Genomic DNA, 57,671 nt, shown 5'->3' with positions numbered 1-57,671 from the left:
AGGAGTTGTCGGCATTGTAGCCTCGAGATTAGTGGATAAATATTATCGCCCCACAATTGTGCTATGCTACGACCTTGAAAAGGGTCTAGCTAAAGGATCTGCCAGAAGTATTGAAGGGTTTGACCTATTTCAAAATCTTTCCCAATGTAAAGATATTCTCCCACATTTCGGGGGACATACTGCTGCAGCAGGAATGACTTTGAATCTAAAAGATGTTTCAGACCTTAGAGACCGGTTGAATGAATTAGCTTCACAGCAATTAACAGAAGAACACTTTGTCCCTGTTACGAACCTTGATGGGGAATTTCAATTGGAAGAATTACAACTTGATTCAATAAAAGAAATGATGTTACTTGCTCCATTTGGAATGGACAATTCAAAACCTAAAATCCTTTTAAAAGATGCGAATATTGCCAACATCCGTAAGATCGGAACCGATCAAAATCATTTAAAAATGACGATTGAAAAAAATGGTTTATTAATGGATGGAATTGGGTTTGGTTTAGGTCAAATATTTGATGAAATTTCACCTTCCTCAACCATTTCAGTTATTGGTGAAGTTTCCATTAATGAATGGAATAATGTTCAAAAACCACAAATTTTCTTACAAGATATGGCTGTAGATCATTGGCAAATGTTTGATTGGCGTGGAAATAAGCAGGTAGGAACCTTGTTAAAAACTCTTATTCAAACAGATACTAAATTTATCCTCTTTAACAAAGAAAATGATGAAATATTTGTCCAATGGCTACCTAAAGAGAAATTGATCGTAATTGAAGACGAAATTTTTGCTCGCAATTTAAATCTCGACATGAAAAATGTAGTTCTTTTAGATTTTCCAAAGTCAAAGGATTTGGTAATCCACTTATTGTCTGGGAAAAAGCCAGCAAGATTATATCCTCATTTATTTAAAAGAGATAGTGCGTTTTTCAATACGATGCCAACAAGAGAGCATTTTAAATGGTATTATGCATTTTTAACAAAAAAGGGGCCATTTGATTTAAAAAGCTATGGGGATGACTTAGCTAAACATCGGGGTTGGACGAGGGAAACCATCGAATTTATGTCACAGGTGTTTTTTGAGTTGGATTTTGCTACAATAAACAATGGATTTATTTCCTTGGCGAAAGTGGCACCGAAGCGTGATTTAACAGAATCGAAAACATATCAACAAAGGCAAGCTCAATTCTCTCTTGAAAATGAATTACTCTATTCTTCTTTTAAGCAATTAAAAGTTTGGTTTGAGGAGATTTTTCAGGAGTCCGTGGAAAATAGGGAGGCAATAGAAGAATGGATTTAAAACAATTTATTACAATCGTTGAAGACTGGCCAAAACCTGGAATAAAATTTAAAGATATTACTACTTTGATGGATAATGGTCCTGCTTACAAATATGCGACAGACCAAATTGTTGAATATGCACAGAAGAGAGATATTGATCTTGTCGTTGGTCCAGAAGCACGTGGATTCATTATCGGATGTCCAGTAGCTTATTCATTAGGTGTAGGCTTTGCTCCTGTTCGAAAAGAAGGAAAATTACCTCGTGAAACGATTAAGGTACAATACGGCTTAGAATATGGTAAAGATGTTTTAACGATTCATAAGGATGCAATTAAACCTGGTCAGCGCGTTCTCATTACAGATGATTTGTTAGCAACAGGTGGAACGATTGAAGCTACAATTAAGCTTGTTGAAGACTTAGGTGGAATTGTAGCGGGAATCGCATTCTTAATCGAATTATCTTACTTGGACGGCCGCGATAAATTAGATGGATATGATATTCTTACATTAATGAAATATTAGTAATGGGGGAGCACTTAAAATAGGTGCTCTTTTTTTATTAGTAATCATATTTCGACAATATTCTCGCTTTTCTTGAAAAAATAGTAGCTTTCCCTTTACATTCGTGGATTTTTTTTTGATAATAGATACATTCATTCTATTTTTGTTTACAATTTATTAATATTTGCATTTAATATAAAAAAAACTCGAATTAAAGGTGATTCTATGGCGAACGATAACGTGTTGACCGTCGAACAAGTTATCGACATAACAAGAAAATATTTGAATGATGAGAATGTTGAAATGGTCAAGAAGGCATATGAATTTGCCCAACATGCTCATCGTGAACAATTTAGGAAATCTGGGGAACCGTATATTATTCATCCGATCCAGGTTGCAGGTATACTTGCTGACTTAGAGATGGATCCTGCTACGGTGGCCGCTGGTTTTCTCCATGACGTCGTTGAAGACACTCATGTCTCGTTAAAAGACATAAAAGAAGCCTTTAATGAAGAAGTGGCTATGTTAGTCGATGGTGTGACAAAGTTAGGAAAAATAAAATACAAATCTCATGAAGAGCAGCAAGCAGAAAATCATCGAAAGATGTTTGTCGCTATGGCTCAAGATATTCGAGTCATTTTAATCAAACTAGCGGACAGACTTCATAATATGAGAACGTTGAAGCATCTTCCGTCAGAGAAGCAACGACGAATCGCCAACGAAACATTAGAAATCTTTGCACCACTTGCTCATCGACTTGGAATCTCGAAGATCAAATGGGAACTTGAAGATACTGCATTACGCTATTTAAATCCGCAGCAATACTATCGTATTGTTAATTTAATGAAGAAAAAACGTGCAGAGCGTGAGCAATATTTAGAAGAGGTTATTACAGAGGTTCGTGCAAGGATGCAAGAAGTCCATATTAAAGCTGATATTTCTGGACGCCCCAAGCATATTTACAGCATCTATCGAAAAATGGTCCTGCAAAATAAGCAGTTTAGCGAAATTTATGATTTGCTGGCTGTCCGAATTGTTGTGAATAGTATTAAAGATTGTTATGCGATTTTAGGAATTATTCATACTTGCTGGAAACCGATGCCGGGTAGATTTAAAGATTATATCGCTATGCCGAAACCGAATATGTATCAATCTTTGCATACGACTGTAATTGGTCCTAAGGGTGATCCGTTAGAAGTACAAATTCGTACCTTTGATATGCACCGAATTGCCGAATTTGGGGTAGCGGCCCATTGGGCATACAAAGAAGGGAAAAGTATTGATGAAGCCACTTCTTTTGAAGAAAAATTAAGCTGGTTCCGTGAAATTTTAGAATTCCAAAATGATACGGCTAATGCCGAAGAATTTATGGAATCGTTAAAAATTGATTTGTTCTCTGATATGGTATTTATTTTCACCCCAAAAGGGGATGTTATTGAGCTACCTTCGGGTTCAGTTCCGATTGATTTTTCTTATCGAATTCACTCCGAGATTGGAAATAAAACAATCGGTGCGAAAGTAAATGGAAAAATGGTCACATTGGATTATAAATTAAAAACAGGTGACATTGTTGAAATTTTGACCTCGAAACATTCCTATGGTCCGAGTAAAGATTGGTTAAAGCTTGCACAAACTTCGCAAGCAAAAAATAAAATTCGTGCCTTTTTCAAAAAGCAACAAAAAGATGAGAATGTTGATAAAGGAAAAGAGCTTGTTGAAAAAGAAATCCGCAATATGGGATTTGAGATTAAAGAAATTCTTGTGAATGACAATATTAAGAGAGTCTTTGAAAAATTCAATTTTGCCAATGAAGAAGATATGTATGCTGCAGTTGGTTACAATGGGATAACCGCTCTACAAGTCGCTAACCGATTGACGGAAAAGTTGCGTAAGAAGCGGGATCAAGAACAAGTGGCAACGATTTCAGAAGCAGTTTCAGAGCTGAAAAGCTTTCCGAATACGAAAAAACGAGAATCTGGTGTTCGAGTTTCAGGTATTGATAATTTATTAATCCGATTATCAAAATGCTGTAATCCTGTCCCAGGTGATGAAATTTTAGGGTTTATTACAAAAGGCCGTGGAGTTTCCGTCCATCGTACGGATTGTCCTAATATTGACACGAATGAAGCACAATCGCGTTTAATTCCTGTTGAATGGGAGTCTTCACTTAATGATCGTAAAGAATACAATGTGGATATTGAGATCAGTGGATATGACCGACGTGGTCTGTTAAATGAAGTGTTACAAGCGGTCAATGAAACGAAGACGAATATTTCAGCTGTTTCAGGGCGCTCGGATCGAAATAAAATGGCAACCATTATTATGTCCATTGCGATTCATAATGTGAGCCATCTTCAAAAAGTAGTCGAGCGTATTAAACAGATTCCTGATATTTACTCTGTCCGAAGAATCATGAATTAGGGGTTAACTAGATGAGAGTCGTTGTTCAAAGAAGTAAAGAAGCAAAGGTAACAGTAAAAGGCGAGATTACAGGTCAAATTTCAATGGGACTTGTATTATTAGTCGGGGTAACCCATGATGATACAATGGATGATGCGGAGTTTGTAGCTGATAAAATTGCTAATTTACGGATTTTTGAAGATGAAAATGAAAAAATGAATCATTCTCTATTGGATGTAGGTGGAGAAATATTATCAGTATCCCAGTTCACTTTATACGGTGACTGCAGAAAAGGACGACGTCCTAATTTTATGGATGCGGCCAGACCTGAATATGCACTTGAAATTTATGAGAAATTCAATGCGATTCTACGTGAAAAAGGGATCAAAGTTGAAACAGGAATTTTTGGTGCGATGATGGATGTGTCCCTTGTTAATGATGGACCTGTTACCCTAATTATAGAAAGTAAAAAATAGAAAAAGCTGACCACTCTGGTCAGCTTTTTCTCATAAATAAGTATAACATATTCGGACTTTGAAAATTGTCCAGCGCAAGCGTCCTAGCCCCGACGTACAGGATGTACTAGTGTCGACAATGCGACAGGACGTCGCGCCCTTGTCGACCTCGAGGTCAAATGTTCGCCAGCCAAAAAGTCAAAGAACGACTTTCCGGCTGGCGAAGCATTTGCTTGTCGGGGCTGATCAAGGCGCCTCGCGCTCTTCTCATAAATTTGTCTTAAAATATTTAGCTAAACCGTTAAATATTCCAGTAGCTGCTGTTTCTTGATATTGGGCGGAGGTTACAGTTGTTTCTTCTGCTGGATTACTTAAGTAACCAAGTTCAATTAATACTGCTTTTTGACTGTTTTCTCTTAATACATGGTAATCGCCAAAACGGGCACTACGATCTTTCATTTTTGTTTCTCCGATGGTAGAAGCATGGACAGTTTCTGCGAGTGGTTTTTGATAGGAATGATAATAATAAGTTGTCAATCCCCGAACACTTTTATCTAAAATACTATCATAATGGATACTAATAAAGGCATCTGCATTGTGATATTGTGCTGTGCTAACTCGGGAACGTAATGAAAAATACGAATCATTTGTTCTTGTTAAGATGACATTGGCACCTGACGCTCGTAATTTATCGTACAATAGATTTGCTGTACGCAATGTTAATTCCTTTTCAAGCGTCCCTCTTGAACCAGTTGTTCCATTGTCACCGCCACCATGACCAGGATCAAGGATGATGGTTTTATTTTTTAAATGAGCCTCAGCACCAGGTTTTTCTACTTGGGGGGCAGAACCACTAACGGAAACGAGCCATCCTGCAATATAGCCTGATACTCCATCTTTTAATTGTATTTCGTACCAGTCCCCTTTTAAGCCCTTCACTTGGAATTGCTCACCTTCATTGGAACGTAGAATAACTGATGTGGAAACGTTTGGACCACTGCGAATGTTCGTACCATCGTGTAAAATAGTAACGATACTTTCCTTTACTTCTTGTGATTGGATCTCATTCGACTTTGGCATGGCTTTTTCTAAGTACCAAGTATTGACCCAACCATATTGTTTAGGACTAAATTCAATCTTACTCCAGTTATTTACTTCTTCGATAATAGAATAGGAATTTCCTTTTGATACACTTCCGACTATTTTTCCGCCTAAGTCCGGTTGGCTTCTAATATTAAGTGCATTAGCTGTTATCGTTCCAACGATTCCTCCCAGTGGCTTTGCGGGTTCTTCTATTTTCGTTTCATTTGCAGTAGACTGAGAATTCATTTTGACAAATTCCGAACTGATCCATGCCTTTTGGTTTTGAAAATAAATTTGTATCCAATCCTGTGTCGAGGAAATAACTTCTATCTTATCTCCCTTTTTCAACTTTCCAATCACATTGGATTGAAGAGATGCCTCACTTCTAACATTTAAAGAATCAACTTGTATGGTAGCTGTTTTTATGTTTTTAGTTGGCTTTTCGGCGGTTTTATCAGTAGCTTGTCCACCAGTAATGGTGACAAAATCGCTAGATATCCATCCTTCTAAAGAATTTGCTGAAACTTTTATCCAATTTTCATTTTTCTCTTTGATCGTTACTTGGTTTCCTTTATTTACATGTCCAATCGTTTGAAAGTTTGTACCGGGGCCGTTTCTTACCCTCAGTCCATCGACAGTAATTAGTCCAACAGAATTTTCTTTTTGAGGTGCCACAGTTATTTGTTTATTCTGTTTCTGAACGAGCCAATTTGCCACCCATCCAAATTGATTATTGTTTAATTTAATTTGAATCCACTCATTTTCCTCTTTAACAAGTGGAAAGCTTTCGCCTTTCTTCACTTGCTTGACGACCCGATAGCTCAATCCAGGGCCTTCTCGAACGTTTAACCCATTAATAGTGATTGTAACAGATGTTTCGGTAGCGGCAGTAAAGCTATTTATTGGTATGCCTCCGAAAAAGAGAAGTGTGACGAATACAAGGATAATGAACTTTTTCAAAAGCAAACTCCCTCCAAAAATATACTATGAATCCATTTTAACGTAAAAAATCCAAAAATTCATTTCAAATGTAAGGATTGTCCAACATTTTATTTATTTGAATGAAATTTTTAATAAGAAATGGAAACAATAAAAGGAGTGAATTCTTAACTAGACATGGATGGTGAGGAAATGAGAATGAGCAGCAAAGGATTACACATCAGTTCGGGAGAAAACCAATTATATGGAGTAGATTTTCACGATTTTATCCAAAAAGAAGCCAATGCTAATACATTTGAATTAGCTTCTGAATTTGGTTTAACACTCGGTGATGTCAAAAAATTAAAAAAGAAATTAGAACGTTCCTAAATTCTCCTTGACAACTGATAGTTTGCTACGTATTATTAGATAAATATTAAATACGAATAACTGATGATGAAGCATAGTAATTAAGCTCCGAATGAAAAGAGAGGAAATGTCTGAGGCTGAAAGCATTTCTACATATCGACTTAATGAAGGAACACTTCGTAGGTTTTTTTCTGAACGATTCATACTAGTAGGAAAAAACGTTGCAGGCGTTAACTGTTTGAGCGGAAGACCGTTATTTATTACATGCGGCTTCAACTAGGGTGGCACCACGGGAAAATCTAACTCTCGTCCCTTGTATTTTATACAAGGAGACGGGAGTTTTTTTATTTTATAGGCGAAAGAGGCGGATCAAAATGTCGATTCAAATTCCAAGAGGGACTCAGGATATTCTCCCGGGTCAAGTGGAAAAATGGCAAGCCATTGAAGAACAAGTAAGAAAATTATGCGAAAAGTATCTTTATAAAGAAATCAGAACTCCAATATTCGAGCATACGGAATTATTTTTAAGAAGTGTCGGAGAAACAACAGATATCGTTCAAAAAGAAATGTATACGTTTAATGACCGTGGAGACCGTAGTTTAACATTACGTCCTGAAGGTACAGCTTCCGTCGTTCGTTCTTATGTTGAAAATAAAATGTTTGGTTATGCTCAGCAACCAGTGAAGTTATATTACTTAGGACAAATGTTCCGTTATGAGCGTCCGCAGGCTGGTCGTTTTCGCCAATTTGTTCAATTTGGAGTAGAGGCTTTAGGAAGTGCAGACCCAGCGATTGATGCAGAAGTTATCTCACTTGCGATGACGTTGTATAAAGAAATGGGATTGAAAAAGCTGAAGCTTGTTATTAATAGCTTAGGTGACAAAGAAAGCCGAATCGCTCATCGTGAAGCTTTAGTCAACCACTTTGAGCCGCGAATTGGTGAGTTTTGTACGGACTGTCAAAACCGACTCGAGAAAAATCCTCTAAGAATATTAGATTGTAAAAAAGATCGTGAACATGAGCTTATGAAATCGGCTCCATCCATGTTGAATTTTTTAAATGAATATTCAAGAGAATACTTTGGTAAGCTTCAAAAATATTTAGCTGATATGGACATCTCATTTGAAATTGATCCTAATTTAGTTCGCGGCTTAGATTATTACAATCATACTGCATTTGAAATTATGAGCGATGCTGAAGGCTTTGGGGCAATTACAACCTTATGTGGTGGCGGCAGATATAATGGTTTAGTTGAGGAGATGGGCGGACCTGAAACACCTGGTATTGGTTTTGGATTAAGTATTGAAAGATTTCTAGCCGCTCTAGAAGCTGAAAAAGTTGAAATGAAGATAGATGAAACAATCGATTGCTATGTTGTATCCCTTGGGGAAGCAGCACAGGATTATTCTGTAAAATTGGTGCACGAATTACGTTCAAATGGATTTTCAGCTGATCGTGATTATTTAAATCGGAAGGTGAAAGCCCAATTTAAGGCTGCCGACCGGGTTCAAGCTAAATTTGTCGCTGTTTTAGGAGACGATGAATTAAATCGAAACATGATTAATGTAAAGGACATGGCTTCAGGCGAACAAAAAGAAGTTAGTCTTGATCAATTCATTGAAACTCTTCAAGGTTTGAAAAAATAAGGGGGATCCGAAATGTTTGGAAGAACATATTTTTGTGGCGAAGTAACGGAAAAGGCAATCGGAGAGAAGATTGTATTAAAAGGTTGGGTTCAAAAGCGTCGAGACCTAGGTGGACTAATTTTCATTGATTTACGTGACCGAACAGGTATTGTCCAAGTTGTCTTTCATCCTGACGTTTCTACTGAGGCACTACAATTAGCAGAAAAAATCCGTAGTGAATACGTTTTAGACATTGAAGGAACGGTTGTTGCTCGCCAAGAGGGAACGATAAACGAGAACTTAAAAACAGGTCGAATCGAAGTTCAGGCAACAAATGTAACAATTATAAATGAAGCAAAAACTGTGCCATTTATCATTTCAGATCAAACAGATGTATCAGAAGATGTCCGTCTAAACTATCGCTACTTAGACTTAAGACGACCTGTTATGTTTGAAACGTTTAAAATGAGACATCAAGTAACAAAAGTGATTCGCGATTATTTAGACGGCGAAGGGTTCCTAGATGTTGAAACTCCTATTTTAACAAAAAGCACTCCAGAAGGAGCGCGTGATTATTTAGTTCCAAGCCGTGTTCATCCAGGAGAGTTCTATGCTCTTCCACAATCACCACAAATCTTTAAGCAATTACTAATGGTAGGTGGATTTGAACGTTATTATCAAATTGCACGCTGTTTCCGTGATGAGGATTTACGCGCAGACCGTCAGCCTGAATTCACTCAAGTCGACATTGAAACGAGCTTTATGAGTCAAGATGATATTATCGCGATGATGGAAGATATGATGACTAAGCTTATGAAAAAGGTAAAAGGATTGGAGATTGCTGCTCCTTTTCCTAGAATGTCATATACTGAGGCAATGAATCGATATGGTTCTGATAAACCTGATACCCGTTTTGGACTTGAACTGATTGATGCTTCTGAATTCGCTAAAACTTCAGGTTTTAAAGTTTTTGCAGCTGCTGTTGAAAACGGTGGTCAAGTAAAAGCAATAAATGTGAAGGGATCTGCTGATAACTACTCACGTAAAGATATCGATGCCTTAACAGAATTTGTCGCGCGTTATGGTGCTAAAGGTTTAGCTTGGTTAAAAGTAGAAGAAGATGGTCTAAAAGGACCAATAGCTAAATTCTTTACCGAAGAGGATCAACAAGCCATTAAATTATTATTAGATGCTTCAACTGGTGACCTCCTCTTATTTGTTGCAGATAAAGGAAATGTGGTCGCTGATTCTTTAGGCGCCCTGCGTTTAAAGCTTGGTAAAGAGTTAAACCTAATCGATCAAAGCAAATTCAATTTCCTTTGGATCACGGATTGGCCTTTACTAGAATATGATGCAGAAGCAGGAAGATATTTTGCCGCACATCATCCATTTACAATGCCTGTACGTGAGGATTTAGAATTATTAGATACAGATCCTTCAAAAGTAAGAGCTCAAGCTTATGACTTAGTGTTAAATGGCTACGAATTAGGTGGAGGCTCATTAAGAATTTTTGAGCGACATATTCAAGAAAAAATGTTTGAAGTACTTGGATTTACTAAAGAAGAAGCCAACGCTCAATTCGGTTTCCTAATGGAAGCATTTGAATATGGAACACCGCCACATGGGGGAATTGCGATTGGTTTAGACCGTCTTGTCATGCTACTAGCTGGAAGAACGAACTTAAGAGACACGATTGCGTTCCCGAAAACAGCTAGTGCTAGCGACCTATTAATGGAAGCACCAAGTGAAGTTAGCCAAGTTCAATTACAGGACTTACATCTAGCCCTTAACTTAAAAAAACAATAGAATGTACCTATTCTAGCGTTATTGAAAAAGCAAAATAAAAATGGTAACATACAAATATGAAGTAAAGAGTCCTGAAGTGTTCGTTGTTTTACCTATTGTTTTGACCAACATTTTTCCTACGGGAGTTCGGAGTTTTCAAGCAGCGTAAATGCCTTGTCTAGAAAGGACTTACATAAGCTTAAACAGAACACCCACCTGCTTATGTGCGGGTTCAAAACGAAGGAAATCAACCCAACGGCACAATTGGGACTCTTTTTATATGACTCATTCAAAACCTATGTGAAAATAGGTTTTTTATTTTTTGGGAAAATTCCACGGTTTATGGATTTCTGTGAAAAATTCGTGTTTTGGTGAAATATCTTATGTCTTACAATAAAGTTTAATCACCCTTATCCCCATCGATATACTTGTTTTTATATTGAAGTATGGTATATTTTTTAGGGGTAAAAATAAAAAGATATCATTTGATTCAGTTTGGAGTTGAGAATCATGTTACATCAGTTTTCTAGAAATGAACTTGCGATTGGTAAAGAGGGTTTAAATAAATTAAAAAATAGTACCGTTGCTGTGCTTGGTATCGGTGGGGTAGGCTCTTTTTCGGCAGAAGCACTTGCACGTTCTGGAGTTGGAAGATTAGTTCTTGTTGATAAAGATGATGTGGATATTACGAATGTGAATAGACAAGTCATTGCGCTTTTATCTACTGTAGGACAACCTAAAGTTGAGTTAATGAGAGATCGTATTAAAGATATTAATCCAGATTGTGAAGTCATTGCTTTAAAAATGTTTTACACAGAAGAAACATATGAACAATTTTTCAGCTATGGTCTTGATTTTGTCATTGATGCCTCAGATACGATCATGTATAAAATACATTTAATGAAAGAATGTTTACAACGCAACATTCCAATGATTTCTAGCATGGGTGCTGCTAATAAAATGGATCCGACAAGATTTCAAATAGCGGATATCTCGAAAACACATACCGACCCAATTGCAAAAGTCATTCGAACAAAGCTACGTAAAGAAGGGATTAAAAAGGGCATTCCAGTAGTCTTCTCAGATGAAAGTCCAATTGTCATTCTGGAAGACGTACGTAAAGAGGTAGGGAATGACCAAGCAAAAATCCGAAAGGCAAAAATGCCTCCTTCCTCCAATGCCTTTGTTCCTTCAGTTGCAGGTCTAATTATGGCTAGTTATGTAACAAGAGAATTGTTAACGGATATTAAAATTCGTCGTGTAAAAGATGAGAAATAAAAAAGAGTGAATTCCAAGTACATTTTGGAATTCACTCTTTTTACATTATTATTCTCTCCTATTCAATAATTTTTCATATACGGATGCCAGTGCCTGTTCAAATTTTCCTGTTTTCTTAGGCTGATAATACGTTTTATTTTTTATCGCATTAGGCAAATACTGTTGTTTCACCCATGCATTTTCATAATCGTGGGGATATAAATAATGAACTCCCCGACCTAATTTTTGTGCTCCTTGATAATGGGCATCGCGAAGGTGGTCTGGAACCTCACCTGTTATTCCTTTTCGCAAATCGCTTAATGCAGAGTCAATCGCTGTGATCGCAGAATTCGACTTAGGAGATAAGCAGAGCTCGATGACAGCATTAGCAATGGGAATACGTGCTTCAGGAAATCCGACTCTTTCTGCTGTTTCAATGGCTGCTAAAGTGCGAGCTCCAGCTTGAGGATTTGCCAGACCTACATCTTCATAGGCGATTACTAATAACCGGCGACTGATACTGATGAGATCCCCAGCTTCTATTAATCTTGCTAAATAATGAAGTGCCCCGTTTACATCAGAGCCTCTAATCGATTTTTGAAAGGCTGATAAAACATCGTAGTGCGCGTCTCCGTCTTTATCATGAGTAAAACTTTTTTTCTGTATGCATTCTTCCGCATCTTCTAAGGAAATTTGAATTTTTCCAGCCTCATTTTTATGAGAGGAAAGTACAGCCAGCTCTAATGCATTTAAAGAACTTCTCACATCTCCCCCTGATGCACTAGAAAAATGGGTTAGTGCTTCATCCGAAATGGCTATATCATAACGTCCCAATCCTCTTTCTTCATCGGAAATGGCAGCTAAAAGCGCCTTTTTAATTTCCTCAGGCATTAGCGGCTTTAGCTCGAAAATTTGACAGCGACTTCGTATCGCAGGATTAATGGCATGGAAGGGATTACTTGTTGTTGCCCCAATTAACACGATTAACCCATTTTCCAAAAATGGTAGTAGGTAGTCCTGTTTTCCTTTATCTAGACGATGAACCTCATCTAAAAGAAGAACGACTTTTCCCGACATTTTTGCTTCTGCAACAACAATTTCCATGTCTTTTTTATTGTTAGATACAGCATTTAACGTTCGGAATGCATATTTAGTACTTCCAGCTATGGCACTTGCAATCGAAGTTTTCCCTATGCCAGGAGGACCATAAAGAATCATCGATGTAAGCTGCTTCGCTTCAACCATTCGATGAATGATTTTACCTTTTCCGACAAGATGCTGCTGTCCAATAACTTCTTCAATTTTCCTCGGTCTCATTCGAAAGGCAAGAGGTTTTTCCATGTTTCATCACCCGAATTTAATATCATTGTTTTCGTATACCATAACACGAAGCGGAGTTTAATGCATATTTTAGTGTCATTTTGTGCTATAATGTCAAAAGCCTACCTTATTACTAAGGATTCTGGTACAATTTTTCTCATTAAGCTGTTTTACTGAATTGGGGGAAACCATTTTATGCAAATGAGAAGGGGACAAATCTTTCCTAGATTTATGATATACTTTGTTGGCCTTTTAATAATGACATTAGGATTTGTCATGCTTCTTAAGGCCGATTTAGGTGCCACTCCATGGGATGTTCTGAATGTAGGATTGTATTACCAATTAGGATTAACGATTGGAAGTTGGTCGATTATTGTTGGCTTCTTCATTTTAGGAATGGCTGCCATAATAGATAAAAAAATGCCACAGATCGGTGCTTTTTTAAATATGATTCTTGTCGGAGTTTTTATTGATATGTATTTATTCCTTCCTTTCTTACAAACTCCGAGTCACTTAATCGGAAAACTTGTAATGTTTTTGCTAGGTTTAATCATTTCATGTTATGGAATGGGGATATATATTTCTGCCAATCTTGGTGCTGGTCCCCGGGATAGTCTCATGCTTGTCTTAACGAATAAAACCGGGTGGAAAGTAAGAAATATTCGAGGAGCTATGGAAATCATCGCCCTTTCTATCGGGTGGATGCTAGGTGGACCTGTATTTTGGGGAACGTTTCTTATAAGTCTTTTAATAGGACCGATATTTGGTTATGCGATGCCGCAATGTAGATCATTAACGAATATAATATTAGATAGATTAAAACCAGATAGTCATATAGAAAATGAAAACAGTAAGATCAAAAGAGGTGTAAGTTCGTGAAAATTTCCACAAAAGGCCGTTACGGCTTAACCATAATGATTGAATTAGCGAAGAAACATGGTGAGGGTCCAATCTCTCTGAAGACGATTGCACAATCGAATGATTTATCAGAGCATTATTTGGAACAATTAATTGCACCACTGCGAAATGCGGGGCTTGTGAAAAGTATTCGAGGTGCCTACGGCGGATACGTGCTTGGTGACGAACCGACTAAAATAACTGCTGGAGATATTATCCGAGTTTTAGAAGGACCGATTAGTCCTGTGGAAGGGATCGAGGATGAGGAACCTGCTAAAAGGGAGCTCTGGATCCGAATTCGTGACGCGGTTAAAGATGTCCTGGACAATACAACTTTAGAAGATATGGCAAGCCATTCAGACGATGATAATACCGACTCTTATATGTTTTATATTTAATTGCTTCGAAGTCCAATTTTGAAAGAAGGGAAATCAAATGGAACGAATATTTGTTGATCATGCAGCGACCTCACCTATTCATCCAAAAGTAGCTGATACGATGCTGGAAATCATGAAAAGTAATTTTGGTAATCCATCAAGTATCCACTCTTTTGGTCGTGAAGCACGTAAAATAATCGATGATTCAAGAACTGTTTTAGCTGATAGCATCGGTGCAAAACCAAATGAAGTGATTATCACAAGTGGTGGAACAGAAGCCGATAATTACGCATTGATTGGTATCGCAGAAGGTTACCAGCATAAAGGAAAGCATATCATTACATCTCAAATCGAGCATCATGCTGTGCTTCATACATGTGAACAATTAGAAAAACGGGGTTTTGAAGTAACATATTTACCTGTTGATAACACAGGTAGAATATCTTTAGCCGATTTAAAAGCCTCATTAAGAGACGATACGATTCTTGTTTCGATCATGTTTGGTAATAACGAAGTGGGAACTATTCAATTAGTGGAAGAAATTGGTGGTATTGTAAAAGATTCATCTGCCTTTTTCCATACGGACGCGGTTCAAGCCTACGGATTAATTCCCATCAATGTAAATGAATTAAACATCGATTTAATGTCTGTGTCTGCACATAAGTTAAATGGTCCAAAAGGAATTGGTTATTTATATGTGAGGGAAGGAATAATGCCCGCCCCTAGGCTATTTGGTGGTGACCAAGAACGTAAGCGCCGTCCAGGTACCGAAAATGTTGTTGCCATTGCAGGATTTAAAGAAGCAGTATTGATTGCTCAAACAGAAATGGAAGAAAAAAAACGCTTGTTTTTACAATATAAAAATCAGTTCATTTCGAAACTAAATGAGCTAGACGTTCAATTTGATGTAAATGGTTCACATGTCCATTCATTGCCACATGTTTTAAATATTAGCTTTCCTGGAACGGATGTTGAAGCGATGCTAGTAAATTTAGATTTAGCAGGAATTGCCGCATCAAGTGGTTCAGCATGCACAGCTGGATCTATTGAACCATCACATGTGTTAGTAGCCATGTTTGGGAAAGAATCAGAACGCATACGTAATTCCATCCGGTTTAGCTTTGGATTAGGTAATACAGAAGAACAAATCGATAAAGTTGCGATAGAAATAGCGAAAATTGTTAAAAGACTAACAAAATGTTAAGCCACCCGAGGTGATATAAATGCAAAAAGAACCGAAAGATACAAGAGTTGTAGTTGGAATGTCAGGTGGAGTAGATTCTTCGGTAGCTGCTTTACTATTAAAACAACAAGGCTATGACGTCATTGGGATTTTTATGAAAAATTGGGATGACACCGATGAAAACGGAGTTTGTACTGCAACCGAAGATTATGAAGATGTCATACGTGTGTGTAATCAAATAGGAATCCCTTATTACGCAGTAAATTTTGAAAAACAATATTGGGACAAAGTATTCACATATTTCTTAGATGAATATCGAGCGGGAAGAACACCTAATCCAGACGTCATGTGTAATAAAGAAATTAAGTTTAAAGCTTTTCTAGAGCATGCTGTTAATTTAGGTGCTGACTATTTAGCAACGGGACATTATGCGCAAGTCGCTTATCGCGATGGGGAATATAAAATGCTACGTGGGCACGATGAAAACAAGGATCAAACTTATTTCTTAAATCAATTAAGCCAAGATCAGCTTGAAAAAGTGATGTTTCCAATCGGGAATTTAGAAAAAGCAAAAGTAAGAGAAATTGCGATGGAAGCTAATTTGGCTACCGCTACGAAGAAAGATAGTACGGGAATATGTTTTATCGGGGAACGGAATTTTAAGGAGTTTTTAAGTCAATACCTTCCTGCTCAGCCTGGAAATATGGAAACTTTTGATGGGGTTGTAAAAGGAAAGCATGATGGGCTTATGTATTATACGATCGGTCAACGCCATGGATTAGGTATTGGTGGTTCTGGTGACCCATGGTTCTCGATAGGTAAAGACTTAAAGCGCAATGTTTTATATGTAGGACAAGGGTTTCATCATGAAAAATTATATTCAGACTCGATCACAGCGACGAATGTAAGCTGGGTTTCTAATAAACCGAAAGATAAGCAATTTGAATGCACAGCTAAATTCCGCTATCGCCAGGAAGATCATAAGGTGACTGTTCACTTACTTGATAATAATGAAGTAAAAGTGGTTTTCCATGAGCCGATTCGCGCGATTACTCCTGGACAAGCAGCGGTCTTTTATCTTAATGATGAGTGCCTAGGTGGAGGAACGATTGATAAAGTTTATAAAGACAATCAAATCTTAACCTATGTAGGCTAAACCTCGATGATAGAATCGAGGTTTTTCCCGTGTTATGCTATACTTTTTGTATGAACGAAAGGTGTGAGAAAATGGAAAATAATCAATTAGGTATTCAATATATGCAAGAAGGAAAATGGGAGGAAGCTGCCAAAATCTTCAATGAGGCAATTGAAGCAAATCCTAGAGACCCGATTGCTTACATAAATTTCGGGAATTTATTATCCGCTTTAAATGATAACGAGCGAGCACTTCAATTTTTCAATAAAGCAATCGAATTAGATGAAAATGCAGCTGCTGCCTTTTATAGTGTGGGAAATCTATATTTTAATGACTCAAATTTTGTTAAAGCAAAGGATATGTTTGAACAAGCTCTAAAAAAAGGACTGCAAACAGGTGATAATTATTTCATGTTAGGTTTGACATTAGTAAATTTGGAACAGACGAGACTTGCCCTTCCTTATTTACAACGAAGTGTTGAATTAGAAGAGCAAGATGCAGAAGCGAGATTTCAATATGGGCTTTGTTTAGCTCAAGAAAGCTTTATAAATGAATCCATTGAACAATTCGAACAATGCGTTAAGATTGATCCATCTCACGCAGATGCTTATTACAATTTAGGTGTTGCTTATGGTTTTAAAGAGGATGCTACACGTGCATTACAATATTTTAATAAAGCTCTCGAGCTTCAGCCTGATCATGTGTTAGCTGGCTATGGAAAAAAATTAATCGAACATAAATAATTAATTTTTTCAAACAGAAGGGGGGTTTAGAGTTTGAGCAAACAAGAATCGCTTGATTTATTCTCCGAACAAGGGAAATTTATGAAAGGAAAGCATTTAGTCACTATCTTTCATAATGAACAAAACTTGTACACCGTGATGAGAATTCGCCTTGAAGACACGAACGAAACGTATGATGACAAGGAAGCGGTAGTAACGGGTTATTTTCCAAAAATTTTTGAACAAGATACTTATATTTTTTATGGAGAATTAAAGGACCATCCTAAATTCGGATTGCAGTTTCAGGCAAACCATTTTCGAAGGGACATCCCACAAACGAAGCAAGGTGTGATTAATTACCTTTCAGGAGAGTTATTTAAAGGAATTGGAAAGAAGACAGCTGAAAGTATTGTTCAAACTCTTGGAGAGAATGCAATAACGAAAATTCTAAATACCCCTTCTTTATTAGACAGTATTCCCAAACTCCCACCTGATAAGGCCAAACTTTTGTATGATACCTTGATGGAGCATCAAGGCTTGGAACAAGTCATGATTGGCTTAAATCAATACGGATTTGGTCCGCAGCTTTCTATGAAAATTTACCAAATGTATAAAGATCAAACTCTGCAATTGATCGAAAGTAATCCTTACCAATTAGTCGAGGATATTGAAGGAATTGGGTTTGGAAGAGCGGATGAGTTAGGATTTCAGCTTGGCATATCTGGTAACCATCCCGATCGAATCAAGGCAGCATGTTTATATACTCTAGAACTAGAATGCATGCAGATGGGGCATGTTTTTGTTGAAGCGGAAGCGCTATTATTAAAGGTTAAATCATTATTAGAAGAAAATAAACGAGATCAAATTGACTTTTTAGCTATTTCTGCAGAAATTATTAAACTGACAGAAGAAGGGAAGGTAATCGGAGAGGAACAGAAAGTATATTTGCCTTCTCTTTATTTTTCTGAAATAGGTCTTGTCAAAAATATTAAACGCATTTTGGACCAAAAGGAATATGAAGAACAATTTCCTGAATCTGAATTTTTATTAGCATTAGGGAAGTTAGAAGAAAGAATTGGCGTCGAATATGCACCAAGCCAAAAGGAAGCCATTCAAACCGCACTAATGTCTCCTATGCTTATGTTAACAGGCGGACCAGGAACGGGGAAAACGACGGTCATAAAAGGGATTGTTGAACTGTATTCTGAGTTACATGGATGTTCTTTGAATCCGAAAGATTATAAAAAGGAGGAGCCTTTTCCATTTTTATTAGCTGCCCCAACAGGTCGTGCAGCAAAGAGAATGATGGAATCAACAGGCCTACCTGCTGTGACGATTCATCGCCTACTTGGTTGGAACGGGATTGAAGGCTTTGATAAAAATGAAGATAGCCCTTTAGAAGGGAAAATTCTCATTGTCGATGAAACATCCATGGTTGATATTTGGTTAGCACATCAGTTGTTTAAAGCACTACCTGAACATATTCAAGTTATTATGGTGGGTGATGAAGACCAGCTTCCTTCTGTTGGACCAGGCCAAGTTTTAAAGGATTTATTACAATCTGAATGTATCCCAACCGTACGTTTAATTGATATTTATCGTCAAGCAGAAGGATCTTCCATCATTGAACTTGCCCATGAAATGAAAAAAGGGCGCTTGCCGATTAATATTCTTAAACCACAAGCGGATCGATCTTTCATTCAATGCAATACAACACAAATTCCAGAAGTGGTTGAAAAGGTTGTCTTAAACGCGAAGAAAAAAGGTTATTCCGCGAAGGATGTTCAAGTTCTCGCACCAATGTATAAAGGTCCTGCTGGTATTGATCGTTTAAACGTATTGCTTCAAGAAATTTTTAATCCCAATGCGGATAAAACAAAAAAAGAACTAGCTTTTGGAGATGTTAAATATCGTATTGGCGACAAGGTCTTACAGCTTGTCAACCAACCTGAAAGCCATGTGTTTAATGGCGATATTGGAGAAATCATTTCGATTTTTTTCGCAAAAGAGAATACAGAAAAACAAGATATGGTGCTCGTATCCTTTGATGGAAATGAAGTGACTTATACTCGTCAAGACTTAAATCAAATTACACATGCGTTTTGTTGCTCTGTTCATAAATCTCAAGGTAGCGAATTTCCTATCGTTATAATGCCCATTACGAAAAGCTATTATCGAATGTTAAGGAGAAATCTCATTTATACAGCCATTACCCGTAGTAGGCAATTTCTTATCCTTTGTGGAGAAGAAGAGGCTTTAAAAATGGGAGTTGAAAGAACAGATGAACAAAGTAGAAACACGACCTTATGTGAAAAAATAAAAGCACAATTCAATGGGAATGATTCAACTAAGACAGTTACAGAAAAACCCAATCAGGATTTACCGGCTGAACAAATACTCTGGGAAGTTGACCCAATGATCGGAATGGAAAACGTTTCCCCTTATGATTTTATGGCAGAAGACTCAAACTAAAAATGTTCGGAAAGGGTTGATGACTTTTGCGGACATTTTCCTTACTAAAGGGACTCCCTGTATATGAAATGAGCAAGGGGAAAAAAATCGGTAATGTTTGCGATTTAAATATCTCAAGTAATGGGTTAGTTAAGGGTTTAATTCTTAAAAAGGGTGGCTTGTTTAAAAAGAGCCAAATGATCGATATTGGAAACGTTGCTTCCTTCGGTTGGGATGGAGTTATGATTGAGGATGTCGGGAAAATTGAATCTTTGCCAACTCCTGAGTATACACTTGATCACAAGCATTGCCTCCAAGGAAAAGTGGTTATGACATCTGAGGGAGAAAAGCTTGGGATACTAGAAGACGTATATTTTATGGAGGAAATGGGAACCATTATAGGGTATGAAATTTCGGATGGTTTCTTTTCGGACATTACTGAGGGAAAGCAGGTCGTAAAAACGTCTGAATCGCCCTCGATTGGGGAAGATGCCATCATCGTAAAGGTTAAATAACGTGAGGTGTCTTTTCCATGATGAAGTGTCCAAATTGTCAAAGCAAAGATATAGGTAAGATCGGAATCAATCAGTACTATTGCTGGAGTTGCTTTATTGAGCTAACTCTTACAAAAGGGCTCATATTTACCCACCAAGTGGAAGAAGACGGTAGTTTAAGTTCGTTAGATGATTTGTTCGAAGAAGATGATCGTCGTTATAGCGTGTAAAAACTAACGATAAAAGAGGTGAAACGTCTTGAATAAAATGTTGACCTCTGCCATCGCCTTTGGTGCGGGTATGGTTGCTTATAATTACGTTCAAAAAAATAACTTAATGACGAATCGTCAAATGAAAAAAATGACAAAAAGAATAACGAAAATGTTTTAAACTTGAAATGCAAACTTGCGCTTCTAGCTGTACAAAATAAAAAATCCCCGTGCTGGGGATTTTTTATTTTAAAATGAATATTTACGAGTCCTTGATGAAAACTACTTGAGAAAAGGGGGGACTTGTATTGGATATTCGAATGAAGTGGTATTATCGTTTAGGATTTCTCCTCTTATTATTTGTTGTGACCTATGTTTTTTTGAAAATAGAATTGATTTGGTTACCTATCTTAAAGGTTGTCTTCACTGTTTTATTTCCATTTATTGTTGCCGCATTAATAACCTACTTGCTTCATCCGTTAGTTGAAAAGATCCATTCAATGGGAATTCATCGAGGAATCGCTGTTGTTATCATTTATACGTTATTTTTCGGCGGGGTGGGAGTAGCCTTCTATAAAGGAATCCCAGTTTTTATTAAACAAATAAAAGATTTGGCTGAAAATTTGCCCGTATTTGCTGACCAATATCGAAACTGGTTACAATCGATTCAAGCTCAAACCTCTGAGTGGCCGATGGGTTTACACGAACGCATTGAAGATGGAATTGTTAGCTTTGAGAAAAGACTAGAAACATTGCTAAGCACTGTTTTGAAAAGTATGATGAATATTATTAATTCTATTTTCGTCATTGCGATAATACCGTTTATTTCCTTTTATATGTTAAAAGATATCGATCAATTGAAAAAGGCTACTTGGTATTTGACACCTAGGAAGTGGAGAAGGCAGGGCATTCTTTTTTTAAAAGATGTGAATGAATCCTTAGGAAGTTATATACGTGGTCAATTAATCGTCTGTGTCATCATTGGTGCGGTTTCGGCGTTATTTTTTTGGATTATTCAAATGAAATATCCTTTATTATTAGGATTTATCATTGGAGTGACGAATGTTATCCCATATTTTGGTCCAGTCATTGGAGCAATTCCAGCTGTCATCATTGCCGCGACCATCTCAGTTAAGATGGTTATATTTGTTGTCATAATCATATTAGTTCTGCAATTTCTTGAAGGAAATATCCTCTCACCCCTGATCGTTGGAAAAAGCCTTCATATGCATCCACTTATGATCATGTTTGCTTTACTAGCAGGGGGAGAGGTAAGTGGAATTGTTGGATTAATTCTTGCGGTTCCGATCTTGGCCATTATTAAAGTGGCAATCTTACATGCTAGAAATCATTTCATGAAAAAGAATGAAGCCGTGTAAGTTGTAACGTTGACAAAGTTTTTTTCAGTCGATATAATTCGGCTATAAGAAAATAATTAGAAAATGTCGAAAGATCAAGTATGTTATAGACCATTTAAAGAGAGGGACTTCCATGGCTGAGAGAAGTTCTAGGTGAAGGGTAACAGAAAGCTAATCTGGAATGCAGCTAATCCCTGCCGTTATCCGCGTTAAGGAGCTGAGAGATGAATGAAAGGACTTTCATTCATAATCAGGGTGGTACCGCGAGGCATGCTCTCGTCCCTGTTTTAGGGATGAGGGCTTTTTTGTATTTATTAATTAGGAGGAAATGTAATGAAAAATTTATCAGGCTCCCAAATTCGTAGTTTGTTTCTTGAATTTTTTAAAGAAAAAGGGCATTCTGTTGAACCGAGTGCTCCACTTGTTCCACATGATGATCCGTCCCTACTTTGGATTAACAGTGGTGTGGCTACATTAAAAAAATATTTTGATGGAAGAGTCATTCCTGATAATCCACGAATCACCAATGCTCAAAAATCCATTCGTACAAATGATATTGAAAATGTAGGAAAAACAGCTCGCCATCATACCTTCTTTGAAATGCTTGGAAACTTCTCAATTGGTGAATACTTTAAAGAAGAAGCGATTGATTGGGCTTGGGAATTTTTAACGGAAGCAAAATGGATTGGTTTTGAAAAAGAAAAATTATCCGTTACCATCCATCCTGAGGACGAAGAGGCGTTCGAGCTTTGGAAGAATAAAATCGGTATACCTGAGGAGCGTATCATTCGTTTGGAAGGTAACTTCTGGGATATCGGGGAGGGTCCAAGTGGTCCGAACACGGAAATATTTTATGATCGTGGCGAAGAATATGGAAATGACATAAATGATCCTGAATTATATCCAGGTGGAGAAAATGAACGTTATTTAGAAGTATGGAATCTTGTTTTCTCGGAATTTAATCATAATCCAGACGGGACATACACACCACTTCCAAAGAAAAATATTGATACGGGAATGGGTCTTGAGCGTATGGCCTCTGTTGTTCAAAATGTACCGACAAACTTCGATACCGATTTATTTATGCCGATCATTCAGGCTACGGAAGAGATTTCAGGAGAAAAATATCGTACGGATAAAGAAAAAGATGTTGCCTTTAAAGTGATTGCCGATCATATCCGTACAGTTGCTTTCGCAGTCGGTGATGGTGCACTACCTTCGAATGAAGGCCGCGGCTATGTGTTACGCCGATTACTTCGAAGAGCTGTACGCTATGCTAAGCAAATTAATATTAATCGTCCTTTTATGTTTGAGCTTGTACCAGTGGTTGGAGAAATCATGCAAGATTTCTATCCTCAAGTGAAGGATAAAGAAGAATTTATCCAAAAGGTCATGAAAAATGAAGAAGAGCGTTTCCACGAAACTCTTCACGATGGACTGGCGATTTTATCAAATGTGATGAAAAAGGAAAAAGAAAAAGGAAATGATACAATCTCAGGTGAAGATGTATTCCGATTATATGATACCTATGGATTCCCAGTTGAATTAACAGAGGAATATGCAGAGGAAGAAGGCATGAAGGTCGATCATGTAGGTTTTGAAAAAGAAATGGAACTTCAACGTGAGCGTGCTCGTGCTGCGCGTCAAGATGTGGATTCCATGCAAGTTCAAGGTGGGGTATTAGGAGATATCACCGTCCAAAGCCAGTTCGTTGGCTACGATCAACTACAAACTAAATCTAAAGTGACTGTATTATTAAAAGATGGTCAATTGATTGAAGAAGCAAGTGCGGGTGATGAGGTCCAAGTGATGCTTGATGTCACTCCATTCTATGCAGAGAGCGGCGGTCAGATTGCTGATAAGGGTCTTTTACTATCAGATGGTTTGAAGATCGAGGTTAAAGACGTTCAAAAGGCTCCAAATGGACAAAATCTTCACTCTGTCATCGTAAAACTTGGGACACTTCAAGCAAATGTAGAAGTAGACGCGACTGTCGATGCAGATAATCGAAGTAAAATTATTAAAAATCATACGGCTACACATTTACTTCATCGAGCATTAAAGGATGTATTAGGTGAGCATGTCAATCAAGCTGGGTCTCTTGTCGAACCTGATCGTTTACGATTCGACTTCTCCCATTTCGGACAAATCCAACCAGAGGAATTAGAACAAATCGAAAAAATGGTCAATGAGCAAATTTGGAAAAATATCTCTGTGAAAATTGACAATATGCGTATCGCTGAAGCGAAAGAACTTGGAGCTATGGCATTATTTGGTGAAAAATACGGTGAAATCGTTCGTGTTGTTCAAGTTGCAGATTACAGCATCGAGCTTTGCGGTGGATGTCATGTGCCAAATACTTCAGTTATCGGCCTATTTAAAATTGTATCAGAAGGTGGAATTGGAGCTGGAACAAGAAGGATTGAAGCAGTAACAGGTGAAGAAGCATATAAGCTACTAAATTCTCAAATTGGTTTATTGAAAGAAGTGGCAGATAAATTAAAAACGAATCAAAAGGATATTATTAGTCGTGTAGACACTCTTTTATTAGAAATGAAACAGCTACAAAGAGAAAATGAATCATTAGCATCTAAATTAGGAAACATTGAAGCCGGAAACCTTGTTTCTAAGGTGAAAGAAATCAATGGTGTAAATGTGCTTGTTGCTAAAGTTCAAGCAACTGATATGAATAATCTAAGAAATATGGCAGATGATTTAAAACAGAAATTAGGATCCGCTGTCCTCGTACTTGGAAGTAATACGGATGGTAAGGTGCAATTAATTGCTGCGGTTACAAGCGACTTAATTGAAAAAGGCTATCATGCTGGTAAAATTGTTAAAGAAGTTGCCCTTCGTTGCGACGGAAGTGGTGGTGGACGCCCGGACATGGCGCAAGCTGGAGGGAAAGACCCTAATAAACTAGAAAGTGCATTAAATTATGTAGAAGAATTTCTTCAAACCATTTAGGTTTTACAATAGGACAAACTAGTGTAGAATGAAGATATGAAAGCAATGTATCGCTGCCATCAAAAAAGCGAGGTGCTAAAAGAATGAGTTCATTTGATAAAACAATGAGATTTAGTTTTCCTGAAGAGCCGTATGAACATGATGTAAATGAGGTATTATTGAAAGTGTATGAAGCTCTTCATGAAAAAGGGTATAATCCGATTAATCAAATTGTAGGATATTTACTATCAGGTGACCCTGCCTATATCCCGAGACATCAAGATGCCAGGAACATTATTCGTAAGCTTGAAAGAGATGAAATCATCGAGGAGTTAGTTAAGTATTACTTAAAGAGACATCGTGAGGGATAAAAATGCGTGTGATGGGTCTAGACGTCGGCTCGAAAACAGTCGGCGTAGCAATAAGTGATGAATTAGGCTGGACTGCTCAAGGCCTATCGACATTGAAAATAAACGAAGAGCAAAATTCGTTTGGTTTTGAGGAGCTCGAGAAAATCATTCAAGAATACAGCATAGGAAAAGTAGTTGTTGGCCTACCAAAGAATATGAATGGAACCATTGGTCCACGTGGAGAAGCAAGTCAAAAGTTTGCGAAAGAGCTTGAAACGAGATTTAATATTCCAGCGATTCTTTGGGATGAACGGTTAACAACGATGGCAGCAGAGAGAGTGTTACTCGAAGCAGATGTAAGTAGAAAGAAACGGAAAAAAGTCATTGATAAAATGGCCGCTGTCATGATCCTTCAAGGTTATCTTGACAGTAATAATTAATGAGGTGAGAACATGAATCACGGAGAAAACAATATTACTGTAGTGGATGAGCAAGGCAACGAAATTTTATGTGAGGTATTATTCACATTTGATTCAGATGAATTTGGAAAATCATATGTATTGTATTACCCAATTGGTGCAGATAATGACGATGAGGAAGATATCGAAATTCATGCCTCTGCATTTATCCCTAGTGAAGACAATCAAGACGGCGAATTAATGCCAATTGAGACGGACGAAGAGTGGGATTTAATCGAAGAAATGTTGAACACATTCTTAGAGGAACAAGACGAAGAATAAAAATGAGAAGCTGACTAAATAATGGTCAGCTTCTTTTATTTTTTAGGCTTTGTTAAAGAATAATGTTGTTATTTGATTTTCTCGAACATTCGCTCTATATTAGGTGGACTAAAATTAACGCGAGCGAGTGAGTTTTAATGGTGTTAGCGTACATAATTAACCAAATCAGAAATCTAGCCGAAGAGTCCAGCAGCGATTAAAGAAGTTCTTTATAAACTCATTAGGGAGTGCAGCAGATACAGAGTCTGTATTCAAAGTTGTATCAGAACAGAAACACATAGACGGCTACACCTGTACTCATTGTCAATTCACTAACGTCATTCGTTTCGGTAAATACCAAGTTAAAACTACAATCAATACCATTGAACGCCAAAGATACCGTTGCAAAGAGTACTGTAAAACATTCACAGAAATGACGAACATTCCTCTTCTCAGAACACATATTCCGATTAAATGGCTTTAGTTTATCGAATGTATGATTGAGGGGTATTCCCTTCGAAAATCAGCTAAACTCATTGGTGCTCATTATGTGAAGCTTTTTTATTGGAGGTATAAAATTCTAACTGCATTAAAGCAGATGGATTTTGAACTTAAGGAAGTTTATTGTCCCGTTAAAGGGCAAGTTAATTCAATAATCGGAAGGAAAAAGGTATATAGAAAGGGAACTATTGGATATACCGGATTAAATAAAGGAGAGAAGGCTATGAGTAAATCATTTATTGAACAAGTACATTATATTAGAATTCCTGTAAAAGATTTAGAACTGTCTGCACAATGGTATAGAGATGTATTAGGGCTCCAGTTACTAAACAATACTGAGGAACTTGCCATTTTAAAAGTAAATGAAGGACCTTTCTTACTTATCTTAGTTCCTACCGAAGATGAAACATTTGCACATTTTACAATTGATAATGAACAAGAATTTAGCATTGGCTTTACAAGTCCAGAATTATCTAAATTTCATCAGCACTTAATTGATAATCAAGTTAAGGTCGAGGATATAAAAGAAGATAATGGTCATGCCTTTTTCCACTTTTATGACCCAAGTGGTAATAAACTTCAAGTACACTGGTAAGAATATATTAAATAAATTACCTCATTTCATTAACGGCTGCTTTAACGTAATAAGAACGGGAACGTCCAAATCAGACGTTCCCATATTTTTTGCCTGAAAAACAACATTACTATTTAACAAAGCCATTTTTTAAAAAATTACGTTTATAGCTTCTGCTTGCATTTTATTGCAGAAAAAACGACAATAAGTTATAAGAGGTCTAATATTTATACAAATGGAATAGCAAAATAGAGTATAATGATGGCTTGAATAAATTTTGTAGGGAAAATCCCTGAGCCTCTAGGGGGTAGGAGTATGGATGAAAATAAGGATAGGAAAGAATCGGTACGTCAAAAGATGCTAGAACAGCAAAAGGAAGCAAAAATAGCGAGAAGAATTGTTTTTACGATTTCGGCAGTTGTGCTTTTATTAATAGTGGTAATCGCTGGTGGAGGTTATTTATATATTCAATCTGCCTTAAAGCCAGTTAATCCTGACAGCAAAGTAGAGAAAAAAATCGATATACCAATAGGATCATCCGTTTCAGGAATATCACAAATATTAGAAAATAAAGGCATTATTAAAAATGCCAAGGTGTTTAAATATTATGTGAAATTTAAAAATGAATCAGGATTTATGGCAGGCGAATACACATTAAGTCCTTCGATGACAATTCCGAAAATCATTGAAAATCTTAAAACCGGAACAGTTAGTAAGGAAGTGACTCTTAAAATCACTTTGCCGGAAGGAATTCAATTACAACAAATCGCAGAAATTATTGCGAAAAAGACAAATCAAAATACAGAAATTGTTTTTAAAACTTTAAATGATCCGAGTTTTATTAAACCTATAATGGAAAAGTATCCAGACATCTTGACGGATGAAATACTAGCAAAAAATATTAAATATCCTTTAGAAGGTTATTTGTTTCCAGCCACTTATTCTTTTTACACAGAAAACCCGTCACTTGAAGAAATGGTTACCGAAATGCTAGAAAAAACAAAAGAATCGATTGATCCGTATATGGTTGATATGGAAGAGAAGGGATTTACCCCGCATAAACTGCTTACGATGGCTTCATTAATTGAAGAGGAAGCATCAGAGCAAGTGGATCGTCATAAAATTTCTAGTGTCTTCTATAATCGAATCGAAAAAGGAATGCCTTTACAAACAGATCCAACAGTACTTTATGCTCAAGGAAAACATAAAGAAAAAGTGTATTACAAAGATTTAGAAGTCGATTCCCCGTATAATACGTACAAAGTAACAGGTTTACCGCCTAGTCCCATTGCGAACGCTGGAGTTATGTCCATCGAAGCAGCATTATTCCCAGAGGAAACGGACTTCCTATTCTTCTTAGCAAATGCAGAAGGCGAAGTGCTATTTTCGAAAACTTTAGAAGAGCATAATGAGAAAAAAGCGGAGCATATCACAAATAAGTAGAAAAGCGTAATGCGCCCGATTGTCGGCGACAAGAGCTGGACAATTTTTCGAAGTCCAAAAAGAGGGAATCGAGAAAGATTAGCATTCCCTCTTTATTTATGATAAAATATTCAAGTGTTTTACTGCATATACGATTTTGTTAGCGTTAGCCACAGTAGTGAGGATTCAAGCTTATTGCTTGTCAGGAAAAATGATGTCGTCATTCTTCCAGTTAGTCCAACTTTGTGAACGCTTTTTTTCATGTCTTAATAGAGTTAACTGAGGAATAGAGGTGATGCAACTTGATTAACGAAGAGTTGCAAGCATATATAGAAGGTAAAATTCATCATAGAACGGAATTGCTTCAAGAAATAGAAAGCTTTGCTCACGATGAAAAAGTACCGATTATGGAACTGATCGGGATTGAAGCTTTACTTCAAATTTTACGCATTCAAAATCCCAAAACGATACTCGAAGTCGGAGCAGCAATTGGTTATTCTGCGTTAAGGATGTCACTTGCTTTGCCTGATGCTAAAATCGTTACCATCGAACGTGATGAGGAACGAGCAAAAATGGCTGAAAATTATATTGGACGAGCAGGAAGAACGAAGGAGATAATCCTCATTAAAGGTGATGCACTTGAAGTAGAGGATATTGTTAAGAAATATGGACCATTTGATGCCATCTTTATTGATGCAGCAAAAGGTCAATATCAACGTTTTTTTGAAATGTATTCAAGGCTATTAAATGAAAATGGTATTATCATCACTGATAATATTTTATTCAAAGGCTTAGTTTGTCAGGAGAATATTGAAAATAAGCGCATTCGAAGTTTAGTTAGGAAAATTGATGGTTTTAATGATTGGTTAATGAATCTTCCTAATTTTGATACCGCAATTCTTCCTGTTGGTGATGGAATAGCAATAAGTAAAAAGAGGTGAATGGCATGAGAAAGCCAGAATTACTTGTAACACCAAAGAGTGTTGAAGATATCAATGCACTAATCGAAGCCGGAGCCGATGCGTTTATCATTGGGGAACAGCGTTACGGATTAAGACTTGCTGGAGAGTTTAACCGGGACGACATTAGAAAGTCGATACAAATCGCACATGCAAATGGAAAAAAAGTGTACGTAGCGATGAATGCGATTTTTCATAATGAAAAAATAGACGAGCTCGGTGAGTATATTCAGTTCTTACAAGACGTACAAGTTGACGCGATTGTTTTTGGAGATCCTGCGATAATCATGACCGTTCGTGAAGTTGCACCAACAATGCCACTACACTGGAATACGGAAACTACTGCTACAAACTGGTTTACTTGCAATTACTGGGGAAAAAGAGGAGCAAAACGTGCTGTTTTAGCTCGTGAAATAAATATGGACGCTATTATTGAAATGAAAGAAAATGCTGAAGTTGAAATTGAAGTTCAGGTTCACGGGATGACAGCGATGTTTCAATCAAAACGCTCCTTATTAGGAAATTATTTTGAATACCAAGGAACGGAAATGCAAATTGAAAATCGCAAACAGCAAAAAAATATGATTTTACACGATAAAGAACGTGGAAATAAATATCCTATTTTTGAAGACGAAAATGGTACTCATATTATGAGTCCAAATGATATTTGTATTATTGATGAACTTCAGGATCTATTGGAAGCAGGTGTAGATTCGTTTAAAATCGATGGAATTCTACAAACATCAGATTATATTATCAATGTAACAAAGCTATATCGAGAAGCGATTGATTCATACTTTGAAGACCAAGATTTATACGATGAGAAGAAAAGCGAATTACTTGAAAAAATTGAAGAAATTCAACCGGAAAATCGACCATTAGATACAGGGTTTTTCTTTAAAGAGACGGTTTACTAATATAGGGGAGGTAATAACATGATGGCAACGAAACAGCCGATTTCCGAAATGATTGACGGAAAACGTGTAATTGTGAAAAAGCCCGAGTTACTGGCTCCGGCGGGAAATCTTGAAAAATTAAAAATTGCCGTCCAATATGGGGCAGATGCCGTATTTATTGGTGGACAAGAATATGGCTTACGTTCAAACGCTGATAATTTTACTTTTGAAGAAATGAAGGAAGGCGTAGAATATGCCAAAAAATATAATGCTCGAATTTATGTAACTACCAATATTTTTGCTCATAACGAGAATATGGATGGGTTGGAGGAGTATTTAGAAGGGCTCCAAGAGGCAGGAGTAGCTGGAATAATCGTCGCAGACCCTCTAATTATTGAAACATGTAAAAAGAGCGCACCAAAGCTTGAAATTCATTTAAGCACCCAACAATCGTTATCTAACTGGAAGGCTGTCCAATATTGGAAAGAAGAAGGTCTTGAGCGTGTCGTATTAGCTCGTGAAACAAGTGCGGAAGAAATTCAAGAAATGAAAGAAAAAGTCGATATTGAAATTGAAACATTCATTCATGGTGCCATGTGTATCGCCTATTCTGGACGTTGTACATTAAGTAATCATATGACCGCTCGTGATTCAAATCGTGGCGGCTGCTGTCAATCATGCCGATGGGATTATGATTTATATGAGCAAACGACAGAGGATGAAAGAGCATTATTTAAAGATGGGGATGCACCATTTGCAATGAGTCCAAAAGATTTAAAATTAATTGAATCGATCCCAAGAATGATTGAAATGGGTATTGATAGTTTAAAAATCGAAGGACGTATGAAGTCGATTCATTATGTAGCAACAGTTGTTAGTGTATATCGTAAAGTCATTGATGCCTATTGTGCTGATCCTGACAATTTCAAAATTCAGAAAGAATGGCTAGAAGAATTAGACAAATGTGCAAACCGTGAAACGGCTCCAGCCTTTTTCGAAGGGGTGCCTGGGTATAAAGAGCAGATGTTTGGAAATCATAGCAAAAAGACAGCTTTTGATTTTGTCGGATTAGTACTTGATTATGATCCTGTTTCTCAAATTGTTACATTGCAGCAAAGAAATTTCTTTAAGCCAGGAAATGAAGTAGAGTTTTTTGGGCCTGAAATTGAGAACTTTACACAGATCATTGATCAGATTTGGGATGAGAAGGGGACAGAGTTAGATGCTGCTCGTCATCCATTACAAATTGTAAGGTTTAAAGTAGATAAGCCTGTATACCCTAACAACATGATGCGAAAGGAGCAGTAAGATGACACGCAAACCTGTTGTTATCGGTGTAGCTGGTGGCTCCGGCTCAGGAAAAACTAGTGTGACAAAAGCCATTTTCGATTCCTTTAAGGGACATTCGATTTTAATGCTAGAGCAAGATTATTATTATAAGGATCAAGGTCACCTTCCGTTTGAGGAACGCCTAAAAACAAATTATGATCATCCTCTTGCCTTTGACAATGATTTACTAATTGAGCATATTGGTCAATTACTGAATTATGAACCGATTGAAAAGCCAGTTTATGATTATACTGTTCATACTAGATCTGACAAAGTAATCCATGTTGAGCCACAGGATGTAATTATCTTAGAAGGTATTTTAATACTAGAAGATGAGCGGTTACGAAACCTAATGGACATTAAACTTTTTGTGGATACAGATGCAGACCTTCGCATTATTAGACGACTTTTAAGGGATATTAAGGAAAGAGGACGTTCAATGGATTCGGTCATTGAACAATATATCAGTGTCGTTCGACCAATGCATAACCAGTTTATCGAGCCAACAAAGCGATATGCTGATGTGATCATACCTGAGGGCGGGCATAACCATGTTGCTATTGATTTAATGGTAACAAAAATTCAAACTATTCTTGAACAAAAGTCTTTTTTATGAAACAATAGCATAGATAATTCATAAACTCTGTTAATTATTTGTAAAGTATTAGTTATAATCAGTACAATATGTAGCAGAGAAATAACCAGTTCATTTTGAACTGAAATCACCTGCGCGCGCCTTCAAGGACGCGCTACTATTACATACAATCGTAAACGCAATCTATTGGGGGATTGTGAAGACTAGAAGGAGTGAATGTCTTGGCAGTAGAAAAAGTATTTCCAATGACCCTTGCAGGGAAAGAAAAGCTTGAACAAGAATTAGAGCACTTAAAGTCGGTTAAGCGTAAGGAAGTTGTCGAACGGATTAAAATTGCTCGCAGCTTTGGTGACCTATCCGAGAACTCTGAATACGATTCAGCGAAGGAAGAACAAGCATTTGTTGAAGGGCGTATTACAACATTAGAAAATATGATTCGCAATGCGAAAATCATTGAAGAAGCTGAAATGAGCACAGACGGTGTAACATTAGGTCGATCTGTTACATTTGTTGAGTTACCTGACGGTGAAGAAGAAACGTATATTATTGTTGGTAGTGCTGAAGCAGATCCATTTGAAGGAAAAATATCCAATGATTCCCCAATTGCGAAAAGCTTAATGGGTAAAAAGGTTGGAGATGTAGTATCCGTACAAACTCCTGGTGGAGATATGACTGTAAGAATTACAGAAATTAAATAGTAATATGAAAAGAGGACTTATTCTAAAACGAATGAGTCCTTTTTTTAGCTTATTTGTTTGATTTTTCGCAAACTCGTCAACACTTTTGACGAGAGGTGAACAAAATGAAATGGAAAAAACGGGCGATTCTTTCATTAACCTTTTGGTTGATGGGAATTATGGCCTTAATTGGTAGGCTTATTCAAGTTCAATTGTTTGCAACTGAGGATTTTACGAAACATCATATTAACTTAATTGAGGCAAGTGTAAAACAACGTTCTCAAGAAATGATTGTTGATAATGGACGAGGGGACTTTCTTGATCGTAATGGTGAGTTTTTAACACATGAGAAACTGCCCGTTTTAATCCTTTTCCCCTTCCTAAGTAAGATGGAGTGGAATATAAATACTGTTGCCGATATTTTAGATATGTCTAAATACTCGCTTATTAAAGAAATAGAAAAAAATGATAAGCCTTTTGCACTAGGGGATCCAGACCCGATTCTTTTGTCAAAAGAGCAAATGGAAAAAATTAATGATCTTCATATTCCAGGGGTATTTGCTGTTGAAAAAAAATATAGTATCGCCGATTATCCAGCAGAACAATTAATTGGAATTATTCGCGAAAATCCTAATGAATTAATAAAACGGTACCCAGATAAAAAGTTATCGACTCAGACTTTAATAGGTGTATCCGGCATGGAAGAAAGCTTTGATGAATTTTTATTAGCGGAAGGAAAGTCTAAGCTTGTTTATCACGTGGATGGAGATGGATCTCCTTTATTTGGTATTAATGTAAAATATGTCGATCCTGGTAACTCCTTTTATCCGCTAAATATTAGAACAACGATTGATCGCCAATTGCAAACAGAAGCTGAAAAACTAGTAGATAAATATGGTATAAAAAAAGGCGGGTTAGTCTTACTAGATATACAAGAAAATTCCATACTGGCAATGGTTTCAAGGCCGAATATAAATCAAAAAGATCCATATAATGGGTTAGGTATGCATAATATGATGGTGGAACAACAGATTATTGGTTCTGTTTTTAAAACGGTTGTAGCTGCTGCTGCGATTGATTACAAATTGGATGATCCGAAACGATTATTTGATTGTAATGTCATTAATGGAAAGCCTGATTTACAATATCAGCATGGTATGCTTAATTTTACAAATAGTTTTGCGAGAAGCTGTAATAACACATTCGGGACCATTGCAAGGGAATTAAAAGATATTGACCCAAACCTGTTAGAAGACTATGCCAATCGACTAGGGATGAATAGTAAAGTAGGATGGGAAGGGAACATTTACCATTTTGAACAGTTCAGTCAACTGAAAGATGAGGAAAAGGGAAGGATTTTCACTACTGAGGATGCTAAAAAAGATAAAAATTTTGTTTATTACTCAGGGATAGGGCAGCATGAGGTTCGAGCCACACCATTAGCAGTAGCGAATATGATGGCTACTATTGCAAGAGGTGGAAAAAAGGAAATGGTTAGGGTAGCTTCGAAAATTGAATATAAAAATGGAACAACGATGGCTGAATTTGATAAAAAAATCATACCAGGAGAGACAATCGCCCCTTACACAGCAATGAAGTTACAAAAGCTATTAAGAGAAGTGGTTATCAATGAGCATGGTACGGGGAGATGGTTTCAAGAACTTCCATATGAAGTAGCAGGTAAATCAGGAACAGCACAAACGGGCGTTATTAATGACGGTGAAGAATTACATAATAAATGGTTTGCAGGTTATTTTCCTTATAAAAATCCTCGTTATGCTCTTGTAGCGGTTAATTTAGGGGTCCCTTCAAATGAAGGTGGGGTAAATCCATTATTTGCTGATATGGTTAATGCTATTTTCCCATATGAAAATAAAAGCCAAAATGATGGAACATGACAGTTCTTAAATTGACATGTTAAAATAGTGTAATTGTACTTAGAGAAGAGGCAAGGGAGAGAATAAGATGAAACATAGTTTTAATGGGGATTCTCGTTCTAATCAAAGAGCGAAAAGGAGAAAAACAAATCTAATTTTAAATAGCTTAATTGCTATTGTTGTCTTATTAATCATCATTGTATCTATTTCAATTTTTTGGGGTGGTGGTGAGAAAGCATCATCTTCTCAAGATGATTCAACCCAAACAGAAAACAAAGATAAAGGACAAAAGGATTCAAGTACAAATAACGAGGAAGACGATTCAGAAAATGAATCAAATGTAGAAGATTCAGATGATGAATCAACCTCAACTGGTGAATCTGAAACAGAAACTGTTTCAGGGACAGACTCTGAATCATCAGATGATACCTCAAATACAGAAGACGAATCACTAGATGATTCTGAGTATGAAGATATTGTAACTGAAGGTGGAAATGATCCAAATGTGAAAACAACTATCACGAACCCTAATTGGAAACCCGTCGGCACAACGCAATCGGGTGAACATAATACAGTTTATGATTCCGAATCTACTGATTGGCAAGAAATGATTCAAGCAATGACATATGCCACTGGACTTGATCCTAGCAATACGACAGTATGGTTCCTAGGTAGAAATAATCCATCTGGAAGTCAATCGATTGCAACGATATCTACAAAAGACCAATCTCAAATCTATCGTGTCATCATCGAATGGGTCGATGGCCAAGGATGGAAACCACTAAAAGTCGAAGAACTCCTTCAAAATGACCGACGATAAACTCTAATATAACAACAAAACATTAAAAAGGGGTCTGATCCTTCACTGCTTTAAAGCGGTGGGGGTCAGACCCCCAGTGCGTTACTGTGCTAAAGTTGGAGTTGAATATTGGTGGTTTGTGTGTTAAATTGGGAACAGGTTTATTTTTAATTCATAGTATACTCATAGGATTTATATGAATAAGCGGAGAGTGAAAAACATGGGTCGTGAATTCTTGGAGTTATTTGAGCAATGGGCTGATTATTATGATGAAACAGTGGTTGGTCATGATGAGGAATATAAGGAAGTTTTTTTACACTATGATCGGATTTTAGAGGAAGTTACGAAAAGATCAAAAGGTCATGTAGTTGAATTTGGAGTAGGCACAGGAAATTTAACAACACAATTACTTAATTACGGCCTTCAAGTGACGGGAATCGAACCTTCACCTGCGATGAGATCCATCGCAAATGAAAAGCTAGGTCAACGCTTGCAAGTATTGGATGGAGATTTTATGACTTATCCAGATTTGACACAAGTTGATACTTTCGTAAGTACTTATGCCTTTCATCATTTAACAGATGTTGAAAAAGAACATGCAATAGAGAAATATAGCAAGCAATTAGCTTCTGGTGGTAAAATAGTCTTTGCGGATACGATGTACGAGTCTGAGGAAGCTTATAAAGGAGCTATCACAGATGCGTTATCTAAAGGCTATCTAAATCTAGCAAATGACCTTCAAACAGAATATTATACAACGATTCCTATTTTAAGAGCGATGCTCGAAAAAAATGGTTTTGATGTTCGTTTTAGTAAATGTAATGAATTTGTCTGGATATTAGAAGCGGAAAAAAAGTAAAGAAAGAGGTTTATTAATGAAAATAGCTATCATCGGAGCAATGGAAGAGGAAGTTACTTTATTACGAGATCATATTGACAATAAAGAACAGACGGTTATTGCTGGCTGCGAATTTACAACAGGAAAAATGAGTGGTGCGGATGTGATCTTATTACGCTCAGGAATTGGGAAAGTAAATGCAGCAATGTCGACAACGATTTTGTTAGAAAAATTTAGACCAGATGTTGTCATTAATACAGGTTCTGCAGGCGGCTTTAACCCAGAATTAAATGTTGGAGATGTAGTTATTTCTTCAGATGTTCGCCATCACGATGTTGATGTCACTGCCTTTGGTTATGAATACGGTCAAGTACCTCAACTTCCTGCAGCATTCCAAGCAGATGAAAAATTAGTTCAAATAGCTGTAAAAGCTGCTGAAGAAATCAATGACATCCAAGTCGTAAAAGGATTAATTGCGACAGGGGATTCGTTCATGCATGATCCAATACGTGTTGAAAATGTCCGAGGTAAATTTACTGACCTGCAAGCAGTTGAAATGGAAGCAGCAGCAATTGCTCAAGTTTCCCATCAATTCCAAATACCATTTGTTATTATACGTTCTTTATCTGATATTGCAGGGAAAGAGTCTGATGTTTCATTTGAACAGTATTTAGAAAAAGCAGCAGTAAACTCGGCTAACCTTGTCATGAAAATCGTTAAAGCCGTTAATGAACAATAAGTTAGAAAGAAGGACTAATTGTGAAGGTATTTCAAAATGTACATCAAATGATTGGTCAGACACCGATGATTGAATTGAATCATTTTTCACTTCCAGAAGGGGTTCGATTATTCGCCAAGCTTGAGTTCATGAACCCTGGTGGAAGTGTAAAAGACCGTCTAGGTCAGGAGTTATTACGAGAGGCAATCGAATCTGGTAAACTTAAGCCGGGCGGAACGATCATTGAGCCAACAGCTGGAAATACAGGTATTGGATTAGCATTAGCTGCCTTGAATACTGGCTATAAAGTAATGGTGTGTATCCCAGAGAAATTTAGTATCGAAAAGCAAGACTTAATAAAAGCGTTAGGGGCAGAGATTGTGCATACCCCAACATCTGAAGGGATGAAGGGAGCAATAAGTAAGGTAAATGAATTGTTAGCAGAAATCCCTAATTCCTATAGTCCTCAGCAATTTGGAAATCCTTCAAACCCTGAAACGTATTACAAAACATTAGGTCCAGAGATTTGGGATCAACTTGGTGGTATGGTTGATGTTTTTATCGCTGGAGCAGGAACAGGTGGAACCTTTATGGGAACTGCCAAATTTTTAAAAGAAAAAAATCCTATGGTAAAGACAGTTATTGTTGAACCTGAAGGCTCGATCTTAAATGGCGGAGAAGCCGGACCACATAAAACAGAAGGGATTGGGATGGAATTTCTGCCGGAATATATGGATATTAGTTTATTCGATGCCATTCATACCATCTCGGATGTAGATGCCTTCAATCGAGTAAAAGAAGTGGCATTAAAAGAAGGGCTACTAGTAGGTAGTTCCTCAGGCGCAGCCCTTCATGCCGCATTAGAAGAAGCAAAATTAGCAAAAACAGGGACAAACATAGTCATTATTTTTCCTGATAGCAGTGAAAGATACTTAAGTAAGAAAATATACGAAGGAGGGATTTAAATGCGTCAAAAAACAAAATTAATTCATGGTGGTATAAGCAGTGACCCTCATACGGGCGCTGTGTCGATCCCAATTTATCAAGTAAGTACTTATAAGCAAGAAGGTGTTGGTGGCCATAAAGGATTTGAATATTCAAGAACTGGCAATCCGACACGTCACGCTCTTGAAGAGCTTATTAAAGATTTAGAGGGTGGAAAAAGAGGTTTTGCATTTGGATCTGGCATGGCTGCGATTACAGCGGTTGTGATGTTATTTAACAGTGGGGATCATATTATTTTAACTGATGATGTGTATGGTGGAACATTCAGGGTTATGACAAAAGTATTAAATCGATTTGGAATTGAATCTACTTTTGTGGATACAAGTAATTTAGAAAATATAAAAAATACGATCCGTCCAAACACGAAAGCCATTTATCTTGAAACGCCAACAAATCCTTTATTAAAAATTACAGACATAGAGGCTGCAGCTAAATTAGCGAAAGAACATAACTTATTGACGATTGTTGATAATACTTTCTCGACCCCTTATTGGCAAACACCAATTGAACAAGGGGCAGATATCGTCTTACACAGTGCAACAAAATACATTGGCGGGCATAGCGATGTCGTTGCTGGATTAGTTGTAGTAGCTGATGAAAAACTTGGTGAGGACTTACATTTTGTTCAAAACTCAACAGGTGGTGTTCTTGGACCTCAAGATTCTTGGCTATTAATTAGAGGAATTAAGACACTTGGTCTTCGTATGGAAGAGACGGAATCTAATACGAAAGCAATTGTGCAATTTTTGCAGGAACACCCTTCCATTAAAAAAGTCTTTTATCCAGGATTAGAGCAACATCCAAATCACGATATTGCTAAAAAGCAAGCTAAAGGCTTTGGTGGCATGGTATCTTTTGACGTTGGAAGCATGGAGGCTGCTGATAAGCTTTTAGCAAAAGTAAAATACTTTACATTGGCTGAAAGTTTAGGTGCGGTAGAAAGCTTAATATCTGTACCAGCAAGAATGACTCATGCATCAATCCCGCAAGAGCGTCGTGCAGAACTAGGTATTACAGACGGTTTAGTGCGAATTTCGGTTGGTATTGAGGATGTAGAAGATTTAATTGAAGATTTAAAGCAAGCATTGGAAAATTAATATATCGGGACTATCCTAATAATAGGATGGTCCCTTTTTTTAATATGTCTTAAGGGCTCAAAATGGAAACATAACTAAAATTTACAAACGCTATTATCATGGTTTCTATGTTAGAGTAGATAAGTAGAATCCTAAAATGATAGGTGATGAGCCATGAAAATAGAGATTAAAAAAATATATGAAAAAATGATCGATTATCATCGATTTGCAACTGTTTTATTAGCTGTAGGAGTGTTTTTTTATCTTGGAACGATTATTCCGAATGAAATGAATACAACAGTTAGTCAAATAGCAGAAATGTGCGGGTCTATTGTATTTTTAGCAGCATCTATTTTATTTTTCCAACTTTCCAAAACGCTTCGAATAAAATTAGAAGAAACAGAAGATGGACAAAAATATTTGACGAAGAAATAACGCCAAAATTAGGCGTTTTTTTTATTTAATGGAAAATTTTTAAAAAAGGGGTTTACATTGTTTCCAAATGTGGTTATACTTACCAAGTAAGCGAAAAAATTCTGTAGAGGAGGTTGAATGATGAAAAAGTTAACTGTATTAGAAATAAAAACTTCATATGTAGAACAAACACATTCGACCTATAGGAATGGAATCGCTTCATAAAGTTATTCGCGATCTTATTTATCCATGCCGCAGGGAGAGTTGTGCCCTGTGGCATTTTTATGTCTGGAAAAATGACTTTAACTATTTTTCCGTCAAAGCCGCAGGGATATCTTCCTGCGGCTATTTTGTGTGCAATATCGATTATTAAAAGGAGGTGAGAGCCATGACATTAAATATTTTATTTTTTACCTTAACCATTAAAAAAAGAAAAATGACAGCTAAAGATTATTTGCATGAAGAATCAATTTATAAAATGATCGAAGAAAATCGAAACCACCAAATGAATATTCAGCGTTTGTACTAATGATTATTTCAAAATTAAAGAAAAGGAAGTGAAAAAAATGACATTAAATATTTTATTTATGACTGTTACGATCAAAAAAAGAATGGTCAGTCCTGAAGAACATATGCAACAGGAAATGATTCGAAAAGTTGAAGAAGAAAACAGAATGCGTATAGCAAATCTTCCTCGAATATATTAATACTTTGATTTTTACTTAAAAAGGAAAGGTGGTTATTAAAATGTTGATGCTGAAACAATCGTGTAGAAATTGCTTATGGGTGATGAAAGATACCACCTAGCTATGCCAATATTATAGGAGGTACTTAATGTCTTTAAATCTGCTCTTATTTACTATGTTTTTCCGAAAAAAAAGGAAAAAATAATTCGATTCTTAACAAAGTAATCACGACATATATAGGATAAATTATGAAAATATGTTATGATATTTTAAAAAAGGGGTGCTAGCAAATGTTTATGATGGTTATGGGACTTGTGATCACCGGTGTAATTGGTTGCATTATTGCAGCGGAAGTAAGTGTAGACTAATTTTATATCATTGTAAAAAGCATTAGCCGAAATGGTTAATGCTTTTTTAATGGTAATTTTCTCAACAAAATATTATTGAGGACAGACACATTCCATCAACTCCTTTCATAGGAATTAGTTATAGGCAAAAGTCTTAAACGGGGGTGTTAAAATGTCCGGTATCCTAACAGCACTAGGTTTCTTAGTTAAAGAAATTGTGTTTCTCGTCTCTTATGTGAAAAATAATGCATTTCCACAGCCGTTATCCGCAGCTGATGAGCGTAAATATTTACGATTGATGGCAGAAGGAGATTCGCACGCCCGAAATATGCTGATCGAACATAATTTGCGCTTAGTCGCTCATATTGTAAAAAAATTCGAAAATACTGGTGAAGACTCGGAAGATCTTATTTCGATTGGGACAATTGGATTAATAAAAGCAATAGAGAGTTATTCAGAAGGAAAAGGAACGAAGCTTGCCACCTATGCAGCCCGTTGTATCGAAAATGAAATTTTAATGCATTTACGCGCATTAAAAAAGACAAAAAAAGATGTTTCCTTACATGACCCAATTGGTCAGGATAAAGAAGGAAATGAAATCTCACTCATTGATGTTTTAAAATCAGAGTCCGAAGATGTGATTGACACAATTCAATTAAATATGGAGCTTGAAAAGATAAAAGAATATATTGACGTTCTAGATGAACGAGAAAAGGAAGTTATCGTTGGCCGTTTCGGATTAGATTTGCAAAAAGAGAAAACGCAAAGGGAAATCGCTAAAGAACTAGGAATCTCTAGAAGCTATGTTTCAAGAATTGAAAAAAGGGCATTGATGAAAATGTTTCACGAATTTTATCGTGCGGAAAAAGAGAAAAGGAAAAAGCGGTAAAGGGGTGGCAAAAGCCACCTATTTTTTTATTTAATTTTAAACACTGAGTATCGAAAAATAGAAATTTTCAAAAAATATTATTATAATAAAAAGGTACATATTAAAGGGGGAGATATTCGTGACAACGACTACATATTCGGCTGTTTGGGATTTAGATGTATTTTTTGATGGGGGAAGTAGTTCTCCAGAATTTCAAGCTCATTTAGCTGAAACGGAGCAAAAAATAAATCAATTTAAGGAAAAGGTTTTACAGTGGAAACGTTCTACAGTAGAAGAAGACATTAATTCTCTTTCTGCGCTGTTAGATGAGTTTCAAACGGTGACAAAGGCTATCAGACAAGAAGGAGCATTTGTTAGTTGTTTAGAGGCTCAAAATACTGCTGATAAAATGGCTAACCAACTGCGCTCTCGTGTAACAGGAATAAGTGCTGTTCTTCAATCAATCTTAACTGAATTTGACGAAAAGTTGATTTCATTTGAGGAAGAAGCTTGGAAAGCGATGTTAAAAGATGAGAGATTAATTGAACTTGCTTTTATCCTTTCAGAAAGACGTGATCGTGCAAAGGAAAAGCTTTCAAAAGAGGAAGAGAAGTTAATCAATGCATTAAGTGTTGACGGATATCATAGCTGGGGACAAATGTATGATTTAATTGTCGGATCCATTCAAATTCCTTTTCATGAACAAGGTGAAGAAAAACTTTTATCAGTCGGTCAAGCTTCCAATAAATTTTCTAGTTCTGATCGTACTATCAGAAAAACAATGTTTGAAAATTGGGAAAAGGCTTGGGGAGAAAAGTCTGATGTTCTATCTAAAACTTTAAATCATTTAGCTGGCTTCCGTCTTAACGTTTACAAGCAACGTGGGTGGGAAGACACTTTAAAAGAACCACTAGATATTAACCGCATGAGCAAAAAAACATTAGAGACTATGTGGGAAGTCATTTCAGATTATAAAAAACCATTAGTGGAATATATGAATAAAAAAGCTCAAATGTTAGGTTTAGAAAAGCTAAGCTGGTATGATCTTGATGCACCTATTGGAAATAGCGAATCGAAAATGACTTATCAAGAAGGTGCAGACTTCATCTTAGAACATTTTTCCGAATTTGGAGAAGAGAAAACGAAGTTTGCAAAAATGGCTTTCGAAGATCGCTGGATTGAGGCTGAAGATCGTGCTGGAAAAAGACCAGGTGGTTTTCACACGTATTTCCCAGAATCAGGCCAATCCCGTATTTTCATGACTTATTCTGGAACGCCATCAAATATTTCTACTTTAGCACATGAGCTTGGACATGGCTTCCATACTTATGCGATGAGGGACTTACACTCTTTAAATCGCAATTATGCGATGAATGTAGCTGAAACAGCTTCAACCTTTGCCGAAATGATTTTGGCAGATGCGTCCGTAAAAAATGCGAAGACGAAAGAAGAGAAGATTGCGTTATTAGAGGATAAAGTTCAACGTTCTGTTGCTTTATTAATGAATATCCATTCTCGATTCTTATTTGAAACGAAATTTTACGAAGAAAGAAAAACGGGTATGGTTAGCTCGGAGAGATTAAATGAGTTAATGCTCCAAGCACAAAAAGAAGCATATGCTGATAGCCTAGAAGAATATCACCCATTATTCTGGGCATCAAAACTTCATTTCTTTATTACTGGTGTACCATTTTACAATTTCCCATATACATTTGGATATTTATTCTCTCTAGGTATTTATGCAAAAGCATTAGAAGTAGGAAAAGGCTATGAGGAAAAATATATCGCATTATTAAAAGATACTGCTTGTATGACAGTGGAAGAACTTGCCGAAAAACATTTAAATGTTGATTTAACAGAACGAAAATTCTGGGAAGACGCAGTGAAACTATGTGTGAAAGATGTAGAAGATTTTCTTGAATTAACCAATGAATAATTTTTAAAGATGAAGAAACACATCAGCTTCTGGCGGTGTGTTTTTTCTATTTCGGCTAAAGCTATTATAATATTAGTGCAGTCGCTACTCCGAATGATATAATAGCACACATGGAATCTAATTTTGCGGAGGTTACCGATTTTGTTAAAAACAATATATCGAGTGCTAATTGAACTTACTAACGGTAGATGGTCCTCATTCATATTAAAACGATTTTCACAATCGAGTTTAAGTAAATATGTGGTTTCTTCATTTGCCAAAACATATAAGATCAACACGAATGAGATGCTTATGGGTATCCATGATTATCCAACTCTTCATGAATTTTTTATTCGAGAATTAAAAAAAGGGGCAAGACCTATAAATGAAGAAGAATTATCAGTTGTCAGCCCCGTTGATGCTGTAATAGAGGATATTGGTGTAATTCATCCTGATTCTACGATTATTGTAAAAAATAAAAGTTACTCTATTTCCGAAATGCTAGGCAGCGATGAGAAAGCAGCTCATTATTTGAATGGTACCTACATGATATTTTATTTAAGTCCAAGTCACTATCATCGTATTCATGCGCCTGTTTCCGGAAAAATAATAGAACAATGGGTTCTTGGGAAAAAATCGTATCCAGTAAATAAGATGGGATTAAAGTATGGAAGGAAAACGTTATCGAAAAATTACAGGTCGATTTCGGAAATTGAAGTAAAAGGGAGCCATTTTGCTTTAGTAAAAGTTGGGGCAATGTTTGTTAATTCAATTGAACTAACTCACCAGGATGATTATGTAATAAAAGGTTCCGAAATGGCCTATTTCACATTTGGTTCAACCGTTATTCTTCTCTTTCAGGAGAAACAAATGTCACTACTCCCGTCTATTAAAGCACCTTATCATATCAAGCTAGGTGAAAAAATCGGGGTCATGAATTCTTGAATTCAAAATATCATGCATTTCACATATTTTTAAACATAAAAAAAGCCCTTTAATGGGCTCTAGGGATATGCATTTATGAAATTACTTTAATTTTATTTGTAAGTGAGCGACGATGAATTTCTAATTCAATGAGACGAATAAAATCAAGACTAAGATTTAATTCTCTTGCCTTAAAATAAGATTCAATCAACAATTCGTCTGACAATTTGCGCATGTCAACATCCACCTCCAAATTTTATTAAATCGTACTATTAGAAATTGTGTAAGCATATAATGTTAGGTTGTCTTCGTTGTAATATTAATTTATCAAATTTATCCAATAAGAACAACCGTTCTGTTATCCACAATGTTCAGTGGATAACCTGTGACTAATTTGTTTATAATTGGTAATTATATAGATTTGGTATGCATGTGTAATGTGAATAAGGTTATCCACAGTGTAGAATGATCGGTGTGTTTGTCGAAAAATTTTTATTTTTCTTTAACAAATCTGCAAAATTCGACTAAAACAGATAAAAAACTTCAAATTTCATTGACAATTCGTTCATTACATAGGAAAATGTCGTTTTTGTAAAAGATAATGACAAGGAAACTAGGTTTGTTTTGTACAAACAGATGAAATTGGTTAAAATGAATAAGTTAATGAGCTAGAAAGTTAAGAGGTGTATAGACTTGTTAAAAAACTTTTTACCAAACCAGCATGTGAAGAGCATTTTTGAAATAACACCAGAATCATTAAAGGCTAATGGGATAAAAGGAATCATCACGGATTTAGATAATACATTAGTTGAATGGGATCGCCCATTGGCTACACCTAAATTAATATCATGGTTTGAAGAAATGAAAAAAAATAATATCGCTGTTACGATTGTTTCAAATAACAATGAAAACCGTGTAAAGGCATTTTCCGATCCGTTAAATATTCCATTTATTTTTGAAGCTAGAAAACCAATGACTCGTGCATTTTATCGGGCATTAAATCAAATGGGTTTACAAAAACAAGAGGCAGTAGTAATTGGTGATCAGCTTTTAACGGATGTACTTGGTGGAAATCGAGGAGGATTCCATACCGTTCTGGTTGTTCCTGTTGCGAAAACGGATGGACTGATTACTAAATTTAATCGTTTAGTAGAGCGGAGAATTTTAAATTGGTTCCGTAAAAAGGGCATGATTCATTGGGAGGAATAAATGTGAATAATGAGCAATTTATATGTATTGGTTGTGGTGTCAAAATTCAAACTGAAAATGTTGAAGAGATTGGCTACGCTCCAACCTCAGCATTAGAAAAGGAACAGATTATATGTCAGCGTTGCTTTCGATTAAAGCATTATAACGAAATTCAGGATGTCCATTTGACAGATGATGATTTTTTAAAAATTTTAAATGAAATTGGAAAAAATAAAGGCTTAATTGTGAAAATTGTTGATATATTCGACTTTAATGGTAGCTGGTTGCCTGGTCTCCATCGATTTGTTGGCAATAATAAAGTGGTATTAATCGGGAATAAAGTTGATTTACTACCAAAATCAATTAAACCAAATAAAGTGATTAATTGGATGAAGCATGAAGCGAAGCAGCTTGGATTAAAACCAGAAGAAGTGTTCTTAGTTAGTGCAGCAAAAGGACATTTCATTAAAGAAGTAGCTTCTGCAATAGATGTGCTTCGTCAAAATCAGGATGTTTATATTGTTGGTTGTACGAATGTCGGTAAATCAACATTTATTAATCGAATTATTAAAGAAGTAACTGGAACAGGCGATGTTATTACAACTTCTCATTTTCCGGGAACGACATTGGATATTATAAAAATTCCATTAGATGATGATAAATCTTTAATCGACACACCTGGGATTATTAATCACCATCAAATGGCTCACTTTGTCGATAAACAGGATTTAAAAGTTATTACACCAAAGAAAGAAATCAAGCCGAAAGTTTACCAGTTGAATGAAGGACAAACACTCTTCTTCGGCGGATTAGCTAGATTTGATTATATTAAAGGTGGCAGAAAATCTTTTGTTACTTATATTTCAAATGAATTAAACATTCATAGAACAAAGTTGGAAAATGCTAATGAATTATATAATAAGCATGTTGGTGAGATGTTAACTCCACCTAGACAAAACCAATTAGATTCTTTTCCAGAATTGGTCCGTCATGAGTTTACGATTAAAGAGGACAAAACGGATATCGTCTTCTCAGGTTTGGGATGGGTTACGATCAACGAGGCTGGTGTTCAAGTGGCTGCTTACGTTCCAAAAGGAGTTCAAGTGATTCTTAGAAAATCAATTATTTAGTTAAGTGGAGTGGAATCTGGATGAAAAAACTGTTTGCTGTCATTGGAGACCCTATAGCACATTCCATGTCCCCGCAGATGCATAATCATTTATTTCAATATTATTCTATTGATGCTCATTATCAGGCATTATTAGTAAAAAGTGAAGATTTACATGATGCAGTGAAAGGATTAAAGGCAATAGGAATATCAGGTTTTAATGTGACAATTCCGCATAAGTCAGCAATCATTCCTTTTTTAGATGAAGTGGATCCACTCGCCCATCAAATAGGAGCGGTCAATACAGTCGTAAATAAAAATGGCAGATTAATTGGCTATAATACAGATGGATTAGGCTTTCTTGCTGGTCTCTCGTCACTTGACCCTGGATTTGTTGAAAAAAAAGTCTTACTAATTGGTGCTGGTGGTGCTGCAAGAGCCATTTATTATACACTTGCAAAATCAGGGGTTAAAAAAATAGATATTTGTAATCGTACGTTAAGGAATGCTGAACAACTAATTCAACATTGTCCTTATCAATTAGATTCAAAAGCATTATCTGTTAAAGAAGCGGAAAACCATATACAACAATATGGGATTATTATTCAAACAACAAGTATTGGAATGACACCAAACAATGAATCCATTCCAATTGAATTAAATCATCTGCAAAGTGGATGTTTAGTTAGTGATATTATTTATAATCCTCTAGAAACAAGTCTTTTAAAACAGGCTAGAAATCTTGGAGCGATCACCCAAAATGGAGTCGATATGTTTGTTCATCAAGGAGCGTTAGCCTTTGAATATTGGACAGGCATTTCCCCATGTATTGAAAAAATGAAAAAGAATGTGTTGGATCAATTAGGAGGTACTCAATGTTAACTGGGAAGCAAAAAAGATATTTAAGATCGAAAGCACACCATTTAAACCCGATTTTCCAAGTCGGTAAAGGTGGGGTAAATGAAAATATGGTTAATCAAATATCAGACGTTCTTGAAGCGCGTGAATTGATTAAAGTAAGTGTTCTGCAAAATTGTGATGAAGATAAAGACATCGTTGCGGAACAATTAGTCAATGGAGCAGATGCTGAATTAGTACAAATCATCGGAAATATAATTGTCCTTTATAAAGAATCGATCGAAAATAAGCAGCTTCAATTGCCATAAGGAGATCCATTCGAATGAACCGCGAAAAAGCCCTTGATCTAGTAAAAAAACAACTCACAGAGCATCGATACGTTCATACAATTGGTGTGATGGAAACGGCTATAAAACTTGCTAAACTATTTGGAGCAGATGAAAAAAAGGCAGAAATAGCGGCGATTTTTCATGACTATGCAAAATTTCGTCCAAAAGAAGAAATGAAGCAAATCATTATTGATCAATGCCTCCCTGCTGATTTGCTTTTATATAATGAAGAATTATGGCATGCACCTGTAGGAGCGTTTTTAGTTGGGGTAGAAGTAGGCATTACTGATTCTGAAATCATCGATGCGATTCGATACCATACTTCTGGTAGACCAAGAATGACATTATTAGAAAAGATTATTTATGTTGCAGATTATATTGAACCAGGGCGTCATTTTCCAGGAGTTGAAGAGGTAAGAGAATTGGCAGAGAATAGCTTACAAGATGCATTAATTAAATCAATCCAGAATACGATTATTTTTTTAATGAAAAAAAAGCAGCCGATTTATCCAGATACATTCCTTACCTATAATGACCTTGTAATGAAATAGGAGGATAAATAGATGAGTAATCAATCATTATTAAATGTTGTTTATAAAGCAGCCGACGATAAAATTGCAGAGGATATTCTAGTTTTAAACATGAAAGGGATATCAGTTATAACGGATTATTTCTTAATTTGTCACGGAAATTCAGATAAGCAAGTTCAATCGATTGCTAGAGAAATTAAAGAAAAGGCAGAAGAAAATGGCTTTTCGATTAAAAGAATGGAAGGGTTTGATGAAGCAAGATGGGTGCTCGTTGATTTAGGAGACGTAGTTGTTCATGTGTTTCATAAAGAAGAGCGAAGCTATTATAACCTTGAACGCTTATGGGGAGATGCTCCAACAGAAGATGTACGAAGCGAGTTAAATAAATGACATATGAAAGATTTGCTTACCTATATGATCAGTTAATGGAAGATATGCCTTATGAAAAGTGGGTAGAACTTACTGATTATTACGGAAAGAAGCATCAAATCACAGGTAAAAAACTTCTAGATCTTGCTTGTGGAACAGGGGAGTTATCCTACAGGTTTGCATCTAGCGGATATGAAGTTACAGGAATTGATCTCTCCTCTGATATGCTAGCGATAGCTAAGGCAAAAACGGAGGAAGCAGGTTTTCATATCCCCTTTTATCAGCAGAACATGGCTGAATTAGAAGGGTTAGAAACGTTTGATTATATTACCATCTTTTGTGATTCCATAAATTATCTTTCTAATGAACAAGAGGTAGTAGATACGTTAGAGGGAGCATACAAGCATCTGTCAAATCAGGGGCTATTCCTTTTTGATGTTCACTCGGAATTTAAAATGGAGCATATTTTTAAAAATCAAACCTTTACCCTTAATGATGAAAATCTTTGTTATATTTGGAATTGTTTCGAAGGGGAATTTCCTTTAAGTGTTGAGCATGAACTTACCTTTTTTGTGAAGGACGCTACAAGTGAAAAGTATGACCGAATTGAGGAATATCATTTTCAAAGAACCTTCGCTATCAATCAATATATAAAGTGGTTGGAGCAGGCTGGTTTTGAGACCCTTCACATTTTAGGGGATTTAGAGCATCAATCACCAACGATGGAATCAGAAAGAATTTTATTTATTGCAAAGAAAAAGAGCTGACAAATTTTTTTGTCAGCTTTTTAAAAAATAGAAGGAAAAACAGAACTGTCTGTCAAAATACTTACTAAGCTATTCATCCGAAAACTGTTGTTGAATATGTGCTAGATCTTCAGCGAATTTTCGGTGCGTTGCTTGAAATAGATGTTCAAATACATCCCCAAGCTCTGTTTCTAGAACATTAATCCCTACCCCAGTAATTCCACCTTTTACACTCACTTTTTCCTGTAATGTCGGTAAAGTGTAGTGACCTTGTTTTAAGAGCTCACCTAATCCGATTAACATCTCACTTGCTAATTTTGTAGCGGTTTCCTGATCAATTTCGGTTTCTTTTATCGCTGCATGAATAAACCTCTGTACTAAATAACTAAAAAAAGCAGGACCACAGCTAACAATATCAGAGGATACCCTTGTAATATTCTCTTCAATTTCGAGTGGAACAGAAAAATGAGTAAATAATTGTGTAAGTTTTTCTTTCCATTGCGACTCACAATTTACCCCAAATGTTAAAAGTGATACCCCAGATAACGCTCGATTGGTAATACTAGGAATCGCACGTGCAACAGAGCAATCCACTACTTTTTCTAACTTTGTAACACAAATTGGGCTTGTAATGGAAACGATGCATTTCTCTTTTGATAGCACGTGCTTTATACTTTTTAGCACTCCGTATACATCTAATGGTTTGACACAGATAAAGATGAGATCAGCTCGTTTTGCCACTTCAACGATATTTGTTTCTACAGTTACTTCTGGATATATATCTTTAAGCAATAATGCTTTTGCTGTTGTGCGGTTAGTGACTGTGATGGAAGAAGGGGGAACGGCATTTGAATCCAGCATTGCCTCGGTCAAGATTCTCCCCATATTACCTATACCAATAATCCCTATCTCCACTGTCCTATCCCTCCTTCATAAGCAAACTTCTCATATAACCATATGTACGATTATAAAAATTTATACCAAAATGAAAGGGTGTTAGTAATGAAAGATTGGTTAATTGTTCATAAAATAAAAATTTTCGGGGGAATTATTTTAGTTATTATAAGTTTTTATTTTTATTTAACTGGGGGAGATGATAAAGATGGATTGATGATTGAAGAAATTTCTTCATCTAAAAATGATCAATTGGAAGTGGAATCTACGGTAACTAAAGTACCAGAAGAACCAGTCAATATAATGGTCGATGTAAAAGGGGCTGTAATCCAGCCAGGTGTATATCATGCAATTCAAGGGGAAAGAGTGATTGATCTTATTCATAAAGCAGGTGGTTTTACAAAAAATGCAGACCAAAACCAAGTAAATCTCTCAGAGCATATCGAGGATGAAATGGTCATTTTTGTACCAATCCTAGGTGATGCAGGTGGTGTATCTCAAGAAATGGGCAGTTCCGGGAAAAGCACCTTAATTAATATTAATAAGGCAAGTGATAGTGAACTACAAAATTTGCCTGGAATTGGACCTTCAAAGGCAATAGCCATTATTGAGTATCGAGAGACTAACGGTGGTTTTAAAAAAATTGAAGATCTTAAAAAAATTAGTGGGATTGGTGAAAAAACTTTTGAAAAATTAGCTCCACTTATTACCGTAAAATAAAATCATATCTTTCCACGATAAATAAAATCGAGTAGACTAATAGAAAATAATAGAAAAGAGGGACAAGGTTGGAGCGCATATCTTGGAATCAGTATTTTATGGCCCAAAGCCAGCTACTATCTTTAAGAAGTACATGTACGAGATTAACAGTTGGGGCCACGATTGTCAGAGACAAAAGAATCATTGCTGGTGGTTATAACGGTTCCATCGCGGGTGGAGTCCATTGTATTGATGAAGGATGCTATGTTATCGATAATCATTGTGTAAGGACCATTCATGCAGAAATGAATGCTTTACTTCAGTGTGCAAAATTTGGGGTGCCAACGGAGGGGTCAGATATTTATGTCACTCATTTTCCGTGTTTACAATGTTGCAAAGCACTTATTCAGGCTGGAATTAAAACAGTTTATTATGCAGAGGATTATAAAAATCACCCTTATGCATTGGAACTATTTACTCAGGCGGGGGTAAAGACTGAACAAGTCCTGTTAAACGATAAAACTCTTTCCGTTTTAAAGGAACAAAAATGAAAGGAAATTTGATTTTTATTTCACTCTCGGCTCTATTAGGGATTATCAGTACGTTTGAAGGAATGTGGTCAATTGGCTTATTCCTTCTTTATCTTTTTTGGTTTTTAGTGAAAAAAATCCCCAAAAAACAAATCTTATTTTTAACCCTAGTCTATATCCTCTATTTCATTGTTAGCTCTTACTTCTTATATCACAACAAAACCATACTTCCTAGCGAAAAAACTCATTTTCAAGTTCAATTTTTAGATGAAATGAAGATTGATGGAAAAAGTATCCGAGCGGTCGTAATTGACTCAGTAAGTAAAGAAAAACTTGTTTTATCCTACAAAATAGCTTCAGAATCAGAGAAAAAAATCCTCCAAAATAAATCAATGGTAAAAAATATTTGTATTTTAGAAGGTAAATTAGAAATTCCTAGTCCTTCAAGAAATGTAAACGCCTTTAATTATCAGGAGTATTTAAAGCAGAAGAATATTTTTTGGGAATTGCAGGTTACTAACTGGAGGGTGGAAAATTGTAGGGGAGGAAAGATAAATTTATTGGACAAAATTAAAAGATTTCGTGATATAGGCATAACGAATATCGAAAGAAATTTTACTAAGGAAACCGCCCCCTTAGCTGCAGCGCTCATTTTTGGTTCTAGAGAGTTTTTAGAAGAAGAGACAATTTTAGCGTATCAAAAGCTAGGTGTCATCCATTTAATTTCTATTTCAGGGTTACATGTGGCATTATTAGTCGGTTTGATTTTCTATTTAGGAATTCGACTTGGCTTTGTAAGGGAAAAGCTTTCAAGAATATTAATAATGCTCCTTCCAGTTTATGCTATTCTAACCGGAGCTTCCCCATCTGTGAATCGGTCAGTTATTATGACTATGATGATTTTAGCTATCATAAATATTAAATTCCCCTTTATACTTAAGTCTATTGATGGATTATGCCTATCTTTTTTACTGTTAACTTTAATTAATCCAATGATTATATACAATATTGGATTTCAATTATCGTATATCGTTACATTTTCTTTGCTTTTATCTTTATCCATTGCTTCAAAGATAAGGTCGAATTTTATTAAAATGATGACCACATCTTATATTTCCCAAATATCAGCCCTTCCCTTTTTGTTGTTTCATTTCTATGAAATCCCTCTTTTATCTATTGTAGCAAACATGATTTTTGTCCCGCTTTATTCTTTTATTTTTCTACCGGGACTTATATTGATCTTTGTCATTCAATTTCTCTCTAATGATTTATTTGATTTTCTATCACTGTTGCTTTCTTTTTTGATCAAAAAAAGTGATCAATTGGCAGAATTTATTTCTTCATTTAGTTGGACGATGTCCAGTCCAGGAAAACCTTCTGTCCCTTTTCTTATCTTATATTTAGTAAGTATTTTATTGTCCTTTTATTCGTGGGAAAAGTTCCATTTTTTAAGATGGAGGGTCGTACTGCCTTGGATGGTATTAGGAGCTCATCTCTTTTCTCCTCATTTTTCTTCTCTTGGTGAGGTTACGTTATTAGATGTTGGGCAAGGGGATAGTATACTCATTAAACTTCCGAAAAACAAAGGAAATTATTTAATTGATACTGGCGGAAGCCTGAATTTCTCTGTTAGCGATTGGAGACAAAGGAAGAATCAATATGATGTAGGACATGATGTTCTTGTTCCATTTTTAAAATCAAAAGGAATTAACATACTCGATTTATTAATCCTGACCCATGGTGATATGGATCATATAGGTGGAAGTTTTGCTTTATTAAAGGAAATAAAGGTGAAGAACTTATTATTACCATCCAATAATACAGAAAAATCGTCATTCGAAATGGAATTATTAAAAATAGCGAAAGAGAAAAATATTAAGGTAACTTATGTGAATGAAGGGATGGCATGGAAAATTAACAATAATGAATTTCATATTCTTTCTCCGCCTCAAAATTATAGTGGCGACAAAAATGAGGGTTCAATTGTTTTAAATGCAAAAATAGGTGGCTCTAAATGGCTGTTTACGGGAGATTTGGGAAAGGAAGGGGAACAAAGAATTATCGAAAATTATCCCGATATTACCATAGATATTTTGAAAGTTGGGCATCATGGTAGTAAAAATTCAACCTCTAAAGAATTTATTGAGTATTTTCGCCCGAAATATGCGCTTATTTCTGTTGGCGAACAAAATCGTTTTGGACATCCACATCCAGAAGTATTAAAAATATTAGAAGAAGAAGGGAGTAATATCTTAAGAACGGATAGGCATGGAGGAATTACTTTTTATTTTAAAAGAGAAAAAGGAACCTTTTATAAAGCATTCCCATAATATAATGTATAATTTATCTTTTAGAAATGAAAAGAGACTGCATGAAAAATGCAGTCCCGCAAGCTCTAATATGTAGAACTACTTGATTATGATCCAACTACTTTAATGACTGTTGCAATAATAAACATGGTCGCAAAGAATCCGAAAGAAACGATAAATCCCATTCCAGAATCTATTGCATCATTACGTTTGCTTTGAACATTCTTTTCAAATTCATTCACAGTCTACCCCTCCTATTTCCTTCTTAGTATAAGCGAAACAATAAAAAAAATCTAGCTTTCAAAAGTATTTCAATATTAATTTTGTCCAACTTAAGAAGCTTTACGCTTATCTTAATTCCATTCAAATAAACCATTCCTATAAATGACAAGACTTGTCACAAATACTTTTTCCGGTTAAACATATGCTAAGATTACAAACAAGACATACCGTCTGGCAGATAAGTTCCTAGGTCTTATGTGCTGGCGTTTATAATAGAACGGGAATTGACTTAACTGGGTGTCAATTCCCTTTTAATGTTAGGAAAGACTTACATTGCTCCTTATACTTGTCAAATGGTCATCTCTTCATTACGATAGTAAGAAGGAAATGTTAGAACGGAGAGTATAAATGATTATTGATATTTGGAAACAAATAAAAAAAGGAGAATTTGCACAACTCTATTTATTATATGGATCAGAGTCTTTTCTTATCCATGAAACCATTCAACTTCTTATTAATCATGTTTTGAATGAAGATGAAAAGGATTTCAATCTTTCTACATACGATTTAGAGGAAATACCAATTGAAGTTGCCTTAGAGGATGCTGAAACATTCCCTTTTCTTGGAGAAAAAAGATTAATTATTTTACAGAATCCAGTGTTTTTAACAAGTGAAAAAACAAAGGAAAAAGTGGAACATAATATAAGTAAACTTGAACTTTATATTTCCAACCCTCCCCCTTATTCAATTGTTGTCTTGGCAGCTCCATACGAAAAATTGGACGAACGGAAGAAAATTACAAAAGAGCTGAAAAGAAATGCTGTGATGGGTGAAGCAAAGAAATTAAATGATCAAGAATTAAGAAATTGGATAAAAGATAGAATTTCTGTTAATGGAGTTCAAATGGAAGAAAAAGCATTAGATAAAATGATAGCTATTGCAGGTACAAATTTATTTGTACTAACGAATGAAATAGATAAGATGTCCCTGTATGTAGGGAACGAAAAGAAAATAGATTTGCAAACAGTAGAAAAACTCGTATCGAAAACGCTCGAACAAAATATTTTTGAACTTGTAGATAAGGTTGTTCACCGAAAAACAGAGGATGCACTTCGAATTTATTATGATCTCTTGAAACAAAATGAAGAACCATTAAAAATTTTAGCCTTATTAGCGGGCCAATTTCGCTTAATTTATCAAGTGAAGGAATTAGCTAGAAAAGGCTATGGGCAACAACAAATAGCAAGTGCAATCAAACAACATCCTTACCGAGTTAAACTAGCTGCTGGTCAAGCGAGTCTATTTACAGATAAAGAATTAGTAGAAATGATGCGGTTGTTTGCAGAAGCTGATTACCAAATGAAAACAGGTAGTCTAAATAAAACAATGATCATTGAAATGATTTTCTTCAAATTAAATTCTTTAAGCTAAAAAAAGATCCCAAAGCTTGGGATCTTTTTTCGATGAAAAATTATTGAGCAGCGTTCAATTTCTTCATTAGACGAGATTTTTTACGAGCCGCAGCTTTTTTGTGGACAAGTCCTTTTTGAGCAGCTTTGTCTAATTTACTAGAAGCATTTTTGAAAAGTTCTTTTGCGTTTTCATCGTTAGTAAGAACCGCAGCTTCAACTTTCTTAACAGCAGTACGCATTGTAGATTTAACAGTTGCGTTATGAGCTTTTTTCACTTCGCTTGTTTTTACACGCTTAATAGCAGATTTAATATTTGGCAATTTCGTTCACCTCCTAATAAGAACCCGAGACTATATAACTCGACTTTCACTTACATTATTAATAATAGAGAACAAAGGATATTCTATCAAAAGCAACGATATTATGCAATACCATTAGCGAAAATAACGTTATTGATTAGTATTAGATGAATGATATTTTGCTATTACGGCAAAAATAGGAAAAGGTTTGTTTTCATTTTCGTAAGAAGGGATTGCTGTTTATGAATGAACAAGTGGATTTAAGCAAGTATTCGATAAGAACAGACTTAGCTGTTGAGGCGCGTGAAATGGTCATTGCTGACCGAAGTGTACAACAGCAGGAAAATATTTCGCAAATTGAGGGCGTCATTATAAAGGAAAAAGAAGAAAATGGGATTAAGGTATCCTTGGTTGAAATTACCAAAGAGGGAGAAACAGCAATTGGGAAAAAAGCAGGACGTTATTTAACGATGGAAGCAGTCGGCATTCGCCAACAAGATACAGAACTGCAACAAACCGTTCAAGAAGTGTTTACTTCAGAATTTTCTAGATTTATAAAAGAATTAGGGATAACTGAAAAAGCTTCTTGTTTAGTCGTAGGATTAGGTAACTGGAATGTCACGCCTGATTCATTAGGTCCTCTTGTATGCGAAAATTTATTAGTGACGAGACATCTTTATCAGCTTCAACCAGAGAATGTAGAGGAAGGATATCGCCCAGTTAGTGCTCTGTCACCGGGTGTAATGGGGATCACGGGAATCGAAACGAGTGATATTATATTTGGAGTCGTTGAGAAAACAAAGCCCGACTTTGTTATTGCTATCGATGCCCTCGCTTCAAGATCCATTGAAAGAGTGAATTCAACGATACAAGTTTCCGACACTGGTATCCATCCTGGATCTGGAGTGGGGAATAAACGTAAGGAAATTAGTAAAGAAACACTAGGTGTTCCGGTAATCGCTATAGGAGTTCCAACTGTGGTTGATGCTGCAACCATTACTAGTGATACGATTGACTTTATCTTAAAACATTTTGGTAAGGAGATGAAAGAAGGTAATCGACCCTCAAGGGCACTCGCACCAGCAGGAATGAGCTTTGGTGAGAAGAGGAAATTAACGGACGAGGATCTACCTGAAGAACAGCATCGAAAAACATTTTTAGGAATGGTCGGAACATTGCCTGATGATGAAAAGAGAAGGCTGATTTATGAGGTTCTTTCCCCACTTGGACATAACTTGATGGTAACGCCAAAAGAAGTAGATGTATTTATTGAAGATATGGCTAATTTAATTGCCAATGGATTAAATGCTGCCCTTCATAAAAAGGTAAATCAAGAAAATACAGGATTCTATACTCGATAAGAAATTTAAAAAATGGTTCTAGCTTCTCTAGCAAAGTCATATGTTTTACTAGACTTGCGAAAAGAGGTGGGAACATGAGAAATAGTAAGTCCACTGGAACACTCATTTCCATTCAAGGGACTAGCATATTGAAATTAATATTAACTTTCGTACTTTTTTTATTTTTGGTATTTTCCATTAGTGGATTGCTGACTTCTCTAAAGCCACAATATCGGTTAACTTCTTCTTCTGTTAACCATGCGGCCAATAATTTAACAGGTGATCTTTTTTATAAAGTGTTAGGATGGGAAAATCATTATTTCTTAGCGGCTTTACCGAATGAAAATAGTAGTCCTAAGTTAACCAACCTATTATTAAAACTTTCCACAAATATCAATTTAAATGATCCCAGAAGCCTACTAGGAAGGGAATTACCTGGATTTTCGCTATTTGATAGTAAAATTATTGTAGCAGATAAAGGAGTAAACTATACAAATCTGCCAGTAGAATCGGCCCCCCCAACAGAAGTTATGAAGGCGGAGAGTGAAGCAGCCCTTCAAAATTTAGAGGATGTGGAGTCCGC

At 36.1% G+C, this 57,671-nt stretch carries 59 protein-coding genes, 1 other RNA gene, 1 pseudogene and 2 other annotated features (2 of these 63 only partly in view); of the genes and pseudogenes, 55 read left to right on the top strand and 6 right to left on the bottom strand.

Annotated features, from left to right (window positions below; all coding sequences use genetic code 11):
- The 4 genes from recJ to dtd form a co-directional block, all read left to right on the top strand.
- Positions 1-1,300, top strand: the 3' portion of a protein-coding gene (recJ, locus tag ACFSO7_RS19675; RefSeq protein ID WP_377879073.1) for a single-stranded-DNA-specific exonuclease RecJ. It extends 1,067 nt beyond the left edge of the window; only the last 1,300 of its 2,367 coding nucleotides appear in the window; its start codon lies beyond the left edge, outside the window; the stop codon is at positions 1,298-1,300.
- Positions 1,291-1,803 carry an adenine phosphoribosyltransferase gene (locus ACFSO7_RS19670; protein WP_377879072.1) on the top strand — a complete coding sequence of 171 codons (513 nt, stop codon included), beginning with the start codon at positions 1,291-1,293 and terminating at the stop codon, positions 1,801-1,803. The genes recJ and ACFSO7_RS19670 overlap by 10 nt, the downstream gene beginning before the upstream one ends.
- A gap of 204 nt (positions 1,804-2,007) precedes the next feature.
- Positions 2,008-4,203 carry a RelA/SpoT family protein gene (locus tag ACFSO7_RS19665; RefSeq protein WP_377879071.1) on the top strand — a complete coding sequence of 732 codons (2,196 nt, stop codon included), beginning with the start codon at positions 2,008-2,010 and terminating at the stop codon, positions 4,201-4,203.
- Positions 4,204-4,214: 11 nt separating this feature from the next.
- On the top strand, positions 4,215-4,658 hold the full coding sequence (gene dtd, locus ACFSO7_RS19660; protein ID WP_377879070.1) for a D-aminoacyl-tRNA deacylase: 444 nt from the start codon (positions 4,215-4,217) through the stop codon (positions 4,656-4,658).
- Positions 4,659-4,904: 246 nt separating this feature from the next.
- Here dtd and ACFSO7_RS19655 read toward each other — a convergent pair whose 3' ends face one another.
- The gene (locus ACFSO7_RS19655; protein ID WP_377879068.1) at positions 4,905-6,680 is read right to left on the bottom strand and encodes an N-acetylmuramoyl-L-alanine amidase family protein; all 1,776 of its coding nucleotides are present in this window, start codon (positions 6,678-6,680) and stop codon (positions 4,905-4,907) included.
- A gap of 177 nt (positions 6,681-6,857) precedes the next feature.
- On the opposite strand from ACFSO7_RS19655, the gene ACFSO7_RS19650 reads away from it, so the two are divergent.
- The 5 genes from ACFSO7_RS19650 (at position 6,858) to ACFSO7_RS19630 (ending at position 11,695) form a co-directional block, all read left to right on the top strand.
- The gene (locus tag ACFSO7_RS19650; RefSeq protein WP_377879500.1) at positions 6,858-7,028 is read left to right on the top strand and encodes a hypothetical protein; all 171 of its coding nucleotides are present in this window, start codon (positions 6,858-6,860) and stop codon (positions 7,026-7,028) included.
- Between the two features lie 54 nt (positions 7,029-7,082).
- Positions 7,083-7,324: a binding site (T-box leader), on the top strand.
- Between the two features lie 57 nt (positions 7,325-7,381).
- Positions 7,382-8,653: a histidine--tRNA ligase gene (gene hisS / locus ACFSO7_RS19645; protein ID WP_377879067.1), complete on the top strand. Its 1,272-nt coding sequence runs from the start codon at positions 7,382-7,384 to the stop codon at positions 8,651-8,653.
- Positions 8,654-8,665: 12 nt separating this feature from the next.
- Positions 8,666-10,438 (top strand): aspartate--tRNA ligase, encoded by a 1,773-nt coding sequence (gene aspS / locus ACFSO7_RS19640; RefSeq protein WP_377879066.1) that lies wholly within the window; start codon positions 8,666-8,668, stop codon positions 10,436-10,438.
- Between the two features lie 65 nt (positions 10,439-10,503).
- Positions 10,504-10,692, top strand: a non-coding RNA gene (gene ssrS, locus ACFSO7_RS19635) — 6S RNA.
- Between the two features lie 235 nt (positions 10,693-10,927).
- Positions 10,928-11,695, top strand: a complete 768-nt coding sequence (locus ACFSO7_RS19630; RefSeq protein WP_377879064.1) for a tRNA threonylcarbamoyladenosine dehydratase — start codon at positions 10,928-10,930, stop codon at positions 11,693-11,695.
- A 48-nt stretch (positions 11,696-11,743) separates the two neighbouring features.
- Here ACFSO7_RS19630 and ACFSO7_RS19625 read toward each other — a convergent pair whose 3' ends face one another.
- A complete protein-coding gene (locus ACFSO7_RS19625; RefSeq protein ID WP_377879063.1) occupies positions 11,744-13,015 on the bottom strand; it encodes a replication-associated recombination protein A in 1,272 nt (423 codons plus the stop codon).
- Positions 13,016-13,189: 174 nt separating this feature from the next.
- Here ACFSO7_RS19625 and ACFSO7_RS19620 point away from each other — a divergent pair, with 174 nt between their 5' ends.
- The 33 genes from ACFSO7_RS19620 to ACFSO7_RS19460 all read left to right on the top strand — a co-directional run bounded on the left by ACFSO7_RS19620 (position 13,190) and on the right by ACFSO7_RS19460 (position 44,276).
- Entirely contained in the window at positions 13,190-13,873 is a 684-nt protein-coding gene (locus ACFSO7_RS19620; RefSeq protein ID WP_377879062.1) for a YczE/YyaS/YitT family protein, read from the top strand.
- Entirely contained in the window at positions 13,870-14,289 is a 420-nt protein-coding gene (gene cymR, locus ACFSO7_RS19615) for a cysteine metabolism transcriptional regulator CymR (RefSeq protein ID WP_377879061.1), read from the top strand. Before ACFSO7_RS19620 ends, cymR begins: the two co-directional genes overlap by 4 nt.
- A gap of 37 nt (positions 14,290-14,326) precedes the next feature.
- On the top strand, positions 14,327-15,472 hold the full coding sequence (locus ACFSO7_RS19610; RefSeq protein ID WP_377879060.1) for a cysteine desulfurase family protein: 1,146 nt from the start codon (positions 14,327-14,329) through the stop codon (positions 15,470-15,472).
- A gap of 19 nt (positions 15,473-15,491) precedes the next feature.
- Positions 15,492-16,607: a tRNA 2-thiouridine(34) synthase MnmA gene (gene mnmA / locus ACFSO7_RS19605; protein WP_377879059.1), complete on the top strand. Its 1,116-nt coding sequence runs from the start codon at positions 15,492-15,494 to the stop codon at positions 16,605-16,607.
- Positions 16,608-16,678: 71 nt separating this feature from the next.
- A complete protein-coding gene (locus ACFSO7_RS19600) occupies positions 16,679-17,329 on the top strand; it encodes a tetratricopeptide repeat protein (protein WP_377879058.1) in 651 nt (216 codons plus the stop codon).
- A 33-nt stretch (positions 17,330-17,362) separates the two neighbouring features.
- On the top strand, positions 17,363-19,780 hold the full coding sequence (gene recD2 / locus ACFSO7_RS19595; RefSeq protein WP_377879057.1) for an SF1B family DNA helicase RecD2: 2,418 nt from the start codon (positions 17,363-17,365) through the stop codon (positions 19,778-19,780).
- Positions 19,781-19,806: 26 nt separating this feature from the next.
- On the top strand, positions 19,807-20,274 hold the full coding sequence (locus ACFSO7_RS19590) for a PRC-barrel domain-containing protein (protein WP_377879056.1): 468 nt from the start codon (positions 19,807-19,809) through the stop codon (positions 20,272-20,274).
- A gap of 17 nt (positions 20,275-20,291) precedes the next feature.
- Complete coding sequence (locus tag ACFSO7_RS19585) at positions 20,292-20,483, top strand: hypothetical protein (protein ID WP_377879055.1); 192 nt, start codon at positions 20,292-20,294, stop codon at positions 20,481-20,483.
- A 37-nt stretch (positions 20,484-20,520) separates the two neighbouring features.
- Positions 20,521-20,643: a YrzQ family protein gene (locus ACFSO7_RS19580; RefSeq protein WP_377879490.1), complete on the top strand. Its 123-nt coding sequence runs from the start codon at positions 20,521-20,523 to the stop codon at positions 20,641-20,643.
- 127 nt (positions 20,644-20,770) lie between these two features.
- Positions 20,771-21,841, top strand: a complete 1,071-nt coding sequence (locus tag ACFSO7_RS19575; protein ID WP_377879054.1) for an AI-2E family transporter — start codon at positions 20,771-20,773, stop codon at positions 21,839-21,841.
- 57 nt (positions 21,842-21,898) lie between these two features.
- Positions 21,899-22,107: a binding site (T-box leader), on the top strand.
- 46 nt (positions 22,108-22,153) lie between these two features.
- Positions 22,154-24,787, top strand: a complete 2,634-nt coding sequence (gene alaS, locus ACFSO7_RS19570; protein ID WP_377879053.1) for an alanine--tRNA ligase — start codon at positions 22,154-22,156, stop codon at positions 24,785-24,787.
- Between the two features lie 83 nt (positions 24,788-24,870).
- Positions 24,871-25,137 (top strand): IreB family regulatory phosphoprotein, encoded by a 267-nt coding sequence (locus tag ACFSO7_RS19565; protein ID WP_377879052.1) that lies wholly within the window; start codon positions 24,871-24,873, stop codon positions 25,135-25,137.
- A 2-nt stretch (positions 25,138-25,139) separates the two neighbouring features.
- On the top strand, positions 25,140-25,556 hold the full coding sequence (ruvX, locus tag ACFSO7_RS19560; RefSeq protein ID WP_377879051.1) for a Holliday junction resolvase RuvX: 417 nt from the start codon (positions 25,140-25,142) through the stop codon (positions 25,554-25,556).
- 12 nt (positions 25,557-25,568) lie between these two features.
- Positions 25,569-25,856, top strand: a complete 288-nt coding sequence (locus ACFSO7_RS19555) for a DUF1292 domain-containing protein (RefSeq protein WP_377879050.1) — start codon at positions 25,569-25,571, stop codon at positions 25,854-25,856.
- 703 nt (positions 25,857-26,559) lie between these two features.
- Entirely contained in the window at positions 26,560-26,931 is a 372-nt protein-coding gene (locus ACFSO7_RS19550) for a VOC family protein (RefSeq protein WP_377879049.1), read from the top strand.
- Positions 26,932-27,225: 294 nt separating this feature from the next.
- Positions 27,226-28,353, top strand: coding sequence for an endolytic transglycosylase MltG (gene mltG / locus ACFSO7_RS19545; protein ID WP_377879048.1), 1,128 nt, complete (start codon positions 27,226-27,228; stop codon positions 28,351-28,353).
- 281 nt (positions 28,354-28,634) lie between these two features.
- Positions 28,635-29,273: an O-methyltransferase gene (locus tag ACFSO7_RS19540; protein WP_377879047.1), complete on the top strand. Its 639-nt coding sequence runs from the start codon at positions 28,635-28,637 to the stop codon at positions 29,271-29,273.
- 5 nt (positions 29,274-29,278) lie between these two features.
- Positions 29,279-30,208 (top strand): peptidase U32 family protein, encoded by a 930-nt coding sequence (locus ACFSO7_RS19535; protein ID WP_377879046.1) that lies wholly within the window; start codon positions 29,279-29,281, stop codon positions 30,206-30,208.
- A gap of 18 nt (positions 30,209-30,226) precedes the next feature.
- Positions 30,227-31,495, top strand: coding sequence for a peptidase U32 family protein (locus tag ACFSO7_RS19530; RefSeq protein WP_377879045.1), 1,269 nt, complete (start codon positions 30,227-30,229; stop codon positions 31,493-31,495).
- 1 nt (position 31,496) lies between these two features.
- Entirely contained in the window at positions 31,497-32,132 is a 636-nt protein-coding gene (gene udk / locus ACFSO7_RS19525; RefSeq protein ID WP_377879044.1) for a uridine kinase, read from the top strand.
- Between the two features lie 200 nt (positions 32,133-32,332).
- Complete coding sequence (gene greA, locus ACFSO7_RS19520) at positions 32,333-32,809, top strand: transcription elongation factor GreA (RefSeq protein WP_377879043.1); 477 nt, start codon at positions 32,333-32,335, stop codon at positions 32,807-32,809.
- 104 nt (positions 32,810-32,913) lie between these two features.
- Positions 32,914-34,686: a peptidoglycan D,D-transpeptidase FtsI family protein gene (locus tag ACFSO7_RS19515; protein WP_377879041.1), complete on the top strand. Its 1,773-nt coding sequence runs from the start codon at positions 32,914-32,916 to the stop codon at positions 34,684-34,686.
- Between the two features lie 67 nt (positions 34,687-34,753).
- Positions 34,754-35,485 (top strand): YrrS family protein, encoded by a 732-nt coding sequence (locus tag ACFSO7_RS19510; RefSeq protein WP_377879040.1) that lies wholly within the window; start codon positions 34,754-34,756, stop codon positions 35,483-35,485.
- Positions 35,486-35,684: 199 nt separating this feature from the next.
- Positions 35,685-36,323 (top strand): class I SAM-dependent methyltransferase, encoded by a 639-nt coding sequence (locus ACFSO7_RS19505; protein WP_377879039.1) that lies wholly within the window; start codon positions 35,685-35,687, stop codon positions 36,321-36,323.
- Between the two features lie 16 nt (positions 36,324-36,339).
- The gene (gene mtnN / locus ACFSO7_RS19500) at positions 36,340-37,041 is read left to right on the top strand and encodes a 5'-methylthioadenosine/S-adenosylhomocysteine nucleosidase (RefSeq protein ID WP_377879038.1); all 702 of its coding nucleotides are present in this window, start codon (positions 36,340-36,342) and stop codon (positions 37,039-37,041) included.
- A 20-nt stretch (positions 37,042-37,061) separates the two neighbouring features.
- Entirely contained in the window at positions 37,062-37,985 is a 924-nt protein-coding gene (locus tag ACFSO7_RS19495) for a PLP-dependent cysteine synthase family protein (RefSeq protein ID WP_377879037.1), read from the top strand.
- Positions 37,986-39,122, top strand: coding sequence for a bifunctional cystathionine gamma-lyase/homocysteine desulfhydrase (locus ACFSO7_RS19490; protein ID WP_377879036.1), 1,137 nt, complete (start codon positions 37,986-37,988; stop codon positions 39,120-39,122).
- Between the two features lie 153 nt (positions 39,123-39,275).
- The gene (locus tag ACFSO7_RS19485) at positions 39,276-39,536 is read left to right on the top strand and encodes a YrhC family protein (protein WP_377879035.1); all 261 of its coding nucleotides are present in this window, start codon (positions 39,276-39,278) and stop codon (positions 39,534-39,536) included.
- Between the two features lie 367 nt (positions 39,537-39,903).
- On the top strand, positions 39,904-40,044 hold the full coding sequence (locus ACFSO7_RS19480) for a YrzI family small protein (RefSeq protein WP_377879034.1): 141 nt from the start codon (positions 39,904-39,906) through the stop codon (positions 40,042-40,044).
- A 37-nt stretch (positions 40,045-40,081) separates the two neighbouring features.
- Positions 40,082-40,222, top strand: coding sequence for a YrzI family small protein (locus ACFSO7_RS19475; RefSeq protein ID WP_377879032.1), 141 nt, complete (start codon positions 40,082-40,084; stop codon positions 40,220-40,222).
- Between the two features lie 498 nt (positions 40,223-40,720).
- Positions 40,721-41,437: an RNA polymerase sporulation sigma factor SigK gene (gene sigK / locus ACFSO7_RS19470; RefSeq protein WP_377879030.1), complete on the top strand. Its 717-nt coding sequence runs from the start codon at positions 40,721-40,723 to the stop codon at positions 41,435-41,437.
- A gap of 118 nt (positions 41,438-41,555) precedes the next feature.
- Positions 41,556-43,352 (top strand): M3 family oligoendopeptidase, encoded by a 1,797-nt coding sequence (locus ACFSO7_RS19465; RefSeq protein WP_377879029.1) that lies wholly within the window; start codon positions 41,556-41,558, stop codon positions 43,350-43,352.
- Between the two features lie 141 nt (positions 43,353-43,493).
- On the top strand, positions 43,494-44,276 hold the full coding sequence (locus ACFSO7_RS19460; protein ID WP_377879027.1) for a phosphatidylserine decarboxylase: 783 nt from the start codon (positions 43,494-43,496) through the stop codon (positions 44,274-44,276).
- 73 nt (positions 44,277-44,349) lie between these two features.
- Here ACFSO7_RS19460 and sda read toward each other — a convergent pair whose 3' ends face one another.
- Positions 44,350-44,490 (bottom strand): sporulation histidine kinase inhibitor Sda, encoded by a 141-nt coding sequence (gene sda, locus ACFSO7_RS19455; RefSeq protein ID WP_377879026.1) that lies wholly within the window; start codon positions 44,488-44,490, stop codon positions 44,350-44,352.
- A gap of 458 nt (positions 44,491-44,948) precedes the next feature.
- Between sda and ACFSO7_RS19450 the strand changes: the two genes are divergently transcribed.
- Genes ACFSO7_RS19450 through ACFSO7_RS19420 form a run of 7 tightly spaced genes read left to right on the top strand, consistent with a single transcriptional unit; the run spans position 44,949 to position 49,404 of the window.
- On the top strand, positions 44,949-45,464 hold the full coding sequence (locus ACFSO7_RS19450) for a YqeG family HAD IIIA-type phosphatase (RefSeq protein WP_377879025.1): 516 nt from the start codon (positions 44,949-44,951) through the stop codon (positions 45,462-45,464).
- A 2-nt stretch (positions 45,465-45,466) separates the two neighbouring features.
- Positions 45,467-46,573, top strand: coding sequence for a ribosome biogenesis GTPase YqeH (yqeH, locus tag ACFSO7_RS19445; protein WP_377879023.1), 1,107 nt, complete (start codon positions 45,467-45,469; stop codon positions 46,571-46,573).
- Between the two features lie 20 nt (positions 46,574-46,593).
- Positions 46,594-47,433 (top strand): shikimate dehydrogenase, encoded by an 840-nt coding sequence (gene aroE, locus ACFSO7_RS19440; protein ID WP_377879022.1) that lies wholly within the window; start codon positions 46,594-46,596, stop codon positions 47,431-47,433.
- A complete protein-coding gene (gene yhbY, locus ACFSO7_RS19435) occupies positions 47,427-47,717 on the top strand; it encodes a ribosome assembly RNA-binding protein YhbY (protein ID WP_377879021.1) in 291 nt (96 codons plus the stop codon). Before aroE ends, yhbY begins: the two co-directional genes overlap by 7 nt.
- 14 nt (positions 47,718-47,731) lie before the next feature.
- Positions 47,732-48,289 carry a bis(5'-nucleosyl)-tetraphosphatase (symmetrical) YqeK gene (yqeK, locus tag ACFSO7_RS19430; RefSeq protein WP_377879020.1) on the top strand — a complete coding sequence of 186 codons (558 nt, stop codon included), beginning with the start codon at positions 47,732-47,734 and terminating at the stop codon, positions 48,287-48,289.
- 12 nt (positions 48,290-48,301) lie between these two features.
- Positions 48,302-48,658, top strand: coding sequence for a ribosome silencing factor (gene rsfS, locus ACFSO7_RS19425; RefSeq protein WP_377879019.1), 357 nt, complete (start codon positions 48,302-48,304; stop codon positions 48,656-48,658).
- Positions 48,655-49,404 carry a class I SAM-dependent DNA methyltransferase gene (locus ACFSO7_RS19420; protein WP_377879018.1) on the top strand — a complete coding sequence of 250 codons (750 nt, stop codon included), beginning with the start codon at positions 48,655-48,657 and terminating at the stop codon, positions 49,402-49,404. Before rsfS ends, ACFSO7_RS19420 begins: the two co-directional genes overlap by 4 nt.
- 69 nt (positions 49,405-49,473) lie before the next feature.
- On the opposite strand, the gene comER is transcribed toward ACFSO7_RS19420, so the two are convergent.
- On the bottom strand, positions 49,474-50,298 hold the full coding sequence (gene comER, locus ACFSO7_RS19415) for a late competence protein ComER (RefSeq protein WP_377879017.1): 825 nt from the start codon (positions 50,296-50,298) through the stop codon (positions 49,474-49,476).
- A gap of 87 nt (positions 50,299-50,385) precedes the next feature.
- Between comER and ACFSO7_RS19410 the strand changes: the two genes are divergently transcribed.
- The 3 genes and pseudogenes from ACFSO7_RS19410 (at position 50,386) to ACFSO7_RS19400 (ending at position 53,836) form a co-directional block, all read left to right on the top strand.
- On the top strand, positions 50,386-50,997 hold the full coding sequence (locus tag ACFSO7_RS19410; protein WP_377879016.1) for a helix-hairpin-helix domain-containing protein: 612 nt from the start codon (positions 50,386-50,388) through the stop codon (positions 50,995-50,997).
- Between the two features lie 68 nt (positions 50,998-51,065).
- Positions 51,066-51,524, top strand: a pseudogene (locus tag ACFSO7_RS19405) (ComE operon protein 2); the annotation flags it as partial.
- A complete protein-coding gene (locus ACFSO7_RS19400) occupies positions 51,524-53,836 on the top strand; it encodes a DNA internalization-related competence protein ComEC/Rec2 (RefSeq protein WP_377879015.1) in 2,313 nt (770 codons plus the stop codon). The pseudogene ACFSO7_RS19405 and the gene ACFSO7_RS19400, both read left to right, overlap by 1 nt.
- Before the next feature lie 86 nt (positions 53,837-53,922).
- Here the strand turns inward: ACFSO7_RS19400 and ACFSO7_RS19395 are convergent, their stop codons facing one another.
- Complete coding sequence (locus tag ACFSO7_RS19395; RefSeq protein WP_377879014.1) at positions 53,923-54,057, bottom strand: YqzM family protein; 135 nt, start codon at positions 54,055-54,057, stop codon at positions 53,923-53,925.
- 388 nt (positions 54,058-54,445) lie between these two features.
- On the opposite strand from ACFSO7_RS19395, the gene holA reads away from it, so the two are divergent.
- On the top strand, positions 54,446-55,468 hold the full coding sequence (gene holA, locus ACFSO7_RS19390; RefSeq protein WP_377879013.1) for a DNA polymerase III subunit delta: 1,023 nt from the start codon (positions 54,446-54,448) through the stop codon (positions 55,466-55,468).
- Positions 55,469-55,508: 40 nt separating this feature from the next.
- On the opposite strand, the gene rpsT is transcribed toward holA, so the two are convergent.
- A complete protein-coding gene (gene rpsT, locus ACFSO7_RS19385; protein ID WP_377879012.1) occupies positions 55,509-55,769 on the bottom strand; it encodes a 30S ribosomal protein S20 in 261 nt (86 codons plus the stop codon).
- 221 nt (positions 55,770-55,990) lie between these two features.
- On the opposite strand from rpsT, the gene gpr reads away from it, so the two are divergent.
- Together gpr and spoIIP are read left to right on the top strand one after the other, a co-directional pair.
- On the top strand, positions 55,991-57,109 hold the full coding sequence (gene gpr / locus ACFSO7_RS19380) for a GPR endopeptidase (RefSeq protein ID WP_377879011.1): 1,119 nt from the start codon (positions 55,991-55,993) through the stop codon (positions 57,107-57,109).
- A 74-nt stretch (positions 57,110-57,183) separates the two neighbouring features.
- On the top strand, positions 57,184-57,671 hold the beginning of the coding sequence (gene spoIIP, locus ACFSO7_RS19375) for a stage II sporulation protein P (protein WP_377879010.1). The gene runs 718 nt beyond the window's last position; the window shows 488 of its 1,206 coding nt (coding positions 1-488); the start codon lies at positions 57,184-57,186; its stop codon lies off the right edge, out of view.

This window comes from Bacillus sp. CGMCC 1.16607 (assembly GCF_042683745.1).
GTDB lineage: Bacteria > Bacillota > Bacilli > Bacillales > Cytobacillaceae > Pseudoneobacillus.
Note: the sequence above shows the minus strand (reverse complement) of the source record. Positions and strands in the feature narration are given on the sequence as shown.

Bases quoted from the DNA above. Each gene is read 5' to 3' on its own strand.
- ACFSO7_RS19670 (WP_377879072.1), top strand. From the start codon at position 1,291: ATGGATTTAAAACAATTTATTACAATCGTTGAAGACTGGCCAAAACCT.
- ACFSO7_RS19665 (WP_377879071.1), top strand. From the start codon at position 2,008: ATGGCGAACGATAACGTGTTGACCGTCGAACAAGTTATCGACATAACA.
- dtd (WP_377879070.1), top strand. From the start codon at position 4,215: ATGAGAGTCGTTGTTCAAAGAAGTAAAGAAGCAAAGGTAACAGTAAAA.
- ACFSO7_RS19650 (WP_377879500.1), top strand. From the start codon at position 6,858: ATGAGCAGCAAAGGATTACACATCAGTTCGGGAGAAAACCAATTATAT.
- hisS (WP_377879067.1), top strand. From the start codon at position 7,382: ATGTCGATTCAAATTCCAAGAGGGACTCAGGATATTCTCCCGGGTCAA.
- aspS (WP_377879066.1), top strand. From the start codon at position 8,666: ATGTTTGGAAGAACATATTTTTGTGGCGAAGTAACGGAAAAGGCAATC.
- ACFSO7_RS19630 (WP_377879064.1), top strand. From the start codon at position 10,928: ATGTTACATCAGTTTTCTAGAAATGAACTTGCGATTGGTAAAGAGGGT.
- ACFSO7_RS19625 (WP_377879063.1), bottom strand. From the start codon at position 13,015: ATGGAAAAACCTCTTGCCTTTCGAATGAGACCGAGGAAAATTGAAGAA.
- ACFSO7_RS19620 (WP_377879062.1), top strand. From the start codon at position 13,190: ATGCAAATGAGAAGGGGACAAATCTTTCCTAGATTTATGATATACTTT.
- ACFSO7_RS19610 (WP_377879060.1), top strand. From the start codon at position 14,327: ATGGAACGAATATTTGTTGATCATGCAGCGACCTCACCTATTCATCCA.
- mnmA (WP_377879059.1), top strand. From the start codon at position 15,492: ATGCAAAAAGAACCGAAAGATACAAGAGTTGTAGTTGGAATGTCAGGT.
- ACFSO7_RS19600 (WP_377879058.1), top strand. From the start codon at position 16,679: ATGGAAAATAATCAATTAGGTATTCAATATATGCAAGAAGGAAAATGG.
- ACFSO7_RS19585 (WP_377879055.1), top strand. From the start codon at position 20,292: ATGATGAAGTGTCCAAATTGTCAAAGCAAAGATATAGGTAAGATCGGA.
- ACFSO7_RS19580 (WP_377879490.1), top strand. From the start codon at position 20,521: ATGTTGACCTCTGCCATCGCCTTTGGTGCGGGTATGGTTGCTTATAAT.
- alaS (WP_377879053.1), top strand. From the start codon at position 22,154: ATGAAAAATTTATCAGGCTCCCAAATTCGTAGTTTGTTTCTTGAATTT.
- ACFSO7_RS19565 (WP_377879052.1), top strand. From the start codon at position 24,871: ATGAGTTCATTTGATAAAACAATGAGATTTAGTTTTCCTGAAGAGCCG.
- ruvX (WP_377879051.1), top strand. From the start codon at position 25,140: ATGCGTGTGATGGGTCTAGACGTCGGCTCGAAAACAGTCGGCGTAGCA.
- ACFSO7_RS19555 (WP_377879050.1), top strand. From the start codon at position 25,569: ATGAATCACGGAGAAAACAATATTACTGTAGTGGATGAGCAAGGCAAC.
- ACFSO7_RS19550 (WP_377879049.1), top strand. From the start codon at position 26,560: ATGAGTAAATCATTTATTGAACAAGTACATTATATTAGAATTCCTGTA.
- mltG (WP_377879048.1), top strand. From the start codon at position 27,226: ATGGATGAAAATAAGGATAGGAAAGAATCGGTACGTCAAAAGATGCTA.
- ACFSO7_RS19535 (WP_377879046.1), top strand. From the start codon at position 29,279: ATGAGAAAGCCAGAATTACTTGTAACACCAAAGAGTGTTGAAGATATC.
- ACFSO7_RS19530 (WP_377879045.1), top strand. From the start codon at position 30,227: ATGATGGCAACGAAACAGCCGATTTCCGAAATGATTGACGGAAAACGT.
- udk (WP_377879044.1), top strand. From the start codon at position 31,497: ATGACACGCAAACCTGTTGTTATCGGTGTAGCTGGTGGCTCCGGCTCA.
- ACFSO7_RS19515 (WP_377879041.1), top strand. From the start codon at position 32,914: ATGAAATGGAAAAAACGGGCGATTCTTTCATTAACCTTTTGGTTGATG.
- ACFSO7_RS19510 (WP_377879040.1), top strand. From the start codon at position 34,754: ATGAAACATAGTTTTAATGGGGATTCTCGTTCTAATCAAAGAGCGAAA.
- ACFSO7_RS19505 (WP_377879039.1), top strand. From the start codon at position 35,685: ATGGGTCGTGAATTCTTGGAGTTATTTGAGCAATGGGCTGATTATTAT.
- mtnN (WP_377879038.1), top strand. From the start codon at position 36,340: ATGAAAATAGCTATCATCGGAGCAATGGAAGAGGAAGTTACTTTATTA.
- ACFSO7_RS19490 (WP_377879036.1), top strand. From the start codon at position 37,986: ATGCGTCAAAAAACAAAATTAATTCATGGTGGTATAAGCAGTGACCCT.
- ACFSO7_RS19485 (WP_377879035.1), top strand. From the start codon at position 39,276: ATGAAAATAGAGATTAAAAAAATATATGAAAAAATGATCGATTATCAT.
- ACFSO7_RS19480 (WP_377879034.1), top strand. From the start codon at position 39,904: ATGACATTAAATATTTTATTTTTTACCTTAACCATTAAAAAAAGAAAA.
- ACFSO7_RS19475 (WP_377879032.1), top strand. From the start codon at position 40,082: ATGACATTAAATATTTTATTTATGACTGTTACGATCAAAAAAAGAATG.
- sigK (WP_377879030.1), top strand. From the start codon at position 40,721: ATGTCCGGTATCCTAACAGCACTAGGTTTCTTAGTTAAAGAAATTGTG.
- sda (WP_377879026.1), bottom strand. From the start codon at position 44,490: ATGCGCAAATTGTCAGACGAATTGTTGATTGAATCTTATTTTAAGGCA.
- aroE (WP_377879022.1), top strand. From the start codon at position 46,594: ATGAAAAAACTGTTTGCTGTCATTGGAGACCCTATAGCACATTCCATG.
- yhbY (WP_377879021.1), top strand. From the start codon at position 47,427: ATGTTAACTGGGAAGCAAAAAAGATATTTAAGATCGAAAGCACACCAT.
- yqeK (WP_377879020.1), top strand. From the start codon at position 47,732: ATGAACCGCGAAAAAGCCCTTGATCTAGTAAAAAAACAACTCACAGAG.
- rsfS (WP_377879019.1), top strand. From the start codon at position 48,302: ATGAGTAATCAATCATTATTAAATGTTGTTTATAAAGCAGCCGACGAT.
- ACFSO7_RS19420 (WP_377879018.1), top strand. From the start codon at position 48,655: ATGACATATGAAAGATTTGCTTACCTATATGATCAGTTAATGGAAGAT.
- ACFSO7_RS19410 (WP_377879016.1), top strand. From the start codon at position 50,386: ATGAAAGATTGGTTAATTGTTCATAAAATAAAAATTTTCGGGGGAATT.
- ACFSO7_RS19400 (WP_377879015.1), top strand. From the start codon at position 51,524: ATGAAAGGAAATTTGATTTTTATTTCACTCTCGGCTCTATTAGGGATT.
- holA (WP_377879013.1), top strand. From the start codon at position 54,446: ATGATTATTGATATTTGGAAACAAATAAAAAAAGGAGAATTTGCACAA.
- gpr (WP_377879011.1), top strand. From the start codon at position 55,991: ATGAATGAACAAGTGGATTTAAGCAAGTATTCGATAAGAACAGACTTA.